Genomic DNA, 56,584 nt, shown 5'->3' with positions numbered 1-56,584 from the left:
TCCTGGTCCGTCCGGGTGCCGCGCCGGCTCCAGGAGCTGCGCCTGGACCTGGCCAAGGCGAGCGACGAGCTGGCCCAGTCCCTCGACCGCGCCCCGACCGTCACCGAGCTGGCCCAGCGGCTGAACATCTCCCGCGAGGAGGTCGTGGAGGGCATGGCGGCGAGCAACGCCTACACCGCCAGCTCCCTCGACGCCCAGCCGGAGGAGGACGACTCCGAGGGCGCCCTCGCCGACCGCATCGGCTACGAGGACCACGGCCTGGAGGGCATCGAGTACGTCGAGTCCCTCAAGCCGCTCATCGCCGAGCTGCCGGCCCGCGACCGGCACATCCTCTCCCTGCGCTTCGTGGCGAACATGACGCAGTCCGAGATCGGCGAGGAGCTGGGCATCTCCCAGATGCACGTCTCGCGCCTCCTCGCCCGCACGCTGGGCAAGCTGCGCAAGGGGCTCCTCGTCGAGGAGTGAGCCACCCCGCCCGACGACGAGGGCCCGTCCGGACGACAGCACCGTCCGGACGGGCCCTCGTCGTCGTGCCGACGTGCGCGCCGACTTGCGGAGCGTGACGGGGCCTGCCGCACAATAAGCAGGATTCGCTCTTATCGGACAGGCATCGGCATCCATGCCCCACCCCTCGGGAGGTCTCCGGTGGCACGCAGGCATCCGGTCGACACGCCGGGCGGCGCGCCCGGCAGCGGGCCGAGGGCCCGCACCGTCGTGGCGGTGCTGGCCCTCGTCCTGACGGCGGGGGTGTCCGGCAGCGCCACGGCCCGCCCGGACGTCCCGACCGAGGCGTCGCACCCGCCCGTCGGAACGGCACCACGGCCGGCGCCCCCGACGTCCGGGCCGCAGGCGGCCCCCGCACCGCCCGCGCCGCCGCAGCACCTCGCGGTACGCGCGGTGGACTCCGGCACCGTACGGCTGAGCTGGGAGCCGCCCGCCGGCCCGGACGGCGGATCGGCCGTCGCGACGTACCAGGTCTTCCAGCAGGGGACGGCCACCCCGGTGGCCGAGGTCGGGGCCGACACCCTGGAGACGGAGATCACCGGGCTGGAGCCGGGGATCAGCTACACCTTCACGGTGCGGGCCGTCGACGCGGCGGGCCACGCGTCACCGGACTCCCCCCGGGCGGACGTCACCCTCCCCGGGCGCGGCTGAGACGTCAGCGCAGCCCCTTCTTGTCACCGGGACTCAGCGACCGGCCGCCGAAGCCGCGCGTCGTGGTCGGCGTGAATGGTCCGGGCCGCCAGGTAGAGGGCGAGCGCGGTGAGCGCCAGGGACGGGGGCACGACGAACAGGAGGCTGTCGTGCAAGCCCCGTGCCTCGGCAGCGGCCTCGCTCGCGCCGCCCTGCGCGTCGGCGATGCGGTCGGAGAGCACACCCGTGACGACGGGGCCGATCGCGCCTCCCAGGAGGTACATCGCCGCGAAGTAGACGGCAACCGCCGTCGAACGCAGCCCCGGCGCCACGATGTCGGCGATCGCCGGGTAGACGGCGGTGTAGTACTGGTAGACGAGCAGCCAGCCCAGGCCGAAGAGCACGACGAACAGTCCCGACCGTCCTCGGTCCAGCAGCAGCGCAGCAAGAGTCAGCGGCACTGCGGCGGTCAGGCACCCCGCCCCCACGAGAACCCGCCCCCTCGGAGACCGCCGGGCCGCCCGGTCGGCCACGAAGCCGCCCAGCAGTAGGCCCACCAGCCCGGTGAGGCCCAGCACGACGCCCGTGTTGGTCGCGGCCACGGTCAGCGACGCGCCGAACCAGCGCTGGAACAGCGGCACCAGAAAGGTGGCCACCGAGTACGAGGCCACCTGCAGGCCGATGCCGCTGACGACGAGCCAGCGCATGGTGGGCACGGCCAGGAGGGTCCGGATCGGGCGATCGACCTCGGCGGTCGGGGCGGCCAGCCTCTCCGACGCGCCCCGGACGGGCTCGCGCATCACGAACACCGCTGCTGCCAGGAGCAGTCCCGGTACCGAGGCCACGAGGAACGGCGCCCGCCAGGAGCCGAACGCGTCCACCATCGCCCCGGTGGTGAAGAACGCCAGCGTCAGCCCGAGCGGCAGACCGAGGGAGAACACCGCGACCGCACGCGACCGCTTCTGCGGAGGAAACAGGTCGGCGATCGTGGAGTTCGCCGCCGGCGCGTAGGCCGCCTCTCCCACTCCGACCCCCAGCCGGGTCAGGAGGAGCGTAGCGAAGTTGACGACGGCACCGCTGGCCGCCGTGAAGCCGCTCCAGGCCACGAGCCCCCAGCCCATCACGCGCTTGCGGGAGGCCCGGTCGGCGAGCTTGCCCAGGTGGAGACCGGCGCCCGCGTAGACCACGGTGAAGGCGCCGCCGAGCACCCCGATGTGGGTGTCGGCGAGGCCGAACTCCGCCTTGATCGGCTCGACGACGGCCGCCGGGATCGTGCGGTCGTAGAAGTTCAGCAGGTTGATCAGGGCGAGGAGGAACAGTACGCGCCAGGCATTGCGTGCCTGCAGCGGGGGCAGCTTCTCCGTCAGGTCGGGCAGGGGGGTGGGCACGGTTTCTCCGGGTTCTCGCTGAGGGGCTGGGACGTCAGGCGAGGGGCCCCTTCCGGCGGCGCCGCCGTCCAGTGACGCCCGCTCACGGCGCTACGGGCCGTCCGGTGTGCGACCGACGCGGGTCGGTCGCACACCGGACGGCCGGATGAGGCTCAGAAGCGCGGGCCGTAGTCCGTGCAACTGGGCCGGAAGTCGGCCGGGCCGTCACCGAGTGCGTTGATCACGTGCTGGAGGGCCGGCCCGTCCAGGAAGAGCCCCATGTGTCCGACCGGATCGTTTGGGCACTGGTCCTGCAGCAGGATGTTGGTGACCTCGGTTCCGGGCTCGGCGTCGAGGAACGCGTTGGTGTACGGCGTGACGACCTTGTCGTTCCGGGTCTGGATGACCGTGTAGTGCGGGCCGGGCACGGTGTCGCCGTCCCCGAAGAGAGCGGTCTGGAACCGCGAGCCCTCCGCCTGCTGCGCCAGTCCGGCCAGGTCGAGGCGGGTGAGGAGGACGTCGATGATCCCGAACGGGTCGATGAAGTCCCTGAGGTGGAGGAGCCCGGCGCTGGTGGTGCCGTGGTTGCTGGGGGCCAGCGCGACGAAGTCGTCGACCGTGTCGGCGCCCCCGAGCCGTTTGACGTAGTAGTGCGGCATCATGCCGCCTTGGGAGTGACCGACCACGTCCACCTTCTCCGCCCCCGTGGCGGCGAGGACCCGGTCGACGAACTCGCTCATGGTCCGTGCGCTGCCGGAGATGTCCGTGAGCCCCCCGAAACGGCCGAGCGAGAGCCCGTTCATGCCGTAGTTGAAGGAGTAGACGCAGTACCCGGCGTTGGCGAGCATCGGAGAGAGTGCGGCCCAGTTGCCGCCCATGTTCGAGAGTGTGGCGGGCACCAGCACGACCGGCTCAGGATGCTCGGGAGACGGCTCGCAGTCCCAGTCGTTGGCTCCGGCCACCGCGTTGGGGCTGTACAGCATGTTGTGGACGGCGGTGCTGAGGCCGCCGACCGGATACGTCTCCGCCGGGACGCTGTCGGCGTCCCCGGCCACGGACCCGGCGAGGGCCGAAGGGGTAGCCGTGACCGTGGCGAGGGCCAGCGCGAGCCCGACGGCCGCCGCCCTCGGAAGACGTCTGGGCCTGGCATGACGTGAGTTTTTTCCACGGAAGAACATCGAGCCTCCGGGTCGGGGGGTGAACGGCGCATGATCTGCGGCCGCTGAGGGGTGCCTAGCGCGCGTGCGCTCCGCCTCCGACGGCTGATCCGTGCAGGTGACGGTGGCGGGAGTGACAACACGTTATGGTCGGGGTCCCGGGGCGGCGATGGCCTGGCGGGTCGACTTCGCACCCCGTGGTTTGTCACGGGTGACAAACCACGGGGTGCCTCCCGGAGCTCCTGCCCTAGGCTCGGCCGCCTCAGCGAGCGCCGTCAGGGGCCGCGGAACGCGAAGGAGGCAGCTCGCGATGGACGAGAGCCGGGAGGAGATCACCGTCGACGGCGAGCCGCTGCACCAGCGGCTCGCCGTGCGCGCACCGGACCTGGCGGCCGGGCTGGTGGCGCGACTGATCGACGAGGTTCCCGTATACGCCAGCCTTCCGCCGGAGGAACTGCGTCGGGACATCACCCAGATCGCCGAGCACGGCATCCGCATGTTCCTCGGGGTCCTGCGGAGCGGCCGGCAGCCCGACGGCGGCGAGCTGGCGGAGCTGCGGCACTCGGCGGCCCGGCGGGCCGAGGAGGGCATCCCCCTGGAGTCGGTCGTCGACGCCTATTTCATCGGCACCGAGCAGTGCTTCGAGGCGATGATGGCGACCGCCCGCCCCGAGGACGTGGGCGCGGTCCTCGCCACACACCGCCTCGTGATGCGGCACCTGCGCCAGGTCACAGCGGCCGTGGCCGCCGGGTACACGGAGGAGGTGCGGGCCTCCCTGAGCGAGGAGAACGGGGCGCGCCAGGCGCTGCTGACCGCGTTGCTGGACGGTGAGGCCGCCGCGCAGGCCGCCGAGCGCGCGGGCCTCGGGCTGGCGCCCTCCTACCTGGTGCTCAGCATGGGGATCGGTGATCACCCGGATGAGCGGGCCCCGGGCGTGGACCCCACGATCGCGGCCCGGCGCAAGTTGCGCCGGCTTCGGGCCGAGCTGGACCACGAAGTCCGTGGACACGCCCTCGCCACCCTCACCCCGAAGGACGGGCTCGCTCTCCTCCCCCGTGAGGTGCCGTCGCACGCTCCGGTCGTCGAGGACGGTGGCCGGCTCGCCGGGCTGGTCGGCAGGCTGAGTCGGCGATGCGGCGCGGAACTGCTCGTCGGCGTGGTCGCGGCCGGGCCGGAGGACATCGTGCGCGCCGCGCCCCTCGCGACGGAGATCCGCGCCGTGGCCGAGGCAGGCGGCCGACCCCCCGGGGTGTACCAGCTCGACGACGTGCTGCTCGAGTACCAGCTCACCCGCCCCGGCCCCGCCCTGGACCGGCTCACCGGCATCCTCCGGCCGCTGGGGGACCATCCGACCGTCCTGGGGACGCTGCGCGCCTTCATCGACTGTGGGCTGGACCGGCGCAGGACGGCGGAGCTGCTGCGGGTGCACCCACGAACCGTGGACTACCGGCTCCGCAAAGCGGCGACGGTGACCGGTCTCGACCCGACCCGGGGCTCCGACGTGGCGCTGGTGCACGCGTCGCTGGCCGCCTACACCATGGCTCTCGCGCAGCGGGAGAGCTGAGCCGACCGCCGGTTCCGGCGAGCCGCACGCCCGGTCAGAGCACTCTGCCGATGATGGCGACGGCGGCCTCGACGTCCGGCTGCTCGCCCGCCACGACATCCGCGTACGCGAAGGACTCGGCGATGCGCACCACGGCATAGGCGAGCTGCTTGGAGGTCACCCCCTCGGGCGCACCGATCTCCGTCACCAGCATCTCCTCCGCAGCGTCGATGAGTCGCGCCTGCACCACGCCGTGCCGTGAGGTGAGGAGGCGCAACGCCGTCTCCGGGTCTCTGGCGAGCAGCTTGTGGAGGGCCGGCGACGCGGCCAGTTCCCGCATGAAGACCTCCAGCGCGTTCAGGACACGCGCTCGCCCCTCCCCCCCGGCCGAGCGCCAAGCGTCGAGCGCCGTGACGCGGGCCAGCTCCCACAGCACCTCGCCGAGCAGCGACTCGCGGTCCTGGAAGCGCCGGTAGAGAGTGGCCCGCCCGACCCCGGCCCGCTGCGCCAGTTGCTTCATGTCGATCCAGCCGTCCCGCAGGAAGTCCCGGACGGCCAGCTCCAGGAGCCGGTCGGGGTTCGGTCGCCGCAGGGTGCTCAGCTCGCCGACCCTTGACTCGTGAGACATCATCCACCTACCGTCCCACGTGAGACACAGAAGTCATTGTGTCTCACTATCTGCGGGAGGGCTCATGAAGACACGCGTGGTGTGGTGTGTGCTGTTCCTCGCGTGCTGGCTCGCGCTGGTCCTGGCCGAGCCGACGCGCACGTTCGCGCTCTGGAACCTCGTCGTGCAACTCGTCATCTTCGTCCCCACGGCGTGTGTTCCCGCCTGGCGCACCGGCCGAATGTCGTATGTGGACTTCGCCTGGCCCTGCGGACTGGCGGCCGTCGGCGTCCAGACCTTCTTCTTCGCCGAGTCCCTGACACCGCTCACCCTGACCGTCGCCGTCTTCTACACCGTGGTCGGGACACGCATGAGCGTCTGGGGTGCGCTGCTGTACAAGCCGGGCTGGCTCACCGCCGAACTCCCCCGGTACCAGTACCAGCGGAGGCGGTGGGAACGGGCGGGCTTCCGCAGCGAGAGGGTGTCCGTGCAGTACGAGATCCTGGTGCAGGCCATGGCGAACGCCTCCTTCCTCGCCCTGCCCGCGCTGCTGATCTCGACGAACGCCTCTTCGCGCCTCGTCGCCTGGGAGTACGCGGCCATCGCACTCGGCCTGGTGGCCTGGTCGTTCGAGAGCCTCGCCGATCTGCAGAAGCGCCGTTTCCTCGGCGGGTACGCCAGGACCGGCAGGGACATCTGCGACGTCGGGCTGTGGCGCCACAGTCGCCACCCGAACTACTTCGGCCAATGGATGCAGTGGGTGGCGCTGGTCGCCCTCGCCGCCCCGTCCGCGTTCGCCCTGCACGACCGGGTACCTCCGGCCGCCCTGCTCGTCCAGAGCCTCGCATTGCTGTGGGTCGTGCGGATGATGTACAGCACGATGGTGCACTACACCGGTGCCGTCCCCGCCGAGTACTTCAGCGTCCGCAAGCGGCCCGCGTACGCCGAGTACCAGGCGACCGTCAACCGCTTCTTCCCCGGGCCGCGCCGCCCTGCGGCAGCCTCGCGCCGGACCTGAGGCACACCGGTGTGCGACGCTCCCGGCCCGTACCGCCGGTCAGGGGTGGGCGGGTGGGACGCGGGGGTCGCGGCCGAGGTAGGCCAGCAGGCGCTCGCCCGGCGAGGCCGAGAGCGGCACCGCGCGGACGGCCGCGAACAGGGGCGCACGGGCGGACGACCCGGGCGGCACCAGCAGGGGCGCGAGCCGCAGCAGCTCGACGGCCAGTGCCCCGGGCACCGGCCGGTCGAGGCGGCCCCGGGCCCGGTGGACGTCCCACCCGTGCACGGCGATCTCCAGCGCTCCGGCGCTCGTCACCGCCCCGAGGGCGAGCGGGCGGGCCCCCCGGGACGCGGCGCGCGGCGCTCCGCCCGCCGACCGTTGCGCCGCCGTCGCGGCCGCCAGCAGCCGCGCCGCGCGCTCCCGCACGCCCGGCACCGGGTCGGCGACGTCCCCGGACGCCTCGCAGGTCGGCTCGGGCGTGACGCGGCCGCGCTCCACCCCCTCCCTCAGGGCGCCGAGTGAGGCGTCCAGGTGGCGCAGGAGCGTGCGCAGGTCCCAGCCCCGGCACGGGGTGGGGCGGCCGAGCGCGGGGACGGCCACGTCCGCGAGGGCGCCCAGGGCGTAGCCGATCGCCCGTTCCAGCAGTTCCGTGCCGTCCGGCCAGGGCGTCACCGGGCCCCTCCTCGTCGTCCGTCGTCCCGCCGCCGGGAGCCGATGCCGTGCCGCGTCAGCGATACCGACGGCCCGGGGGCCGGGAACTCATCGGTGCACGACGCGCGCGCCCCGCTGCCAGACGTCGGTGACCAGCGGCACGCCGGGACGGTAGGCGAGGTGGACGTGGCTGGGGGCGTCCAGCAGCATCAGGTCCGCACGGGCGCCCGGGCGCAGTCGGCCGACGTCCTCGCGGCGCAGGGCGGCGGCCCCGCCGGCGGTGGCGGACCACAGTGCCTCGTCCGGCGTCATGCCCATCTCGCGCACGGCGACGGCGATGCAGAAGGGCATGGAGCTGGTGAAGGAGGAGCCGGGGTTGCAGTCCGTGGACAGGGCGACCGTCACCCCCGCGTCGAGCAGCCGCCGTGCGTCGGGGTACTCCGCGCGGGTGGAGAACTCGCAGCCGGGCAGCAGCGTGGCCACGGTGTCGCCGTCCGCCAGGGCCGCGACGTCGGCGTCGGTGAGGTGGGTGCAGTGGTCCGCCGAGGCCGCGCCGAGCTCCACGGCGAGCTGGACGCCGGGGCCGTGGGAGAGCTGGTTGGCGTGGACGCGGGGCTTCAGGCCGCGTGCCATGCCGGCGGTGAGGACGGCGCGGGCCTGGTCGCCGTCGAAGGCGCCGCGCTCGCAGAAGACGTCCACCCAGCGGGCGTGCGGCGCGCAGGCGTCGAGCATGGGGCCGGTGACGAGGTCGACGTAGCGGGCCACGTCCGCGTCGGTGCCCGCGTACTCGGGGGCGACGACGTGGGCGCCGAGGTAGGTGACCTCCTCCAGCCGCTCGGCGGCGATGCGCAGGGCCCGGGCCTCCTCCCGGGCGGTGAGCCCGTAGCCGGACTTGGTCTCCAGCGTGGTGGTGCCCTGCCGCAGCGCCTCGCGCACGTAGCGGTCGAGCGTGGCGGCCAGTTCGGCGTCGCTCGCGGCGCGGGTGGCGGCGACGGTGGTGCGGATGCCGCCCGCCGTGTACGCCCGGCCCGACATCCGGGCGTTGAACTCCTCCGTGCGGTCCCCGGCGAAGACGAGGTGCGAGTGGGAGTCGACGAAGCCGGGGAGGCAGGCGCGGCCCCCGGCCTCGTGGGCGGTGTCGGCGGCGGGGGCCCGCGCGGCGGGCCCGGCCCAGGCGACGTGGCCGTCCTCGATGAGGAGGGCCGCCCGCCGGATGACGCCGAGGGGGCCCTCCCCCAGCTCCGGGTCGCCGGTGACCAGCGTCCCGATGTCGCGGATGAGGGTGGTCGCGCCGGGCATGGGGCTCCTTGCGTCGAAGGCCGGTCTTCTCGGGTGTCTCGGGTGTCCCGGGCGGGGCCGGGCGTCAGGCGGGGTCGGTGACGGCCGCGATCGCCGAGGCCAGGGCGGCGGCCGGGTCGGGCACGGTGGTGTGGACGCCGTCCCGCACGACGTACCGTCCGGCCACGACCGTGTGCCGGACGTCCGCCGCGCTCGCCGCGTGGACGGCCGTCTCGGCGGCGAGCGACGGCGGGGGCCCGGCGGTGCGGACGGTGTCCAACGCGACGGTGGTGAGGTCGGCGGGTGCTCCGACGGCGATCCGGCCCGCCTCCGGCCAGCCGAGGGCGGCGTGCCCGGACGCCGTCGCCGCGTGCAGCAGCCGGGCGGCGCTCCAGTGGCCGCGCCGGCGGGTGCGCAGCCGTTCGTCGAGCTCCATCGCGCGGGCCTCCTCGAAGAGGTCGATGACGGCGTGGCTGTCGCTGCCGAGGGAGAGCGGGCTGCCGGCGTCCTGGAGGGCGACGGCCGGGCCGATGCCGTCGGCGAGGTCGCGTTCGGTGGTGGGGCACATGCACACGCCGGTGGCTGCACCGCCGAGGTCTGCGACGTCCTCGCCCGTCAGGTGCGTGGCGTGGACGGCGACGGTGCGCGGGCCGAGTACCCCGTGGTCGGCGAGGAGCCGGGTGGGGGTGCGGCCGTGGGCGTCCCGGCAGGCCGCGTTCTCGGCGGGCTGCTCGGAGAGGTGGACGTGCAGGGGCGCGCGGCGTTCCTCCGCCCACCGGGCGACGGTCTCCAGCTGGTCGGCGGGCACGGCGCGCACGGAGTGGACGGCGGCGCCGACACGGGTGGTGGCGTCCTGTGTGAGGGCGCCGGCCCGCTCGGCCCACGCCTCGGCGGTGCCGTCGGAGAACCGCAGCTGCGGCCGGGTGGGCGGCTCCCCGAAGCCGGCGGAGAGGTAGCAGGTGTCGAGCAGGGTGACGCGGACGCCCGCCTCGGCCGCGGCCGCGACGAGCGCCCGGCCCATGGCGTTCGGATCGTCGTAGGGCCGCCCGCCGGGAGCGTGGTGGAGGTAGTGGAACTCGCCGACGCAGGTGATCCCGGCGAGCGCCATCTCGGCGTACACGGCCCGCGCCAGCGCGTGGTACGTGTCGGGGGTCAGGCGGTCGGCGACGCGGTACATCTGGTCGCGCCAGGTCCAGAAGTCGCCGCTGCCCGCCTGGACGTGGCCGCGCAGGGCCCGGTGGAAGGCGTGGCTGTGCGCGTTGGCCGTGCCCGGGAGGGTGAAGCCGCGCAGCACCTCGGCGCCGGGCGGCGGGGCGGGCACGTCCCGGCGGACGGCGGCGACGCGGCCGTCCGCGACGTCCAGGGCCACGCCGGGGACCACGCGGTCCTCCAGCCAGAGGTGTTCGGCCCAGTAGGTCACCGGCACGCGAGGTCCTCCAGTACGTCGGCGAGCGCCCCGACCCCGGCGAGGCAGTCGTCCTCGGTGGCCCGCTCGGCGGGCGAGTGGGAGACGCCGGTCGGGTTGCGCACGAACAGCATGGCGGTCGGGACGGCGTCGGCCAGGATCCCGGCGTCGTGTCCCGCGCCGGTGGGCAGCACGGGGGCGCCGTCGAGCCGGGCGGCGATGCGGTCGCGCAGGTCGTGGGCGAAGTCCACCACCGGGGTGAACGACTCGCGGGCGACCTCGACGCGCACCCCCTCGCCGCGCCCGTGCTCCGCCGCCGCGTCGCGGACGGCGCCGACGAGGGCGTCCAGCGTCTTCTCGTCGGGGGCGCGGGAGTCCAGCCAGGCGCGCACGCGGGAGGCGATGGCGTTGACGCCGCCCGGGTCCACGGCGATCTTGCCGAACGTCGCCAGGGCCCCGGCCGCCGCCGCCTCGGTGCGGGCGGCGAGGACCGTGCGGGCGTAGGTGAGCATGGGGTCGTGCCGGTCGGCGAGGCGGGTGGTGCCCGCGTGGTTGGCCTCGCCGTGGAAGTCGAACCGCCAGCGGCCGTGCGGCCAGATCGCGGAGGCGACGCCCACGGGGTGCGGGGTGTCGGCCAGCGCGCGGCCCTGTTCCACGTGCAGCTCGACGAAGGCGCCGACGCGGGACAGCCGGGCGGGGTCGGGCCCGAGGGCCTCCGGGTCCTGCCCGGCGTGCTCCATGGCGTGCGCCAGGCTGACGCCGTCGGCGTCCCGCAGCCGCCGGGCGGCCTCGGGTGTGAGCTTGCCCGCGCTGAGCCGGGAGCCGGTGCAGGCCACGCCGAAGCGGGCGCCCTCCTCGTCGCCGAAGTTGACGACGGCGAGCGGGCGCGTCGGTTCGACGCCGCGGGCGCGCAGCTCGTCGAGCGCGGCGAAGGCGGAGACGACGCCGAGCGGGCCGTCGAAGGCGCCGCCGTCGGGGACGGAGTCCAGGTGGGAGCCGGTGACGACGGCGTCACCGGCGGCCGGGTCGCCCCGCCAGGCCCACTGGTTGCCGTTGCGGTCGGTCTCGCAGACCAGGCCGCGGGCCCGCGCCTGGTCCCGGAACCAGGCGCGGCAGTCGGTGTCGGCGGGCGTCCAGGCGTAGCGGCGGTAGCCGCCGGTGCCCGCGTCGCGGCCGATGGCCGCGAGGTCCCGCCACATCTCCAGGAAGCTCACGCCGCGCCCTCGCCCCGCTCGTCCGCGCCGTCGCCGTCGCGCGCGGGCCCTTCGCGCATCGGCACCCGCACCCCGCGCTCGGCGGCGACGGCGTCGGCCCGCTCGTAGCCCGCGTCGACGTGCCGGATGACGCCCATGCCCGGGTCGTTGGTGAGGACGCGGCGGATCTTCTCCCCGGCCAGCGGGGTGCCGTCGGCCACCGTGACCTGGCCCGCGTGCAGGGAGCGGCCCATGCCGACGCCGCCGCCGTGGTGGACGGAGACCCAGGAGGCGCCGGAGGCGACGTTGACCATGGCGTTCAGCAGCGGCCAGTCCGCGATGGCGTCCGAGCCGTCGAGCATGGCCTCCGTCTCCCGGTAGGGGGAGGCGACCGAGCCGCAGTCCAGGTGGTCGCGGCCGATGACGACGGGTGCGGACAGTTCGCCGCTCGCCACCATGGCGTTGAACCGCTCCCCCGCGCGGTCGCGTTCGCCCTGGCCGAGCCAGCAGATGCGGGCGGGCAGCCCCTGGAAGCGGACGCGTTCCCCGGCCAGCCTGATCCAGCGGGCCAGCGACTCGTTCTCGGGGAAGAGGTCGAGGATCGCGCGGTCGGTGGCGTGGATGTCCTTCGGGTCGCCGCTGAGGGCCGCCCAGCGGAACGGGCCCTTCCCCTCGCAGAACAGCGGCCGGATGTAGGCGGGGACGAAGCCGGGGAAGGCGAACGCCCGTCCGTACCCGGCGAGCTGCGCCTCGCCCCGGATGGAGTTGCCGTAGTCGAAGACCTCGGCGCCCGCGTCCTGGAAGCCGACCATCGCCTCCACGTGCCGCGCCATCGACTCGCGGGCGCGGGCGGTGAAGTCGGCGGGCTTCTGCGCGGCGTAGGCGGCCATGTCGGCGAAGTCGACGCCGAGGGGCAGGTAGGCCAGCGGGTCGTGGGCGCTGGTCTGGTCGGTGACGATGTCGATCGGGGCGCCCATGGCCAGCAGCCGGGGCAGCACCTCGGCCGCGTTGCCGAGCACGCCGATCGACAGCGGCCTGCGCTGGTCCCGGGCGGCGGTGGCCAGCTCCAGGGCGTGTTCCAGGGAGTCGGCGCGTTCGTCGAGGTAGCCGTGTTCGATACGGCGGTCGATGGCGCGCGGGTCGCAGTCCACGCACAGCGCGACGCCGTCGTTCATGGTGACGGCGAGCGGCTGGGCGCCGCCCATGCCGCCGAGGCCGGCGGTGAGGGTGATCGTCCCGGCCAGCGAGCCGCCGAAGCGCTTGGCGGCGACGGCGGCGAACGTCTCGTAGGTGCCCTGGAGGATGCCCTGGGTGCCGATGTAGATCCAGGAACCCGCCGTCATCTGGCCGTACATCGTCAGGCCCAGCTGCTCCAGGCGGCGGAACTCCTCCCAGTTGGCCCAGTCGCCGACGAGGTTGGAGTTGGCCAGCAGGACGCGCGGCGCCCACTCGTGCGTCGTCATGACGCCGACCGGCCGGCCGGACTGGACGAGCATCGTCTCGTCGTCCTTGAGGGTGCGCAGGGTGCGGACCATGGCGTCGAAGGAGCGCCAGTCGCGGGCGGCCTTGCCGGTGCCGCCGTAGACGACGAGCCGGTCGGGGTGTTCGGCGACCTCGGGGTCGAGGTTGTTCTGCAGCATCCGGAGGGCGGCCTCCTGCTGCCAGCCCCGCGCGCTGAGGTCGGTGCCGCGCGGGGACCGCACGGTGCGCGGTCCGCTGTGCCCTGCCTGTGCCATGAGCCCTGCCTCCCGTACGGATCGGATCGATCTATTCACACACTCTACGAGCTGAATAGAACTAGTCAACAGGGCCCGCTGCCGCCCCGCCCCCGCCCCACCCGACGGCGCCCGGCGTGTTTGGCTGGGGCGCATGAACGCCGAGACGCCCGACCCCCACCCGCCCGCACCGGCCGGTGATCCGGCCGCCCGCCGCGACGCCGCCGTACGGGCGGCGGTCGAACAGCGGCTCCTCACCGAGGAGGAGCCGGTCGCCGCACTGCTCGACGTGGACACCGTCCGCGAGGCCGTCACCGCCCTGGACGGCGCCTTCCGCGCGGTGACGGCCCCCGGCACCCCGGTGCTGCACACCTTCGCCGTCAAGGCCGCCTCCCTCGTCCCCGTCCTCGCGCTGCTGGCGGCCGAGGGGCTCGGCTGCGAGGTGGCCAGTCCCGGGGAGCTGGCCCTGGCCCGCGCCGCCGGGGTCGACCCGGAGCGGATCGTGCTCGACTCCCCCGCCAAGACGCCCGCCGAGCTGCGCCGGGCCCTCGCCCTCGGCGTCGCCCTCAACGCCGACAACCCCGAGGAGCTGGCCCGCATCGACGCCCTGACCGGCGCGGACGGCCCCCGCTCCCCCGTCGGTCTGCGCCTCAACCCGCAGACCGGCGCGGGCTCCATCGACGCCATGAGCACCGCCACCGCCACGTCCAAGTTCGGCGTGGCGCTGCGGGACGAGGGCGCCCGCGCCTGGGTGCTGCGCGCCTACGCCGAGCGGCCGTGGCTCACCTCGGTGCACGTCCACACCGGCTCGCAGGGGATGCCCCTCGACCAGCTCGCCGACGGCGTGGCGGTGGCCTGGGAACTGGCCGAGGAGGTCAACGCCACGGCGGGGCGGCGGCAGGTGCGGACCGTCAACCTCGGCGGCGGACTGCCCGTCAACTTCGGCTCCGACCGCACCGACCCGACGTTCGCCGACTACGCCCGGCTGCTGCGGGACCGCGTGCCCGGCCTGTTCGACGGCCGCTACCGGCTCGTCACCGAGTTCGGCCGCTCGCTGCTGGCCAAGGCCGGCACGACGGTGGCCCGCGTGGAGTACGCGAAGTCCGCCGGCGGGCGGCGCATCGCGGTGACGCACGCCGGCGCCCAGGTGGCGGTGCGCACGGTCTTCGCGCCGACGTCCTGGCCCCTGCGGGTCGCCGCCTACGACGCCGAGGGCCGCCCACGGCGGGGGCCGCACGTCACGCAGGACGTCGCCGGGCCGTGCTGCTTCGCCGGGGACCTCGTGGCCACCGGCCGGGACCTGCCGGAGCTGCGCTCGGGGGACGTGGTCGGGCTCCTGGACACCGGCGCCTACTACGCCTCCACCCCGTTCGGCTACAACGCGCTGCCCCGCCCCGGCGTCTACGGCTACCGGGCGGGGCGGGACGGCGTGCGGTTCGCGACCGTGCGGGCGCCGCAGACGGCGGCCGAACTGCTCGCGGAGTACGGCGGGGCGACGCCGGAGGCCCTGTTGGACGCCGCCGTGCGCCCGGCGGGCCGCTGACGGCGGCCCCGGGGCGTCAGAGGGAGGCGATGACGCGGTCGGCCAGCACGTAGACCGTCTCGTCCCCGTAGGCGAACGTCAGCGCGTAGCCGCCGGAGACCCCGGAGCCGCCGAGCAGCACCGGCGCCGACCCGGCGCGCAGGGCGCCGGAGAGCCGGTGGGCGGTGTCCTGGTGACCGGGCGAGAGGCAGAGCGTGGTGCCGTCGGCGAAGACATAGACGTCCAGCGTGCCGAGCGGGCCGGGCCGGACGTCGGTCAGCTCGGTTCCGGCCGAGGCCACGGCGGCCAGGCGCTCGACGGTGAGCTGCGCCTCGTCCTCCAGGCCCCCACCCTGCGCGGGCACCACCGGTTCACCGGAAAGGGTGTGGTGCGGGTTGGACGGGTGACGGCGGCGGGCGGCGGCACGTCCGGCGGCCTCCGCGTCGGCACGGGCGGCCTCCGCCACGTCGGTGTGCGCCGCCTCCACATGGGCGGGCTCGCCGTGGGCGGCCTCGCCGTCCGCCGGACCGGCCTCCTCCGACCCGGTGCGGGCGGGCTCCGCCGTCGGCTCGACCGGCCCGGCCTCCGGCAGGGCGGCCCCCGGCAGGCCCTCCGGATACGGGAAGACCTCCGGGAGCGGTTCCGGGAAGGGCGGGAGCGGCGCGAAGCCGCCGTCCGGACGCGGGCCGCCGGGGCGGTCGCCGGCCTGCCGGTCGGGCTGGCGCGGCAGCAGCGGGCCCGCCTCCGGCCCGTCGGCCACCTCGTCGAGCAGGGCGTCCAGCAGGGCGGCGTCCACGGCGCTCACGCCGTAGTCCTGGTGTCCGCCGTAGGGGCCGTGGCCGAAACCGGCGGCGTCCTCGGCGGCACGGGCCTCCTGCTCGGCCCAGAAGGCCCGCGCCTCCGCCAGCTCGCGCTCCCGCTCGGCGGCGAGGGCCTCCGCCACGGCCGCCCGCACCTCGTCGCCGACGGGTGCGGTGCGGGCGGTGGGCAGGGCGGTCGCCGCGGCGTCGGTCCGGGTCCGCGCCGCCAGGTCGCGGCGGAGTCCGGCCACCTCGCGACGCAGCCCGCGCACGGCGTGCAGGGCGGCTCCGCTCAGCACCGCGACGACCACGGCGGCCAGCAGCAGGATGAGGGATATGGCGATCACTGGACGTTCTCCCGACTCGGCTTCAGCCCCGAATTCCTACCTCACCTTTACCGCGCTCCGGGCTCAAGCACAGCGGAAAACATCACAAATAGTGCATGCACCCCCGGGCGGACCTCTGGCCAAAGCCTCACTGAGCTGCGAAAAGGCTACGCCCATGGGACGGACATCACATCCCGGTACCGGTTTTCCCAGGTTGCGGCGCTGCCGACGTCGGGTTAGCCGCGCCGGACCACGCGGCGCGGACGCCTTCGGACACACGAGGAGCCCCGGCGGAAGCCGGGGCTCCGGGGTGGGGCCGGCCGGGCCCCGAGGGGTCAGCTGAGCCGTTCGAGGACCATGGCCATGCCCTGCCCGCCGCCGACGCACATCGTCTCCAGGGCGAACTGCTTGTCGTGCCACTGGAGCGAGTTGATCAGCGTGGTGGTGATGCGCGCACCGGTCATGCCGAACGGGTGGCCGACGGCGATCGCGCCGCCGTTGACGTTCAGCCGGTCCAGGTCGATGCCCAGGTCCCGGTAGGAGGGGATCACCTGCGCGGCGAACGCCTCGTTGATCTCGACGAGGTCGATGTCGCCGATCGTCAGGCCGGCCCGCGCGAGGGCCTGCTTGCTGGCCTCGACCGGGCCGTAGCCCATGATCTCGGGCGACAGCCCCGACACCCCGGTGGAGACCACCCGGGCCAGCGGCGTGATGCCCAGCTCGCGGGCCTTCGTGTCGGACATGACGACCAGGGCGGCGGCGCCGTCGTTCAGCGGGCAGCAGTTGCCCGCCGTCACCAGGCCGTCGGGGCGGAAGACGGGCTTGAGGCCCTCGACGCCCTCCAGGGTGACGCCGGCGCGCGGGCCGTCGTCCTTGGAGACCACCGTGCCGTCCGGCGTGGTCACCGGGGTGATCTCGCGCTCCCAGAAGCCGTCCGCGATGGCCTTCTCGGCGAGGTTCTGCGAGCGGACGCCGAACTCGTCCATGTCCCGGCGGGTCACGCCCTTCAGCCGGGCCAGGTTCTCCGCCGTCTGCCCCATGGCGAGGTAGACGTCGGGCAGCTCGCCGTTCTCGCGCGGGTCGGTCCAGCCCTCGCCGCCCTGCTCGGCGCGGGCGGCGGTGCGGGCCTCGGCGTCGGCGAAGATCGGGTTGTGCGTGCCGGGCATCCCGTCCGAGGTGCCGTTCACGCTGCGGGAGACGGTCTCGACGCCGGCCGAGATGAAGACGTCGCCCTCACCGGCCTTGATGGCGTGCAGGGCCATCCGCGTCGTCTGGAGGGAGGAGGAGCAGTACCGGGTGATGGTGCAGCCGGGCAGGTGGTCCATGCCGAGCTGCACGGCGACGACCCGGCCGAGGTTGTGGCCCTGCTCGCCGCCGGGCAGGCCGCAGCCGAGCATGAGGTCGTCGATGTCGCGCGGGTCGAGCTGCGGGACCTTGGCCAGCGCGGTGCGCACGATCTCGGTGGTGAGGTCGTCCGGACGGACGTCCTTGAGCGACCCCTTGAAGGCACGTCCGATGGGCGAGCGGGCGGCAGAAACGATCACTGCTTCGGGCATGACGGCTCCAGGAAGACGGACGGGCCAGGACTGTCTGGGAAGCTACCCGTGCGTAGCGCCGAGGTCACGGCTCCCGCCGTGTGACACGGCTCGCAGCGACGCCCGGACGGCCGAGGGTACCGACGCGGACCGCGCGAAGGCGAGGAGAACCGAACAGATCATGACGAACCACCCCGAGCGGTGACATGGCCGGTCAGGGCGGCACGAGGGCCGGTCGGGGGCCGCTGGAACCAGATCACGCGCACGGAACAATTTCCTCTCTTTCCCTCGTTCCCCTGGTGGACTACCGTGCGGCCTTTGCTTAAGCATTACCCTGGTCCGAGAAGCCGTGCCGTGCGGCCATGGAGGAGTGAGATGAGGAGCAGCAACCCGGTCTTCTCGCGTCGGGGGTTCAGTCGGGACGGGCACGCCGGCTTCCAGGCCGGCCAGCCGCAGGCCGGGAACCCCTACGCGCAGACCCAGGCGGGCAACCCCTACGCCCAGCCGCAGCAGGGCACGGGCTTCCCGCCCGCCGCCCCGCCGCAGGCCGACCGCATGACGATGGACGACGTCGTCTCGCGCACCGCGATGACGCTCGGCACCGTCGTGCTGGCCGCCACCGGTGCGTGGGTGCTGAACGTCGGCCTGGGCATCGCCCTGGTCGCGGCGTTCGTCGCCTTCGGCCTCGGGATGTGGCAGGCGTTCAAGCGCCAGGCCTCGCCCGCCCTGATCATGGCCTACGCCGTGTTCGAGGGCGTCTTCCTCGGCGCGATGAGCAACTTCATCAACCAGTACGCGCCGGGTGCCGCCATGCAGGCGGTGATCGGCACCATGGCCGTCTTCGGCGCGGTGCTGTTCCTGTACAAGTCCCGGATCATCCGGGTCAACGCCCGCTTCGCCCGCTTCGCCATCGCGGCGGGCATCGGCTACGGGCTGCTGTGCCTGGTGAACCTCGGCTTCGCGCTGTTCGGCGCGGGTGACGGCTGGGGCTTCCGCACCGGTGGCATCGGCATCCTGATGGGCATCGCCGGCGTCGTCATCGCCTCGCTGTTCCTCGCCCTGGACTTCAAGCAGGTCGAGGACGGCATCGCCTACGGCGCGCCGCGCGAGGAGGCCTGGCTGGCCGCCTTCGGCCTGACCATGACCCTGGCCTGGATCTACTTCGAGTTCCTGCGCCTGGCGTTCATCCTCAACAGCGGTGACTGACGCCCCGCCCCCGAGGGGGCGGTGAGCGGTCCGTCACGACGTCGGCCCCCCGAGGCGCTTCGCCTCGGGGGGCCGTTCGTCTGCGCCGTGCCCGGTCGGGTCGGCTCGCCGGGCGCGTCACGGGTACCGGCCCGGTGCGGGTCCCGGGCGGGAGTGCCGGTCTCGGTGGTGTGCGGGTTCGGCCGGGCGGGGACGTCCGGGCGGGGGCGTCGGTGCTTGCGTTCGCCGGTGCGGGCGGGCGTCAGTGCTTGCGGGCGGCACGGCCGCGGCGGAGGTCGTGCTCGTGGATGAGGGCCTTGGCGTGGCCGTAGGCGAGCTGATGCTCCCCGCGCAGCCAGTTCACCTTGTCCTCGAAGCGGAAGAAGGACGGGCCGTCGTCGACGGTCCGCATCCAGTCGCCGACCTCGCGGCCGGTGCACGCGGGGATGCGGGACAGCAGGTTCTGATGGGTCTCGTCGGAGAAGAGTTGGGACATCGGCGCCTCCGGACGCTCTCGCTGAGTCCTTCCCGACACCGTGCCCGAGAGCGTCCCCGTTGGCAACAGGCCCTCTCCGGACGACCGCGCCCCACGAGCGCCCGGCATAGGCTGGCGCACGTGCTCGATGTGACCCCCCTGACGACCGCCGTCGACGCGCTGGCCGACCGGCTGCGCGCCATGCCCCAGAGCGCGCTGCGGCGCGGAGCCTCGGCGCGCGCCCTGGAGCTGGCCCGCGACCTCGCCGACCGTGCCCAGCGGCTGGAGGAGCCGGACCGGCCGCCGCGCGAGCTGCCGGACGCCGGGCTGTTCGCCGTCGGCGACCAGGTCGCCGTCGCCGGGCACGACCTGGCCGAGGCGCTGCGTGCCGACGGGACGCCGCGGGCGCTGGCCGACGCCGTCGAGCGGGTGAGCGCCACAACCCGCGCCCTGCCCTGACGCGGTGGCCCCGGGGCGGGCTCAGGGGAGGAACAGCCCCCGCTCGGCGGCCCGCGCGTCGAACTCCTCCAGCCGCGCCTGCGCCTGCGGGAGTTCGTCGCACATCGCCTCCAGCAGCACCCGGCCCAGCAGCATCGGCGCGCAGGCGGTGTCGAAGACGAGTCCGGTGCCGACGGCGGCGGGGAGCAGGAGGTCCTCCGGCCGCGCGACCGGCGCGAACGCGCTGTCGGCGACCATGACGACGCGCAGCCCCAGCGCGCGGGCCTGCGCGAGGGCGTCCAGCACCTCGCGCGGGTGCCGGGGCAGCGCGAAGCACAGCAGCGCGGCGGCGCCGGCCCGGGCGGCGGCGTCGATGCGGTCGGCGAGCATCGTGCCGCCCTCGTCGAGCAGCCGGACGTCGGGGTGGACCTTGGCCGCGAAGTACGCGAACCCGCGCGCCTGCGCCGACGCCGCGCGCAGTCCGAGGACGGGCAGCGGCCGGGAGGCGGCCAGGACGCGTGCGGCCTCGGCGACGGGGGCGGGGTCGGCGAGCTGGGCGGCCAGCAGGCGCAGGTTCTCGATCTCCGCCAAGGCGGCCTGCTGGTAGGCGTTCGCCGTCGCGTCGGCGTCCGCCTCCGCACCGCCGTCGCCGGGCGCCTCCCGCAGGTGGCGGCGGAGCGCCGGATAGCCGTCGAAGCCCAGTGCGACCGCGAAGCGGGTGACCGAGGGCTGGCTCACGCCGGCCAGCTCGGCCAGCTCCACGCTGGAGAGGAACGGCGCGTCGTCGGCCCGCCGCACCATGCAGTGCGCGATCCGCCGCTGCGTCGGGGTCAGCCGGTGTCCCTCGAACAGCTTGTGCAGCCGCGCCGCCGCGCCGGCCATGGCCTCCACCGCCCTCCGTGTGCATTCATCCGTCAGCGTCGTTGCATGACTCTATGCAACGACGGGCGGGCCCGTGGGTCGAGAGGGGGGTTAGCCCCCGTGCCACCGGCCCCGGCACGGGCTAGCGTCACCGGTATGAGTGGAGCAGACCCCGAGCTGAGGCGGGAACTGGACGCGACGTTGCGGACCCGCGAGGACCTGGGACCCGAGTACGACGAGGCCCTCCTCGACGCGTTCCTGGAGAAGGTCGACCAGCGCCTGGACGAGGCCGTCGACACGCGGGTCCGCCGACGGCTGGCCGAGCAGCGCATGACCTCCGTACGCGAGGAGTCCGGGCGGCGGCCGTTCGACGGGCCGACGGGTCCGGGCGCCGTCTTCGCGCTGGCCCTGACCTCCCTGGTGCTGGCCATCCCGCTGACGGCGATCGCCGGCGACCAGGCGGGGCTGCCGGGCCTGCTCATCGTGTGGGCCGGCGTGGTCGGCGTGAACGCCGTGAACGCCGCCGGACGGCTGACCCGCGCGCACCGGGAGGACCACCGCGCGGACGACTGACCGCACGCGGAGGGGGACCGTCACACCCCGGTCGGACGGACCGGGGACGGGACCGCGACGGTCCCCCTGGGCGCGTGGAACGGGCCCTGACGGCACTGCTCCGGGAGCCGCTCCGGAGTGCCGCCGCGCATCGGCGTCGTTGCCGACGTCGATCATCCTGCCCGGCGCCCGTTAACCGGCCGTTGCGCCCCTGTGACACCTGGGGCACGTCCTGCGCAGGCCGGAGGACCCCTACGCCAGGGCCAGCCATGCGCTCAGGCACACGAAGCAGCCCGCGAACACCCCGCGGATGCCGGTCATCACCCTCGGACGGCCCAGCACGCGGTGGCGCACGGCGGCGGCACACAGCCCGTAGGCGGTGAAGACGAGGAAGGTCACCGCCATGAAGACGGCGCTGAGCCGGAGCATCACCCCGAGCGAACCGGGCTCGTCCGCAGGCACGAACTGCGGCAGGAACGCGACGAAGAACAGCGTGAGCTTCGGGTTGAGAAGGTTCGTCAACACCCCGGAGGCGATCACCCGGGCCGTCGTCCGCGACGCGCCCTCCCCCTCGACGGCCAGTGCCTCCTTGTCGCGCAGCGTCGCCCACGCCAGGTAGAGGAGGTAGCCGACACCGAGGTACTTCACCGCCTCGTAGACGAGGACGCTGGTGTGCAGCAGCGCCGCGAGGCCGGTCATCGTCGCCACCAGATGCGGCACGATGCCCAGGGTGCAGCCGAGCGCGGCCACCACACTCGCCCGGCGGCCGTGGGACAGACCGGCGGCCAGCGTGTACACCACGCCGGTGCCGGGGGTGACCACCACGACCAGGGTGGTCAGCAGAAACGCGATGCTCAAGGAGACCTCCGCCGTTCGTCAGGTCTCCCCACCCTCGTCCCGGCTACGGTCCGGCGGACAGAGCCAAAGGACGCCCGGATGGCTGGTCCATAGTGCGTCGTCGCACGGCCTGCGGTGACCGGGCCCGTTCGCCGCCGGACCACGGCACGCGACAGCGCACGACCGAGGCCGGGCCCCCAGCGGCGCGTGGGTGCCCGGCCTCGGTCCGAGTCGGCGGGGGCCGGTTCGCGTGGGCGGCGCTCCGCCACCGTGCCCCGGCCCTCCTCAGGGCATGGCCCCCACGTTGCCGTTGTCGGCGAGGAAGGCCAGGACGTCCTGGCGGGTGACGATGCCGGTGGGCTTGCCGTCCACCAGGACCACCGCGGCGTCCCGCCCCTCCAGCGCGGCCGCCACCTTGGCCACCGGCTCGCCGGAGCCGACGACCGGGAGCGGCGGACTCATGTGCGTGTCCAGCGGATCGTTCGGCCCGGCGTGATCGGCGTACAGCGCATGGAGCAGGACGCGCTCCTCCACGGCCCCGATCACCTCCCCGGCCATCACGTCCGGGTGCCCGGCTCCCGGTGCGACCACCGGCATCTGCGAAACGCCGTACTCGCGCAGGACCTTGATCGCCTCGCCCACGGTCTCGGTCGGGTGCATGTGCACGAAGTTCGGGATGCCCTCCGCCTTCAGTCCGAGCACGTCACCGGCCGTCGGCTCCGAGATCGGCTGCTCGCTGAACCCGTGCTGGCTGATCCAGTCGTCGTTGAAGACCTTGGAGAGGTAGCCGCGTCCGCTGTCGGGGAGGATCACCACGACGACGTCCTCGGGCGTCAGCCGCTCGGCGACGCGCAGCGCGGCCACGACCGCCATCCCGCAGGAGCCGCCGACCAGCAGCCCCTCCTCCTTGGCGAGGCGGCGCGTCATCTGGAAGGAGTCCTTGTCGGACACGGCGATGATCTCGTCCGTGACCTCACGGTCGTAGGCGGACGGCCAGAAGTCCTCGCCGACGCCCTCCACGAGGTAGGGGCGTCCGGAGCCGCCGGAGTAGACCGAGCCCTCCGGGTCGGCGCCGACGACGCGCACCCGGCCGTCGGACACCTCCTTGAGGTAGCGGCCGGTCCCCGAGATCGTCCCGCCGGTGCCGATGCCCGCGACGAAGTGCGTGATGCGGCCCTCGGTCTGCTCCCACAGCTCGGGGCCGGTCGTCTCGTAGTGCGAGCGCGGGTTGTTGACGTTGCTGTACTGGTCCGGCTTCCAGGCGTTCGGGGTCTCCCGGACCAACCGGTCGGACACGTTGTAATAGGAGTCGGGGTGCTCCGGTGCGACCGCCGTGGGGCACACGACGACCTCGGCGCCGTACGCGCGCAGCACGTTGATCTTGTCCGTGGACACCTTGTCCGGGCAGACGAAGATGCAGCGGTAGCCCTTCTGCTGGGCGACGATCGCCAGCCCGACGCCGGTGTTCCCGGAGGTGGGCTCCACGATCACCCCGCCCGGCCGCAGCTCGCCCGACCGCTCGGCCGCCTCGATCATGCGGACGGCGATGCGGTCCTTCACCGAGCCGCCCGGGTTGAAGTACTCCACCTTGGCCAGGACGGTGGCCCCGGAGGTGGACGTCACGTTGTTCAGCTTGACCAGCGGGGTGTTGCCGACCAGCTCGATCATCGACTCGTGATACTGCAATGTGGTCTCCGCATTGGAAGGGGCGACCGCGGTCGCGGTCCCGTGACAGCAGCCTATTCCGCACACCGGGGTCACGGGGCGTTGCGGCGGGTACGCAGCGGGGCAACAACCGGGTAGGCACACGACGGCGACGGGGGGGGGCGCAGCGCCGGTCACGGCGGACGGCGGCGGGCAGGGCCGGGCACGGAACGGCCACGGAGCGGGCCACGCGGACACGGGAAGGCGGGGAAGCGGATGTCGAGAGCGAGGGTGGCACGGCGCATCGCGGCGGCCGCGGCGTACGGCGGGGGCGGGATCGGCCTGCTGAGCGGCGCCGCGGTGGGGCTGGTGGTGGCGGAGGTCCAGCTGACCCGCCGGAAGGTCGGGCTCCCGGTGGACGAGCCGCCCGGGGCCGACGGGCTGTACGGCGCGGCCTTCGGCGAGCGCGGGGCGCCGCCGCTGCGGCTGGCGTTCCTCGGCGATTCGACGGCCGCCGGGCAGGGCGTCCACCGGGCCCGCCAGACGCCGGCCGCGCTCGTGGCGTCGGGGCTGTCGGCGGTCGCCGAGCGGCCGGTGCGGCTGCGCAACGTCGCCGTCACCGGTGCCTGCTCCGACGACCTCGACCACCAGGTGTCCCGCCTCCTGGCCGACCTCGACCGGGTGCCCGACGTCTGCGTCATCATGATCGGGGCCAACGACGTCACCGAGCGGGTGCCGCTGAGCCAGTCCGTGCGGTACCTGTCGGACGCGGTGACGCGGCTGTGTTCGGCCGGTTGCGAGGTCGTCGTCGGCACCTGTCCCGACCTGGGGTCCGTGGAGCCCATGGGACAGCCCCTGCGGTGGCTCGCCCGGCGGCTGAGCCGCCAGCTCGCCGCCGCGCAGACGATCGCCGTCGTCGCCCGGGGGGCGCGGACGGTCTCGCTGGGCGACCTGCTGGGCCCCGAGTTCGCCGCCAACCCCCGCGAGCTGTTCGGGCCGGACCACTACCACCCCTCCGCCGAGGGCTACGCGACGGCCGCCATGGCCGTCCTGCCGTCGGTGTGCGGCGCCCTCGGGCTGTGGCCGGAGGCGGAGGAGCGGCCCGACGCGGCGCGGCGCGAGGGCCTGCTGCCCGTCGCCCACGCGGCGGTGCGGGCGGCCGCCGAGGGCGGCACGGAGGTCAGCGACGCGCGCGGCCCCTGGGCCCTCCTGCGCCACCGCCGTCGCCGTCGCCCCGCCGCGCAGGACCCGTCCCCGGCGGACCGGGTCCCGGACGGCCAGGACTCCGACGTGGCCGCGCGCGCGGACCGCCCCACCAGCTGACCGTCGGCCGCGGCTCGCTCAGATCACGTCAACTCTCGCCTACCGGGCGCATATTCGCAGCGCGTTGTCAGAGCGGGGCCGTACGGTGGTCCCCATGACTTCCTCCCCGCTCGCCGACGCCCCGCGCCCCGCGGCGGCCGCCGCCGACGTGAACGACGCCATCCGGCGCCTGATGGAGCAGCCGGCCGACACCCGGCGGGCCGAGGAGTACGTCCGCCTGCTGTCCCTGTGGGCCGACACCACCCCCGCTTGGACCACCGCCGCCTGACCCCGGCCCGCCCGCCCCGGCGCCGCCGCAGGGCGCACGGGCAGGCCGTCGCTCCTCTCTCACCCTCAGGGGTGGTTTGGTCGAAATGTCGTTTTTGGCCAGGTGGGCGGCGGGCAACGTGCCAGCGCGAAGGGTCCCGACCGTCGGGGCCCGTGGCGTGAAGGAGCACGATGAGGGGTTTGAAGGCTCTCGGAGCGGGCGCGCTGGCGGTGGCGCTGGTGTCGGGTGTGGCTTGGGGGGCGCAGGCGTCCGACGGCGAAGCCGCTCCGGCCGCTGAGAAGGTGTCGCGGGCCGCGGCGGTCGACGGGTACCAGATCGTCAAGCTGCCGAATGCCAACGTGCCGAACTTCCAGCGGCGCACGGTGCACTGCCCGTCGGGCAAGGTCGCCATCGGCGGCGGCGCGGAGGCCCAGGGCAACGACGCCATCCTGGTCGGCTCGTTCCCGACGGACGACGGAAGGGGCTGGGTCGGTCTCGGCCGGCAGAACAGGTACGGAGACGTGGGCATCTCGGTGTACGCGATCTGCGCACGCGCCTGACCCGCTCCCCCGCGACAGCGCCCCGCCCCCGAAGGGCGGGGCGCTGTCGCGTTCCGGGGGCCGCTCTCCCCGGTCACGCCGGACGGAGCGGCGCCGAAGCGGGAGCCGTGACGGATGGACGGTGGGCGGCGTCGTCATGCCGACGAGCCGCCGCGACGGGCGCCGGCGTGCCCGGAGCCGGACTCGAACCGGCACGGCCCACGAGGCCAACGAGGTTTAAGCTCGTCGTGTCTGCATTCCACCATCCGGGCACCGGCCTTCCGGGGCGCGCCGCAGGGCGACGGCCCGTTCGAGGGTGCGGAACGAGAGTAACCGGATCTGTGCATCGAACGTCGCGTTCGGTGAGCGATGTTGTCTTATTTTATTGACGCCTGACTGTGCGTCAGGCGCAGAAGCAGGGGGCGGGGGTCCGCCGATGGCATATGCCGACGAGCGAGGATTGTCGCAAAGTCGCCCTGTTGACGGACGGGGCGGCTCAGGGTCGGCGTCGGGGTCGGTCGGGGGCGCCGTCATCCTGAGGGAGGACCGCCGCAGCGCCGCGGGTCCGTCGGAAGGCGGCCCCAAGACGGGCTGTGCGGCGGATCCGCGGGGCGGATCGGGCGCCGAGGATGGAGGTGTTCCCCTGACCTCCGTCCGACAGGAGCCCGTTCCCGTGACCACCAGCATCCAGCCCGTCCCGGCCGGCCTCAGCGGCGGCCTGGCCGCCGCGAGCGCCACCGACCTGTCGAAGGTCTATGGCGCGGGTGAGACCAGGGTGGCCGCCCTGGACCGGGTCTCCCTCGACTTCCGGCAGGGCGAGTTCACCGCGATCATGGGCCCCTCCGGTTCCGGCAAGTCCACCCTCATGCACTGCATGGCCGGTCTGGACTCCGTCTCCAGCGGTTCGGCCCGCATCGGCGACACGGAGTTGACCACGCTGAAGGAGAAGAAGCTCACCCAGCTGCGGCGGGACAAGATCGGCTTCATCTTCCAGGCGTTCAACCTCCTGCCCACGCTGAACGCGCTGGAGAACATCACCCTGCCGCTGGACATCGCGGGGCGGAAGGTGGACCGGGCCTGGCTGGACCAGGTGGTCTCCACCGTCGGACTGAGCGGGCGCCTGGGGCACCGGCCGAGCCAGCTCTCGGGCGGCCAGCAGCAGCGGGTGGCCGTCGCCCGTGCCCTGGCCTCCCGGCCGGAGATCATCTTCGGCGACGAGCCCACCGGGAACCTGGACTCCCGGGCCGGCAGCGAGGTGCTGGGCTTCCTGCGCAACTCCGTGCGCGAACTGGGGCAGACGGTCGTGATCGTCACCCACGACCCGGTGGCGGCCTCCTACTCGGACCGGGTCGTCTTCCTGGCCGACGGGCGCATCGTGGACGACATGGCGTCGCCCACGGCGGAGAAGGTCCTGGAGCGCATGAAGGGTTTCGACGCCAAGGGCAGGACGAGCTGAGGCCGGCGACCCGGCCCTCCCGTCCCCCACACCCACCCCGCTGTGCGACACAGCCCCTGACCTGTCTGTAGGACTTCCCATGCTCCGTACCGCCGTGCGCAACGTGCTCGCGCACAAGGCCCGGCTGCTGATGACCATGCTCGCCGTACTGCTCGGCGTGGCCTTCGTGTCCGGCACCCTGGTGTTCACCTCCACGCTCTCGACGGCGTTCCAGAAGAGTTCCGAGAAGGGCTTCGACCACGTCGACGTCGCCGTCCTGCCCGATTCCTCGCAGTCCTCGGGGCCCGGTGACGCACCGGCGCTGAGCCAGCGGCTGCTGGAGGAGGCCGCCGCGCTGCCGGGCGTGGCGGAGGCGACCGGGTCGGTGTCCGGATTCGCCGCCCTGGCCGACAAGGACGGCAAGCTCGTCGGCCAGGGCTGGTCGACGCTGGGCGCCAACCACTACGCCGGTGAGGACGGCCGCGACGACCGCTACACGATGCGGGACGGCCGCGCGCCGGAGCGGGACGGTGAGATCGCGCTGGACGCGAAGACCGCCGAGCGCACGGGCTACGAGGTCGGCGACACCGTGCGGACGTCCGTGAACGGTCCCGTCCGCAGCGAGAAGGTCACCGGGATCTTCACCACGGACGACGGGAACGTCGCCGCCGGTGGCACCCTCGTCCTCTTCGACACCGCCACCGCCCAGCGGCTCTACGCCGCACCGGGCGAGTTCGCCGAGATCACCCTGACCGCCGCCCCGGGCACCTCGCAGGCCGCGCTGCGCGGCGCCGTCGAGGAGATCCTGCCGAAGACGGCCGAGGCCGTCACCGGCGAGAAGCTCGCCGCCGACCAGTCCCGGGCGATCGAGGAGGAGTTGAGCGGGATGCGGACGGGGATGCTCGTCTTCGCGGGCATCGCCCTGTTCGTGGGGGTGTTCATCATCGCCAACACCTTCACGATGCTGGTCGCGCAGCGGACGAAGGAGCTGGCGCTGATGCGGGCGGTGGGCGCGAGCCGCCGTCAGGTGACGCGCTCGGTCCTGATCGAGGCACTGGTCGTCGGTGCCGTCGCGGGGGTCACCGGCCTGGCCGCCGGTGTGGGCGTCGCGGCCGGGCTGCGCGCGCTGATGGGGTCCCTGGGGGTGACGGTGCCGGACGGTCCGCTGACCGTGACCGGGACGACCGTTCTCGTCTCCCTGGCCGTGGGGACGGTGATCACCGTGCTGGCCGCCTGGCTGCCCGCGCGGCGGGCCGCGAAGATCCCGCCGGTGGCGGCGATGAGCAGCCTGCACGCCACGCCCACGACGCGCGGCCTCGTGGTCCGCAACTCCATCGGCTCGGTCCTGGTGGCGGCCGGTGCGGGGCTGGTCCTGCTGGGCACGGGCATGGACGCGGACGCCGCGAAGGGCCCCATGGGGCTGGGCGCCGCCGTCATGGTGATCGGTGTGTTCGTGCTGACGCCGCTGCTGTCCCGTCCGCTGATCGCCGCCGCCGGACCGCTGCTGCGGTTGTTCGGGGTCTCGGGGAAGCTGGCGCGGCAGAACGCCGTCCGCAACCCGCGCCGCACGGCGGCCACGGCGTCGGCTCTGATGATCGGGCTGACGCTGATCACCGGACTGACCGTCCTGGCCGGGGGAGCGCAGAAGGGCATCGAGAAGATGACCGCGGAGTCGCTGACCGCCGACTACGTGGTCAGCATGGCCAACTTCAGCACGCTTTCGCCCGAGGTCGAGGAGAAGCTCGCGGCCGACGAGCGGGTGACCGCCGTCAGCCCGCTGCGCAGCTCGCCCGCCGAGATCGACGGTGACACCGAGTGGGTGATGGGCGTCAGCGGCGAGCACATCGGCGACCTGCTCTCGATGGACTTCACCGACGGCTCCCTGGCCGCTTTCGGCGGCACGAAGGTCGTCGTCGACGACGAGACGGCCGAGCGGTACGGCTGGGAGGTCGGCTCGACGTTCCCGGCGACCTTCGAGGACGGCGAGCGCGGTGAACTGACGGTCGCGGGCGTGTACGAGGGCAACGAGATGGTGCGGAGCATCATGCTCGACACCTCCCTCCTGGACCCGCACATGCAGCGGGTCGACAGCATGCAGGTCCTCGTGAAGGCGGAGGGCGGCGTGAGCGAGGCCACGCAGTCGGCGCTGGAGGCGGCCCTGGGTGACAACCCGGCCATCCTGGTGCAGGACAAGGAGGCCATGTCCGAGGCCATCGCCTCCCTGTTCACGTTCATGCTGAACATGCTCTACGGGCTGCTGGCCATGGCCGTCATCGTGGCGGTGCTCGGGGTGGTCAACACCCTGGCGATGTCGGTGTTCGAGCGGTCCTCGGAGATCGGGATGCTGCGGGCGATCGGTCTGGACCGCCGGGCGGTGAAGCGGATGGTACGGCTGGAGTCGGTGGTGATCTCGCTGTTCGGCGGGGTCATGGGCATCGGACTGGGCGTCTTCTTCGGCTGGGCCGCCGGGGAGATCATCGGCAGCGTGCTCACCACCTACGAACTGGTGCTCCCCTGGGGCCGGATGGCCCTCTTCCTGGCGCTGGCCGGCGTCGTGGGCGTGCTCGCGGCCCTGTGGCCGGCACGCCGGGCCGCGCGCCTGAACATGCTGGCGGCGATCAAGGCCGAGTAGGTCGCCGGGGGAAGGGGGGCGGTCGGACGGTCGCCCTCCGCCGGAGCGGACGTCGAACGGTCCCGGTGCGCACCCCGCGCGCCGGGACCGCCCGCGTTCCCGGGCGGGGTGGCCGTTCCGGCGGCGGTGAGTCCCTGACCTGCCACGACGGGCGTTCAGCGGGGCGACACCGGCGAGCGGAGCCGGCGGTGGGGACCGGCGGGAAGGACCGGCGGGAACCGGGCGGGAGCGAAAGGGGATGCGCCGGGGGCAGTGTTCGACCTCAGCAACGGCAAGCGCGGTCCGAGGAGGAATTCGGTGGCTACTCTGCTCGACTCCCACGACGCCCGGAAGTCCGCCGCCACGGCGACGGGGCGGGGCCCGGAGAACTCCACCGGCTGGTCGCGCCTGCTGGGGCTCGCGGCCTGCCGAGGGGCACGCTTCCGCTTCGGTTCGACGGCCGGCGAGGCCGCCGCCCGCTGCGTCCTGCTGCGCGTCAAACGCGGCCGGCGCACGCTGCGGCACGTGATCGCCGTCGTGCCGGAGCAGCGCACGCTGGACCTGATCGCCGTCGCCCGGCTCTACGGCGGGACCTCGGCCGGGTTCGTCACCCCGGAGGCGACCGACGCCCTCACCGGCGGCACGGACCGTCAGGTGCCGCCCCACTCGGCGGACCCGGGCCTTGAGGTGGTGCTCGACCAGAGCCTGCGGGACGCGCCGGAGATCGGCTTCAACGACGTCCGCCCCTCGGTGGCGGTCACGTTCGCCACCGAGGACTACGCGGCCATCGCCGCGCCGCGCGTCGCGGTGATCACCGCGACCGCCTGAAAGACCCGGCCCACCGGGTACCGCCGGGTCCGTCCCGGCACCACGGCTCCGGGCTGTGGTACGGCGTCTCCCCCGTTGACCCGTACCACAGTCCGGTTCAGGGCTGCCCGCGCACGGGACGCGGACGGGACCGGACCGGGAACGGGGCGGCGCATCATCGAGAGCACACGTTGCCTCCGAGGAGCCACAGCATGCCCAAGATCGCACTCCTGTCCGGCAGTCTGCGCCGGGAATCGTCCAACACGGCCGTCATCGCCACGATTCGCCGCATCCTCGAGCAGCAGGAGGGATGCGAGACGGTCGACATCGCGCTCCGGTCCTTTCCGCCGTTCGACGAGGACGTCGAACGTGCGGGCGGCACCGAGGGGTCGCGGGCCGTCGCGGCGCGGGTCGCCGCGGCGGACGCCCTGATCATCAGTTCGCCCGCCTACAACGGCTACCCCCCGGGGATGCTCAAGAACGCCCTCGACTGGTTGTCCCGGCCGCCGGGTGGCGGCGTCGTCAAGGGCATGCCCGTCGGGATCGCCAGCGCCTCGCCCGGCCGGGCGGGCGGGGCGAACGTGCAGCCCCGGCTGGCCGAGATCCTGACCAACTCCGGCGCGGTGGTGGTCGAGTGCGCCCCACCCGTCACCGTGGGCAACGCGGTCGCGCTGCGCACGCCGGAGGGGATCATCACGGACGCCGCCGTGCACGCCGACCTGGAGCGGCTCGTCGCGGACGTGCTCGCCGCCGTCGGCGCGCCGGCCACCGCCCCCGTGACCGGTTAGGCGCCCGCCGCCCGTCGCCCGCCGCGTCGCCCCCTCCGCCGCCGTCCGGCCCCCTGCCGGACGGCGGCTTTCGTGTGCTCCCGGGCGACCACATGCGATACGCATATGCCCGCACTAAGCACGCCCTCAACCCCCGGTGAATTAAGTGCTCCGCTTCGCCTGATTTCACACTTCCGCTTAACAGGAATGCGGTAGTAGCCTGCCAGTGGCCAAGGAGGAACGACCCGGGAAGAGACACTGCGACTCTCGACACATCGAAAGGCGAACACCAGTCGAGAGGGCAAGAGAATGCGCGTGAAGCTGAGCGACATGGTCGGAATCCTCGCAGCAGCAGCGTTCTCGTGGGGGGTTGTCATCGGGACACCTGGGGACGGCGACAAGGGGCACGCGGTCAGAGCCGACGGCACGGGCGAGATGGTGATCCTGGAGGACAAGGGCAACCCGTGACCGGGCGGCACGACCGGACGCGCGTCGGATCTTCTGAGGGACGGTATCCCGACTCAGAAGATCCGACGCGCGTTTTCGGGTACGCCCATGCGCTGGAACAACTCGTCCGCCTGCCGCAGGAAATCCTCGGCGGCGGCGCGATCACCCGAACTCCTACTGGCTTCGGCCAGACTGTCAAGGGCCTGCGCCATCTCGAATCGGAAATTGATGGTCGAGGCCAGGTCGTATGCGCGACGACTGCGGATCATTGATTCCTCGGCCTCGCCGAGTGCGAGGAACACCCGCCCCGCCATACTCTCCACCGCGGCCTGCCGCACGGCGACGTCCTTCTTCGCCGGGATGTCCAGCGCCCGCTCGATGTACCGCCGGGCCTCCAGGGGCCGGCCCAGCATGATGTGCGCCCCCGCGTGCTGCGCGAGGATGAGCGCCGTGGCGGACGGGCCGTGCCAGTCCTCGCACAGACGCAGTGCCTCACCCAGTTCCTCCAGCGCCCGGTCGGGGCGGCGCAGGCCGATCAGCGCGAACCCGAGGCTGGAGCGGGCGACGATGGTGTGGCCGAGGTCCCCGATGTTCTGCCAGATGGCGATGGCCCGCTCGGCCGCGTCGGCCGCCTCCTCGAACTTGCCCAACCGCACCGTGACGGAGCTGAGCACGTTGAGCGTGCCGGCCAGTTCGCGCAGCGCGCCGAGCTCCTGCTCCAGCAGGCTGGCGCCCTCCAGGAAGCCGAGCGCCTGGTGGAAGTCGCCGAGGCTGTTGTACATCTGGCCGAGTCGGCCCATGCAGCCGGCCTCGCTCTCCCGGTCGCCCAGTGAGCGGGCGAGTCCCAGGGCCTCCTCCAGGCAGGTGATGCCCTCCTCGAACGCCCCCGCCCGCCAGTGCTCCATGGCGAGCGTGGCCAGCATGAGGAGGAGCAGTTCGCCGTCCTTCAGCCGGCGGGCGGCGTCCACCGCCAGCACACAGGCCCGACGCGAGTCCCGGGTGTGGTTGCGGATGGAGGAGTGGAAGGAGAGCGTGCGCGGGAGATAGGCGGCGTGACGTAAGTGGCCCTGCCGATAGGCGAGTTCGACGGCGGCGATCAGGTTGTCCCGGTGCCCGTCGAGCCAGTCGAGCGCGCGGGAGCGACAGGTGAACTCCGCCGGCGACGGCCCGGCCACCGGGATCAGGTCGGTGTGCCGGGAACGCTCCGGGAACAGCATGTCGCACGCGCCTTCCGAGGCCAGCACGTAGTGGTCGAGCAGCCGCCGCACGGCCTCCTGCTCCTGCGCCGCCGTGGCCGCCCCGCGCAGCCCGAGGGCGAAGCTGCGCACCAGGTCGTGGAAGGAGTAGGCGCCCGGCTCCGGCTCCTCCAGCAGATGGGCGTCGAGCAGCGCCTCCAGGGCGTTCTCGGCCTCGACCCCGTCGCGGCCGAGGAGCGCGCCCGCCTCCTCGACCCCGATGCTCTTGCCCGGGTGCAGCCCGAGCAGCAGGAAGTCGCCCCGCTGACCGTCGTTCATGGCCTGGTAGGACATCCGCAGCGCGGCGGCGACGCTGCGGCCCGCCGAGTTGAGTTCGCTCAGCCGTCGGGTCTCGTCGCTGAGCCGGTCGGCGAGCCGCTGGATCGTCCAGTGGGAGCGGTTGCGCAGCCGGGCGGCCGCGATGCGCAGGGCCAGGGGCAGCCGGCCGCAGAGCCGGATCAGCTCGGCGCCCGCCTCCGGCTCGCGGGCGACGCGTTCGTCGCCCAGGGTGCGGCGCAACAGGTCGAGGCCGTCCTCCTCGGACAGCGTGCCGAGCGAGAGCCAGTCCGCGCCGTCCAGGTCCACCAGGCGGGGCCGGCTGGTGACGAGGGTCAGACACCCGGGGGACGCGGGGACCAGCGGCCGGACGTGCTCGGCGTCGGCCGCGTTGTCCAGCACGACGAGCAGCCGGCGCTGCTTGGTGATGGAGCGCCACAGCGCCGTGCGCCCGGCCACGGTCGTGGGCATCTCCTCGCTGGGCACCCCGGACGCCGCGAGCAGGGCCTCCTGGGCCACGGCCGCGCTGAGCGGTTCCTGACCCGGGGTGTAGCCGCGCAGGTCGACGAAGAGCTGGCCGTCCGGGTAGTCCTCGACGAGGCGGTGCGCGGCGCGGATGGCCAGGGCCGTCTTGCCGCTGCCGCCCATCCCGTCGATGGCGATGATGCGGGCGCACTCGCCGGAGGCGCGGCCCACGGCGTCGGTGATCCAGTGCAGCTCCGACTCGCGTCCGGAGAAGTCCCGCAGGTCGTACGGGAGGGCGCTGGGGACGGCGGCCGCCGGGGCCGGGCTGCGCGGTACCGGTACAGCCGCCGGTTCCGGGGAGGAACTCGGCGGCTGTACCGGCGCGGTGGGTGCCTCGCCGTCCGGATTCGGCTCCGGCCCGGCGGGCGGCGGGACCACGGTGTCCGGGGCCGACTCGCCCGGCGGCGCGAGCTCGGGGCTGTGCCGCAGGATGCGCTCGTAGAGCACCGCCAGCTCCACGCTCGGGTCGATGCCCAACTCGTCGGCGAGCAGGGTGCGGACGCGGTTGTACTCCTCCAGTGCCTCGGCCTGCCGCCCGGTGCGGTACAGGGCCAGCATGAGGTGGCCGCGCAGGGTCTCCCGCAGCGGGTGCTGGTTGACGAGGGTGCGCAGTTCCCCGATGACGGCGCCGGCCTCCCCGGCCTCCAGTTGCAGGTCGATGAGTTGTTCCGCCGCGCTGAGGCGCTGCTCCTCCAGGGCGGCGGACGCGGCGTCGATGACGGGGCCGCCGAAGCCCGCCATCACCGGGCCGCGCCACAGCTCCAGGGCGGACTGCAACGCCTCGACGGCGGCGGGGCGGTCACCGGCGGCCACGGCCTGCCGGGCGCGGGCCACTCCGGCGCGGTACTGGGCGAGGTCGAGCTGCCTCTCGGTGAGGACGGCGCGGTAGCCGGGCCCGTCGGTCACGATGAACGAGGCGCCGTCCGGAATGCGCTGGCGCAACTCGGCCACGGCCTTGCGGATCTGGTGGAACGCGCTGCTGGGCGGGGCGTTGTCCCACGCGGCCTCGACCAGCCGGGCCACCGGGACGACGCGGTTGGCCTCCAGCAGCAGCATCACGAGGGTCCGTTCGCGCAGTGCCCCGCCCAGACGCAGCGGGACATCGCCGTACCACCCCTCCAGTGCGCCGAGAATGCGGAAACTGGGAACGCTCGTTCTCGTAGCACCCACCATCATGGCTCGCCAGCCCCCCGTCGCTGTACAACGCCGTGCGTGAGTATCGGCGCCCGATTCTATGCACTGGGCGGTGCGGCAGCAACGAAAGCCGCACGGAGCGCGATCACGCGGTCACCTCCGTTCGGGGGCCGACGGTATCCGAACGGAACCCGGTCGGTAAGCGAGTAGGACACGAGCGAGACATCCTCCGGACAACCGTGGATGCGTGGCATCCGGCAGGGCTTCGGTCAGGGGGAACGATGGAAACCGGCCATGATCTGGTGGGCAGTCTCTGCGAGGGTCTCTTCGCCTCTCTCCTGCGGCGCGATCAGCGGGTGAAGGCGGAGAGCTACGTACGGGCCCTGCTGGCCGCCGAGGGGCGCAAGACGCTGCGGAACATCGCCGAGCAGATGGGCGGCGAGTCGGCGCAGCAGAGCGTGCACCACTTCATCAGCAGCTCCTCGTGGGACTGGTCGGCGGTGCGCCGGTCGCTGGTCCAGCGGGTGGAGCGGGAGATCGCGCCGCGCGCGTGGGTGGTGCGCCCGCTCGTGATCCCGAAGGCCGGACCGCACTCGGTGGGCGTGGGGCAGCAGTTCGTGCCGCATCTGGGCCAGACGGTCAACGCCCAGCAGGCGTACGGCGCGTGGCTGGCCACGGAGGGCGCGAGCGTGCCCTGCAACTGGCGGCTGGTGCTGCCCGACAGCTGGCTCACGGACCCCTTACGGCGCTCCCGGGCCTGCATCCCCGCGACGAGCCGGACGGCCGGGCTGGAGGAGTGCGCGGGCGACGCCGTGCGGCAGGTGGCCGGTGACCCGGTGCCGCGTCGGCCCGTCGTGGTGGACGCCAAGGGGCTCGACGCCGCCCGGGCCGTCCGTCACTTCGGGGCGGGCCGGGTGCCGTTCCTCCTGCGGATCGGTCCGCAGACCCGGGTGCGCGTGGACAGCTCCCGGTTGCACGCCTACTGCGACGCGCCGGTCGCGGCGGAGCAACTCGTCACCACCATGAAGCAGTTCCGCCGCCAGGCCGAGGTGCACTTCCGCGGCGGCGTCACGCACAGCGGGGTGACGGCGGCCATCCCCGTCGTCGTGGACGGGGTGCGCGGCCGGCTGCCGATGCTGCTGCTCGCCGACTGGCCCGTGGCGGGGCACGGCCCGGCGGCGCTGTGGCTGGCCCGGCCGGGCGGGATGCCCCTGCCCGGGCTGCTGCGGTTGGCCCGGCTGGCGGACACCGTCGAGCGCGACTCCGCGCAGATCTCCGAGGGCATCGGCATCCGCGACTTCGCGGGCCGCTCCTTCCAGGGGTGGCACCGGCACATCACACTGGCCTCGGTGGCCCACCTGGCGGTGGTCCTGTCCGGGGCGCGGCAGGCGAGCCGTCCGCGCCGCCTGACCGCCGCCTGACCGCCGCCTGACCGCCGCGGGCCGAGGCCCGCCCGACGCGCCGGGTCCGTGCGCCCCGCCGGCGCCTGACGCCTTCAAGCACTGTGCGAGCGGTGTTCCAGACCGGGCGGGGACCGTGGTGTCCATGATGCGACTCCCGCCCACCGAAGACCGGGTGGCCGCCCTGGAACGGCTGCTCGGAGACCCGCGCGACCGCACGAAGCCGCTCTCCAACGCGGCGGTGCTGGCCGCGGACCGGCGTGGCGAACTGCCGCTCGGCGGCGAACCGACCCTCGCCGCCTACGGACTGCACGAGGAGTTCGTCCCCTCCGAGCTGGGAGGCCGGCTCACCGGTCTGGACGCCGTCGCCCGGCTGCTGCGGGCCGTCTGCCGACGGGACTCGGCACTCGGCCGGGGCTACGGTGCCGCCTCCGTGCTGCCCGCCCTGTGCGGCTGGCACTACGGGGACGAGGAGCAGCGCCGCGCGCTCGCCGGGGTTCTGCGGGAGGGCGGCCGGCTGGCCGCCGCGCCCCGCGAGGCCCCGACGGGGGGCGCGGGCGTGCGGGCCACGCCCGGCCCGGACGGGCTGACGCTGGACGGCCGGACGTCGGCCCGGCTGAACATCCCGCGCGCCGACGCCTACGTGGTCCTGGCCCAGCACACCGACGGCTCCGGGGACACACTGCTCCTCCTGCCCCGCGACGTCCTGCCGGCCGGCTGTGTACGCGAGGTGCCGGGACAGGACCTGCCCGCCATGCGGCGGCTGCCGGTCGGCGAGCTGCACTTCGACGGCTGGCCGGTGCCGCCGGGGCGGGTGCTGGGCACGGCCGGGCAGGGCTCGGCCGCCGTGGTGCGCGCCCAGCAGATGGCCCGGCCCCTCGTCCCGGCCATGGCGATCGGCTCCGCCGACACGGCGCTGCGTTCGGTGGTGTGCGTGACCCTGGCCGGGGGCGGGGCCGGGCCGGCGCTCAGCTCCCGCTACGCCCAGGAGGTCATCGCCTCCGCCTTCGTCGACCTCCTGATCGCCGACTGCCTGACGCTGGCCACGCTCCGTTCCCTGCACCTGCTGCCGGACCGGTCGAGCCTGTGGTCGGCGGCGAGCACCTATCTCGGGCACCGGCTGCTCCAGCAGAGCACCGGGGACCTGCTGCCCGTGCTCGCCCACGCCCGGCACGACGGGGTGGGGTACGGCACGTTCCGCAAGCACCTGATCGACCTGTCCGAGCTGCCGCCCGGCCCCACGGGCGCGGCGGCGGCCCTGTCCTCGCTGGTGCCGCAGCTGGCCACGCTGGCCCGGCGCTCGTGGACGCCGCGCGCGGGCGGCGGGGACGAGGTCGCGGAGCTGTTCCACCTGCACGACCCGCTGCCGCCGCTGGACGCGGAGCGGCTGAAGGTCGCCGCCGCCGACGACCCGCTCACCTCCCTGCTGGCCGACCCGGACGCGCTGCTCGCCGCGGCCCCCGATCCGGGCCCGCACGCGGAGGCCGTCCGCGCCCGAACGGCGGCGCTCTCCGGGCACCTGCGGGAACTCGCGGCGGAGTGCCGGGAACTGCCCGAGCGCGACCCGTCGGTGCTGGCCAACCCGCGCGGCTACGCCCTGGCCGAGCGGTACACGCTGCTCGCCGCGGCGGCCGCGTGCCTGGGCGTGTGGCGGCACGGGGTGACGCGCACCGGCTGCCCGTTCCTGACCGAGCCGGCGTGGCTGACGGCCGCGCTCGGCCGGATCTGCCTGCGCCTCGGGCTGCCCGGAGCCGAGCCGGGCGGCGAGGACACCGACGCGCTGGTGGCCCACGTGGTGGCCCGGTACCACCAGGGCCGCTCCCTGGACCTGTACGGAACGGTGCTGGGCGACGTGACGCCGAACGCCGAGGTTCCCGGGCAACCGCCCGTCCCGCAGCCGCAGGAGGTCGGCGGGCGGGTCTGAGCGGCGGGACGCACGCCGCCGCCCCCTGGACAGGGGGCGGCCACGGGGGCAGCCACAGCGACAGCGACAGCGACACGAAGGAGACACGTCATGGCGGCACGCAGCGGCCTGGCAGGGCCGCCCCCCGTCCGGGTGAGCGGGTTCGAGGAGGCGTGGGACGGCCTGGACACCGGCCTGCGCGACAGTGACTACGTCCTCGCCTACGGGTTCCTGGCCGACTGGGCACCACGGGACCTGGCCTGCCCCGAGCTGATCCGGCTGCTCGGCACCGAGGCCGAGCGCTTCGAGCAGTTGAGCCACGACGAGTCCAAGCGCCGGTTCGCGGCCTCCCGCGTGCTGCTCAAGCGCGTCGCGGCGGCGGCGCTCGGCGCCCACCCGGGCCAGCTGGAGCTGGCCCGGAACCCCAACGGCCGCCCCTACATACGGGGGTGCGGACAGCTGGAGATGTCGTTGAGCCACACGGCCGAGGTGATGGTCGTGGGGCTGAGCAGACGCGGCGCGATCGGGGTGGACGTCGAGTCGGCGAAGCGCTCGGTGTACGGGCGCGGCCTGGAGGACGACGTCTGCACCCAGCACGAGCGGGACGCGCTGGAGTGGCTGCCCGAGGAGGACCGCAACGCCGCCGTGATCCGGCTGTGGACGCTGAAGGAGGCGTACAGCAAGGCGCTGGGGCACGGGCTGCGGCTGCCGTTCCACTCCTTCGGCTTCACCACGCCGCTCGCCGCGACCGGCGTGCCCCGGCTGCTGCGGGTGGACGGTTCCCCGGGGAACGACGCCGGGTGGCAGTTCGAGACGCACCCGCTGCCGGAGGGCTACACCGTCAGCGTGGCGGTGGAGCCGGCGCCCGCGGGCAGCCGTCCGCAGGCGCACGCCGGGGCCCTCATCGACGGCCGCGTGACGTCCGCCGTGCTGGGCTGCTACCTCAAGGACGAGGCGAAGGCCAACGCCGCGGCGCAGGCCACCGCCGCGGAGGGTGCGCGGGGGCAGGGGTGAAACCGACCCTGACGGAGGTGGCGGACGGCGTGTTCGCCTACCTCCAGCCGGACGGCGGCTGGTGCCTGAACAACGCGGGCGTCCTCACCTCACGGGGCACGACCGCGCTGGTCGACACCGCGGCCACCGAGGCGCGGGCCCGCGCGCTGGCCGACGCGGTCCGCCGGGTGGCGTCCGCGCCGCCCCGGTACGTCGTCAACACCCATCCGCACGGCGACCACACCTTCGGGAACGCGGTGTTCGCCGAGCACGCCGTGATCGTGGCGCACGAGGCGACGCGCGCGGAGATGGACGTGGCCGGGCTGCACCTGACCGGGCTGTGGCCGGACGTCCATTGGGGCGAACTACGGGTCGAGCTGCCGTCGTTGACCTTCCGCGACCGGGTCACCCTGCACGTGGGCGACGTGCGCGCGGAGCTGCTGCACTTCGGCACCGGCCACACGACGAACGACACGGTGGTGTGGCTGCCCGAGCAGCGGGTGCTGTTCACCGGGGACGTCGTGATGTCCGGCGCGACCCCGTTCTGCCTGACGGGTTCGGTGGCGGGCTCGATCGCGGTGATCGACGCGCTGCGGGAACTGGGGCCCGAGGTGGTGGTAGCGGGGCACGGTCCGGTGGCCGGGCCGGAGGCGTTGGACGTGAGCCGGGGCTACCTGCGGCTGGTGCGGGACCTGGCGGCGGAGGGGCTGGCGGCCGGGTGGACGCCGCTGGAGACGGCCCGCGCGGCGGACCTCGGCCCGTACGCCGGGCTGTTGGACTCCGAGCGCCTGGTGCCGAACCTCCACCGGGCCTACGCCGAGGCCCGGGGCGCGGAACCGGGCGCGTGGCTGGACATCGAGTTGCTTTTCGCGGAAATGATCGAATTCCACGGGCGGTTACCCGTCTGTCATGCCTGAGATCTCTGTGCAGGCCGGAAAGGGGCATGCGTGAGCATCACCGAGGACCATCCGGTACGGAAGGAATCGGCACCGGTCGATTCGGCACCGGAGGAATCGGCGCCGGCGGATTCGGCGCCGTCCTCCGACGGAACACGGGCTGGCGCGGCGGAACTCCACGCGCTCCGCGCGCGTGTTCAGGCGGGACCGGACGAAAAGGCGACGGCCGCTCAGCACGCCAAGGGAAAACTCACCGCGCGGGAACGGCTCGCCCTGCTGTTCGATCCCGGGACCTTCGTCGAGACCGAGGCGTTTCGGCGGCACCGGGCCACCGGGTTCGGGCTGGAGGCGAGGAGGCCGCACACGGACGGCGTGCTCACCGGCTGGGGACAGGTCAACGGGCGGACGGTCTTCGCCTACGCGCACGACTTCCGCATCTTCGGCGGCGCGCTCGGCGAGGCCCACGCCCAGAAGATCCACAAGGTGATGGACCTGGCCGAGAAGGCCGGGGCGCCCGTCGTCGGCCTGTGCGACGGTGCCGGGGCGCGCATCCAGGAGGGCGTCACCGCGCTCGCCGGGTACGGCGGCATCTTCCAGCGCAACGTGCGCAACTCCGGGGTGATCCCGCAGATCAGCGTCATCATGGGGCCCTGCGCGGGCGGCGCGGCCTACTCACCGGCCCTGACCGACTTCGTCTTCATGGTCAAGGGCACCGCGCAGATGTTCATCACCGGACCGGACGTCGTCCAGGCGGTGACCGGGGAGGAGATCACCCACGAGGCCCTGGGCGGTGCCGACGTGCACGCCACGACCTCGGGCGTCGCGGGGTTCACCTACGACAACGAGGAGTGCTGCCTGCGGGACGTGCGGCACCTGCTCGGGTACCTCCCCGCCAACAACCGCGAGCTGCCGCCCGCCGAGCCGACCTGCGACGCCGCCGACCGGCGCACGGAGGCGCTGCTGGACATCGTGCCCGCCGACCCGAACCGCTCCTACGACGTCACGCGGGTCATCGCGGAGATCGTGGACCACGGCGAGTACTTCGAGGTGCACGAGCGCTGGGCGCCGAACGTCGTCTGCGCGCTGGCCCGGCTGGACGGGCGCGTCGTCGGGATCGTGGCCAACCAGCCCGCGCGGCTGGCCGGGGTGCTCGACATCGAGTCCTCGGAGAAGGCCGCGCGCTTCGTCCAGATGTGCGACTCCTTCAACATCCCGCTCGTCACCCTGGTCGACGTGCCCGGCTTCCTGCCGGGCGTCGGGCAGGAGCACGGCGGCGTCATCCGGCACGGGGCGAAGCTGCTGTACGCCTACTGCAACGCGACCGTGCCGCGCGTCCAGCTCATCCTGCGCAAGGCCTACGGCGGCGCGTACATCGTGATGGACTCCCGCTCCATCGGCACCGACGTGTCGCTGGCCTGGCCGGTCAACGAGATCGCCGTGATGGGCGCGGAGGCCGCGGCGGGCGTCGTCTTCCGCCGGGAGATCGCCGCCTCGCCCGACCCGGAGGCCACCCGCGCGGAGCGCATCAAGGAGTACCGCGACGAGCTGATGCACCCCTACTACGCCGCCGAGCGCGGGCTGGTGGACGACGTCATCGACCCGGCCGAGACCCGCGCCGTCCTCATCCGCACGCTCGCCGTGCTGCGGGACAAGCACGCCCCGCTGCCCAGCCGCAAGCACGGCAACCAGCCGCAGTGAGCCCTCCCGGCCGCACGGCCGGGAGGGGACCGACCGGGGAGGAAGACCATGGCCGACACACCCGGAACGACCGGATCCAACCCACCGGAGCCCGCGAACCGGCTGCTGGGCGCGGCGAGCTGGCGCATCACCCGGGGCTCGCCCACGGCCGAGGAGGTGGCCGCCCTCGCCGTGGTGCTGAGCGCCCGGCTGCGCGAGCGGGACGCCCTGGCCGACGGCGCGGCGGCCGGCCGGGGCGGCGTCCGCTGGGGCTTCGTGAGCAGGCCGGACCATCCCGCCGCCCGCTCCTGGGTCCACCGGCCGCTGCCCGGCTGGCGCAGTGCCGCATGAGCCGTCTCGGCCGATGTGACACTCTCGGCCGTCCGTGATGGGGGAATCGCACGCACACGCCTACGGTTTGGATGCCAACCTCTCAGAATTCGGAGCAGCACCACGCGGCATCGCATTCTTCACTCATGAAGAGGAGCATGTGCAGTGCGATTCAACCTCATCGGCCCCTTCGAAATCGTCAGCGACGACGGCAGAACCCATCTGCCGAGCACCCCCAAGGTGTGCCAGACCCTGGCTCTGCTGCTGACCCGGCCCAACGAAATCGTGACGTCGGACTGCCTCGTTCAGGAATTGTGGGGCGAACGGCCGCCGCGCAGTGCCATCACGACGCTCCAGACGTACATCTACCACGCGCGCCGGATGTTCGAGAGCGAGCAGCTGATCCCGTCCGAACGCGCCCTGCTGGTCACCCACGCCCCCGGCTACCTGATCGCGGTGAACGACGACGAGGTCGACATCCGCGTCTTCGAACGCCTGGTGGCCCGCGCCCAGACGGAACTGAGCCAGGGGCAGCCGGCCGCCGCCGCGGGCCATCTGAACCGGGCGCTGGAGCTGTGGCGCGGACCGGCGCTGTCCAACATCCCGGCGGGCGACATGCTGAGCGGCCACATCGTGCACCTGGAGGAGGTCCGCATCCGCGCGCTGGAGCTGCGGATCGAGGCCGACAACCAGCTCGGCCGGCAGCGGGAGTCGATCCCCCAGCTGCGCAAACTGGTGAACGACTACCCGCTCAACGAGTGGTTCCACGGCCAGCTCATCGCGGCCCTGGGCTGCTCGGGCCGGCGCGCGGAGGCGCTCCAGGCGTACCAGAACCTGCGCCGCATCCTGCACGACGAGCTGGGCTTGGAGCCCTCGCCCGAGTTGCAGCGGCTACAGCTCCAGGTGCTCAACCCGCCGGCGTCGGGTTCCACGTCCCGGCCCCTGCCCCCCACCGAGCCGGTCCGCGACCAGCTGCGCGTCCCCACCTTCGCCTGAGCGCCGCAGCACGGCCGCCCCGACACGTCTCCGCCCCGCTGAACAGGCCCAGCGGGGCGGAGACGTGTGTCCGGGCCGGGCCGGCGCCTCAGGACCGGGCGACGCAGAAGTCGCGGACGGTGTCGGCGATGTGGGCGGTCCGTTCCTCGTCGAGCCCGGGGTAGACCCCGACCCAGAAGGTGTGCTCGGCGACGAGGTCGCTGCCCGTCAGCGGACCGACCGTGCGGTGCGGGCGGTCCAGGTAGGCCGGGTGCCGGGTGAGGTTGCCCGCGAAGAAGCGCCGGGTGCCGATGGCGCGGGACTCCAGGTGGTCCACCAGCTCCTTGCGGGAGTAGCGCGCCTCGGGTGAGACCGTGAGGGCGAAGCCGAACCAGCTGGGGTCGCTGCCCTCGGTCGCCTCGGGGAGGATCAGGCCGGGCACACCGTCCAGCGCCGTCCGCAGCGCCTGCCAGTTCGCCCTGCGCGCCCGTGTGAAGGCGGGGAGCTTGGCCAGCTGGCTCAGCCCCAGGGCGGCCTGGAGGTCGGTGGACTTCAGGTTGTACCCGACGTGCGAGAAGATGTACTTGTGGTCGTAGCCGTGCGGCAGCGTCCCGAGCTGGTAGTCGAACCGCTTGAAGCACCGGTTGTTCTCGCCCGGTTCGCACCAGCAGTCCCGGCCCCAGTCCCGGAGCGACTCCACGATCCGCGCCAGCGCCAGGTTGTCCGTCAGGACGCAGCCGCCCTCGCCCATGGCGATGTGGTGGGCCGGGTAGAAGCTGGTGGTGGCGATGTCCCCGAAGGTGCCGGTCAGCCGCCCCCGGTAGGTCGAGCCGACGGCGTCGCAGTTGTCCTCGATGAGGAACAGGTCGTGCTCCTCGGCGAGCCGGGCGACCTCCTCGACCGCGAACGGGTTGCCGAGGGCGTGCGCGATCATGATGGCCTTCGTCCTCGGCCCGACGGCCTCGGCGATGCGTTCCGGGGTGGTGTTGTAGGTGGGGATCTCCACGTCGACGAAGACGGGCACCAGGCCGTTCTGGATGATCGGGTTGACCGTGGTCGGGAAGCCCGCCGCGACGGTGATCACCTCGTCGCCCGGCACCAGCCGGCGGTCCTCCAGCTGCGGCGAGGTGAACGCCGTCATGGCCAGGAGGTTCGCGGAGGAGCCGGAGTTGGCCAGATGGGCCTTGCGCAGCCCCAGGAAGCGGGCGAAGTCCCGCTCGAAGCGGCGCGAGCTGCGGCCCGCCGCGATCCGCATCTCCAGGGCGGCCTCCACCAGCGCGGTGCGGTCCTCGGCGTCGAACACCGCGCCGGAGGGCCACACCTCGGTGACCCCGGGCTCGAAGGGACGCCCGGTGGCCTCCTCCTCGGCCTCCTGGTAGGCGTGGACGAGGTCGAGGATCCGCGCCTTCAGTTCGGCCCGGGTGTCCGGCCCGGCCTCGGGCCTGGTCTCGGTCGTGACGGCTGCTGACGTCGTCATGCTCGGTCGCCTCCTGCGGCGTCTGATGCGGTTCGTTGGACGGCGGCGATCAGTTCCGCCTGCCGGTTGATCGCCTCGCCCGCCGTGCCGGCGCGGGAGGTGACGGCGCGCACGAAGGCCCCCACCGTGCCCGCGCACTGGTCGAAGGGCTCCCCCGGGACCCGCTCGACGCCGTCGGGCCGCTCGATGACGACCGTGGGCCGGTGGTCGGCGGGCGGGGTGAAGGCGTGGTCGAGCCGGAGCCGCCCCTCGGTGCCCAGCACCTCGTAGCGGGAGGTGTAGTGGTGGTCCATGCCGAACGTGAGCTGGGCGGTCACCCCGTCGGGGCGGCGCAGCAGGGCGGCCCCGGCCACGTCGACGCCGTACCGGGGGTCGGTGTACGCCGTGGCACCGACGACGGTGAGCGGCGACCCGAGCAGCAGCGACGCCGCCCGCAGCGGATAGCAGCCGACGTCCAGCAGCGCGCCGCCGCCCAGCTCCGGGCGCAGCCGGATGTCCCCGGCCGGGCGGCGCGGGACGGTGAACGCGGCGCTCACCGCGCGCGGCCGCCCGACGGCGCCCTCCGCGAGGAGCCGCCGCACCAGCCGGTGCTGCGGGTGGTGGACGAACAGGTGGTTCTCCAGCAGCACGAGCCCCGCCGCGCGCGCTTGGGCGACGAGCGCGGCGGTGGCGGCGGCGTCCGTGGTGAGCGGCTTCTCGGCGAGCACGTGCTTGCCCGCCGCGAGGGCCCGCCGCACCCAGGTCGCGTGCAGGGCCGCGGGCAGCGGCACGTAGACGGCGTCCACGTCGGGCCGGGCGAGGACCTCCGCGTAGCCGGTCACCGGCGCGCCGCCGAACCGGGCGGTGACGGCCGCGGCCTTCGCCGCGTCCCGGCTGCCGACGGCGGCGAGGGTGACCCCCGGGGTGCGCGACACCGCCGGCAGCATCCGCCGTACGGCGATGTCGGCGCAGCCCAGGACGCCCAGCCGCAGGCTCATCGCCACCACCGCAGGCAGGTCAGCAGGTTGCGTGCCTCCACGTCGACCTGGCCGGGGACGCGCACCAGGTCGGCCAGCTGGCGCGGCGTCAGCCAGACGAAGCCCGGCCCCGGATCGCGCGGCGCGTCCTCGTCGAGCACGACGGTGTAGCGGTTCGCGGCGTGGTGGAAGCGTCCGCCCTCCTCGGAGTGCGTGACGTCGAGCAGCCGGGCGGCGTCCGGGGCGTCCCGCACGGCGTCCAGGAAGCGCGGCCGGTCCCCGGGGGGCAGGTGCGCGTGGTTGGCGGGCAGGCACTGGACGGTCGGGGCGAACTCGGCGACGTCGAACGACCCGGCCTCCGTCCGGATCTGCGCGAGCAGGTGCGGGACGCCGTCGAGGTGCCGGGCCAGGAAGCCGATCAGGCCGCGTCCGACGGGGGCCAGCATGGGCTGGGACCAGCGGGCGACCTCGCGCCCGTCGGCCTCCACGTCCACGCCGATGACGGTGAAGTAGCGTCCGTCCTCGTGCCGCAGCTCCGCCCCGTTGTCGCTCCAGCCCTTCACCTCGTTCAGCGGGACACGCCGCCGGGTGACGGCGTGCGCGGCACGGACCTCGGTGAGGTGGCCGATCAGCTCCGCCATGGTGTGCGCGGCCCGGTCGGTGTCGTCGGCCCCGTCCAGGACCGCTGCCTCCGGCCGCCCGTGCCGGCCCCAGGGCAGGCCGGCCAGGACGGACCGGGTGTCCATGTTGACCAGGTGGTCCTCGCGCAGCAGCTCCCCGATCTGCGCGGCCGTCAGCCAGCAGAAGCCGGGCAGCACCGGCACGTCCCCGGTGACCTCCACGATCATGTTGCGGTTGCGCTTGCCGAGGAACCAGGAGCCCTGCTCCGACTGGAGGGCGTCCAGCAGCACCCGGCCCCGGCGCGGCCCGAGGAAGTGCTCCAGGTAGGGCACGGCCCGACCGGCGTGCACCCGGGTGTAGTTGGAACGGGTGGCCTGCACCGTCGGGGAGAGCTGGAGCAGGTTGATGTTGCCCGGCTCCATCTTGGCCTGGAGCAGGAAGTGCGGCACGCCGTCGAACTCCCGCACGACGATGCCCAGGACGCCGTGCTCCGGCTGCACGATGATGGGCTGCGACCAGGAGGGCGTCACGCGGCGGCCGGTGGTGACCTCCACGCCCTCGACGGTGAAGAACCGGCCGGTGCGGTGCCGGAGGTTGCCGGTCCCCGGCTCCGCCGCCCAGCCGTCCAGCGCGTCGAGCCGGACCGGGGTCACGCGGTGGCGCTGGACCCGCCGCTGCTCGGCGAACCAGGTCGTGAACTCGCTCGTCTGCCGGAACACGGCGTCCTCCGGGGCGTCAGGGCCGGTGCTCGGCGAGGGCGGACAGGATCGCGGTCTGCCGCGTGTCGCGGGCGCGGACCAGCTCCTCGTAGCGGTCCGTGCCGTAGGCCGCCTCCGCCTGCTCGATGAGCGAGGTGATCGTCTCCTCGTCCAGGCCGGGCGTGCCCAGCAGCTCCCAGCCCTTCTCCAGGCCGGCGCCGAGCGTGCCCAGCCACTTGCGCAGGCCGCCGGTGCCGCCGCCGAGGTGGAAGGCGAGGAACGGGCCGACGGTCGCCCAGCGCAGGCCGATGGAGTGGGTGACGACCTCGTCCAGCTCCTCCAGGCTGACGACGCCCTCCTTGACCAGGTGGATGCTCTCGCGCAGCAGCGCGGACTGGAGGCGGTTGGCCGCGAAGGCCAGGATCGGCCTGCGCAGGGCCACGGGGTGGCGACCGACGGAGCGGTAGAAGGCCAGGGCCTCCGCCACGGCGTTCGGCGCCGTGCGCTCCCCCGCCACGACCTCCACCAGGGGCACGACGTGCGGCGGGTTGAAGGGGTGGCCGACGACCAGCCGGGAGGAGTCCGCCATGCGCTCGCCCATGGCGTCCGGGTCCAGCGTCGAGGTGGAGGAGAGGATCAGCGCCCCGGCCGGGGCCGCCTTGCCGATCCGGGCGAACAGCTCCCGCTTCAGCTCCAGGTTCTCCGGGGCGTTCTCCTGGACGACGTCGGCCTCGGCGACGGCCCGCTCCAGGTCCGGTTCGAACTCCAGGCCCGCCGCGAGGGCGGCCGGGTCCTGCGGGCCCCCGGGGAGGAAGGGCGCGGACAGCTCCAGGGAGTCCCGGACGATCCGCTCGGCCTCGGGCCTGCGGCTGTTGACGACCACGCGCAGCCCGTGGCCGCGGAAGAGGGCGATCCAGCCCAGCCCGATCGTGCCCGCGCCGACGACGGTGACGGTGCGCTGACGGTTGGTGTCGGTGTCGCTCATCGCTGCTCCGCGACCTCGCTTCCGAGCTTGGGGATGACCTGCTCGGCCATCAGACGCAGGGTGGTGGCGGCGTCCTCGAAGGACAGGTGGCCCGAGTGCACGCCGAGACTGATCGTGATGTCGTCGCCGAACCAGGCCGCGATCTGCTCCAGTTGACCGCGGACCTGCTCCGGTGCGCCGACGAGGAGCTTGCCCGCGGCCATCTTGTCCTCGAAGTGCGAGCGCTTCGTCGCCTCGACAAGCTTCTCGTAGCCGGGGTAGGCGCTGCTGCGCGTGCTGCCCCAGGAGGCCACGGCGTCACTGATCGCCGCGGTGTTGCGGGCGTCGTCACGCCGGCCCAGCTCCCGCGCCCGGTCGCCGTCGGGGGCGACGACGCAGGGATAGCTGAAGTGGATCCGCTCGGTGCCCGGTTCGCGCCCGGAGGCGGCCCACTCCGCGCGGTAGATCCGCAGCCGCTCCTGGAGCTCCTCGGTGGACATCACGTTCGGCACCGTCTGGAGGTGGTGCCCGGCGCGTCCCGCCTCGGCGCAGGACTCGGCGCTGCGGGCCGTCGTCACGAACACCGGCGGGTGGGGCCGCTGCACCGGGCGGGGCAGCAGCGTGACCGGGCCGAAGCGGTGGAACGTCCCCTCCCAGACGGTGTCCTCCTCCGTCCACAGCTGCTTGATCGCGGCCACGCCCTCGACGAAGCGGTCCTTGCTCTCGTCGATCGGCACCCCGAACGCCGTGAACTCGTCCGGCAGGAAGGCCCGGCCGAAGGCCGCGTCCACCCGGCCGCCGGAGATGGCGTCCAGCATGGCGAGCTTCCCGGCCAGCTTCACCGGGTGCTGGAAGGCGGGGATCGTCGCGCTGGTGCCCAGCCGCACCCGGCGGGTGCGGCCGGCGGCGGCGGCCAGGAAGGTGACCGGATCGGGGCTGTAGCCGCCGTAGGAGAAGAAGTAGTGCTCGACCATCTTCACGTGGTCGAAGCCGAGTTCCTCGGCGAGGTCGACCAGGCGCAACGCCTCGTCGAAGTAGTCGGGGGCGGGCTTGTCGGCCGGGCCCACGGTGGGGAAGAAGACGATGCCGAACCTCATGCCGACTCCCCCGCGCGCTCGTCGTGCCCGGCACCGTCGTGGGTGAGGTCGCGGCTGCGCACCCGCCAGCCGCCGTCCCCCGCCACCAGGTGGTCGTGGCAGACCACGCTGGCGAAGATCTCCAGCGCCCCGCCGCGCGGGGTGCGCATGGCCAGCGCGTACGCCCGGGTGCGCAGCGAGCCGTCCGGCTGCGGACGGACGTCGAGCATGCCCAGCCAGTGCCGGAAGTCGATCCCCTCGGCGTCCAGCCGCCGCTGCCGCTCCCGGCAGGAGGCGCGGATGACCTCCCGGCCGCGCAGCGGCTCCTTCAGCCGGCTGGCCTCGGCGAACACGGCGTCCTCGGTGAACGTGTCGGCCCAGGCGTCGGGGTGCCCGTCGTCGATCAGGCCCATCTGCCGGGCGTAGAACTGCTGGACCTGGGCGTACAGGTCGGCCGACACGTAGGGGCCCGTGGCGGTCGGGGTCTCGGTGGGGGTGGCTGCGGCGCTCATCCGCACTGCCTTTCGTGTGGTCGGTCGCGGTCATCCGGACTCCGGCCGGTCGGACGCCGGTCGGCCCGGTCGGGCTCGGTGGGACGGGCGCCCGACGGCGGTCGGGCGGGCGCGGGGCGCGGGTCGGTCAGGACGGCGCCGGGCGGCCGACCGGGTCGGGGAACCGCAGCAGCTGCGCCCCGTACGCGGCTCCCGGGCCGTCGAAGCGGAGGGCGATGTGGCTCGCGAGGCTGTGCACGTCGCGCCAGATGCGCTGGAGCGGGTGCGGTGCGAGCTGGGCGGTGCTGCCGGAGGTGCGGAACAGCCGCTCGACGACGTCGACGAGCTGCTCGACCGCCAGCGCGCACTCGGCCGGGTTGCGGGCGGCCTCCAGGGCGCTCGCCGTCGGTGCGTCGGCCACCGCCGCCGCCCGCGCCAGCAGCAGCCCGGCGGCGTCCACGGCCGTGGCCGCGCGGGCGGCGGCCCGCCGGCTCTCCTCGTCGGCCTCGGGGCCGACGGCGTCGACGATGCGCTGGTCGGACCAGATCCGCAGCGCAGCCCGGGCCGCGCCGAGAGCCGGGGCGGCGAACAGCGGCCCGCTCAGCAGCCGCAGCGGCGCGGTGTGGCAGCGGGCGGTCGACGCGACGGCCTTGCCCGCCAGCATCTCGGCACGCGGGAAGGCCCGGTGACGCGGCACGAACACGTTGTCCGTGACGAGCGTGTTGCTGCCCGTCCCCCGCAGGCCGACCGACGTCCAGGTGTCGGCCACCCGGTAGTCCGCGCGCGGCAGGGCGAAGAACCAGGAGGAGTGCCCGTCCCCGTCCGGCACCAGCGCGCAGACCAGGGCCCAGTCGGAGAAGTCGACGGCGCTGGTGAAGTCCCACTCCCCCGTGACCCGCCAGCCGTCGCTCACCTCCGTGGCGCTGCCGCGCGGCATCAGCGCGCCCGCCACGACGGTGTCCGGGCCGCCCGCCCACAGCTCCCGCTGGCCCTGCTCGGGGAGGTAGGCGCCCATCCGGGCGGCTCCGGCGACGACGGAGGCGCACCAGGCGGCGGCGGTGCAGCCCTCGCCCAGTGCGGCCACGGCCGTCAGCAGCTCCCGGCAGGTCCCCGCGCCGCCGCCGCGCCGAGCGGGCACGAAGTGGCGGGCGAACCCGGCGCGGACGACCGCGTCGGCGACGCGCGGGTCCAGGAGCCGGTCGGCGTCGGCGGCGGCGGCGTGGCGAGCCGCGACGACGGCGGCTTCCCGTGCCCCCGCGAGCAGGTCGGTCCTCGTGCGTGGCTGGCCTGGCATGCGCCCCACTTCCTCGCGCGGTCGGACAACGGCGGCGTCGTCCTCCACGGTGCGGGGAGGGGGTCCAGGGCGGGTGGAACGCCGCTCAAGCCCCTGCGGACGTGGGCCGGTCGGCGGCCGGAACCGGCCCGACGCCCTCCTCGGCGGACCCGGCGTCCTCGGCCGACCCGGCGTCCTCGGCGTCCTCGGCGGGTGGCCGGCGCGGCATCAGGAGGGCGGGCACGAACATGGCGAGGACGAGGGCGAGGACCCACCAGAACGTGTCGCCGTACGCGGCCGGGCTCTCCAGCCCGCCCGGCCCGCGCGCGGTGCCGCTCAGGTGCGCCGCCAGCAGCAGGGCGACGACGGCCGTGCCGAAGGACGCGCCGACGCGCTGCACCACGGCGATCATCACCGTGCCGCGCGGGATGCGGTCGGCGGGCACGTCGCGGTAGGCGGAGGTGATGATCGCGACGCCGATGACGCCCAGCCCGATGCCCCGCAGGCACAGCGACGCCCCGAGCCACAGGTCGTCCGGCGCGTCGGCCAGCCGGGTGAAGCCCGCCGTGCCGAGCGCCGCGAGGACGGTGCTGCCCAGCACCAGCAGACGCTGGTCGTACCGGTCGACGAGCCACCCCGCCAGCGAGATGCCGATGAGCATGCCGAGGCCCTGCGGGGCGAGCAGCCACCCGATGACGCCGCCTGCGTAGCCGAGGGAGCGCGCGTAGAACAGCGGCAGGACGAACAGCGCGCCGTAGACGGCCACTCCGTGTAGGAACAGCAGCACGGCGGAGGTGGAGAAGGAGCGGGAGCGGAACAGCCGCACGTCCACCAGCGGATCGGCCGAGCGGGCCGAGTGCACGCAGAACAGCGCGGTGAGCAGCGCGCCGAGCGCGAGGACGGCCAGCGTCACCGGGTCGGTGAGCCCGGCGACGTCGTCGATGCGGGAGAACCCGTAGACCAGGGCGACCATGCCCGGCGGCAGGAGCAGCAGGCCCCGGCGGTCGACGTGGGTCGGCCGCCGCTCCCCGTCGGCCGGGAGCACCCGCCGGGCGAGCAGCAGGGCGACCAGGATGACGGGGACGTTGACGAAGAAGATCCACCGCCAGCCGATCCCCTCGACGATGAGCCCGCCCACCACCGGGCCCATGATGGGCGCCAGTTGGCCGGGGATGCCGACGAGGCTCATCACCCGGCCGAACCGGCCCGGCCCGGCGGCCTGCGCCAGGATGGCCTGCACCATCGGCAGCACCATGCCCCCGCCGACACCCTTGACGACGCGGAACGCGATGAGGCTCTCCACCGACCAGGCCGCCCCGCACAGCACGGAACCGCCCAGGAAGACCGTCAGCGCGAACATCCACATGGGCTTGGCGCCGAACCGGTCGACGGCCCAGCCGACCACGGGGGTGACGAGGGCGAGGGTGAGCAGGTAGGCCGTGCTGATCCAGGGCAGCGCCGCCTGCGAGGCGTCCAGGTCCTCGGAGATGGCGTCCAGCGCCACACTGACGATCGTGGAGTCCAGCAGGGCGGCGATGGCCCCGATGAGCAGCGTCCCGGCGAGGACGAGCAGCCCGCGGTCGAGACGTTCCGGCGCCTTCTTCTGCATGGCACCAACCTACGGAGACGGCCTCCACCCGCACTCGATCCCGGCTCGTTCCCGGCTCGGGTCCGGCTCGATTCAGCCGGTCGCGCCGTCCCGGGCCTCCACCGGAGTGGTCGCGTCGCCCGTGCCGTCCGCGCGGACGCTGCGGTGCCGCACCCGCCAGCCGCCGCCGGCGGGGACGAGGTGGTCGTGGCAGAGCGAGGAGCCGCGCACGCCCAGCGCGCCCCCGGCGGGCGTCGCCATGGCGAGGGCGTAGTAGCGCGTCCGCAGGGAGCCGTCCGACTGCGGGCGGACGTCGAGCATGCCGAACCAGTGCCGGAAGTCCAGTCCCTGCGCGGCGATGTGGGCGACCCCGGCCCGCACGGAGGCGCGGATCGCCGCCCGGCCGGTCTCGGGCCGCTCCTGGCTGCTCGCCTCGAAGACGGCGTCCTCGGTGAACGTCTCCGCCCACGCGTCGGGGTCGGCGTCCGACCCCTCGATGAGGTTCATCTGCCGGGCGTAGAACTGCTGCACGTCGGCGTACACCTGCGCTGACACGTCACTCACGCCACCCATGTCACCCTCCGGCTTCCTCGGTCGCTCCCCGCGCGGACGGCGGCCAGCCTGGCGCGCCGCGCTCGAGCCCCGGCGGAGGACGACCGGGCCGGGCGCGCGTCGGCCGCCCTTCGAGCGGCGGTCGAGCGCGGCACCGCACGGTCCTGGCGGGAGCACCCGGCCGCGCCGCGCGCCGCCGACCGCCGCCACCGCGCCCCGCGCCGTCCCACACGCCCCCGCACGCCCCCGCACGCCCCCGCACCTACGGAAACGAGGTACCGCCATGCGCGTCCTGTTCGCCGTGTCACCCGGGCTCGACCACCTCTACCCCGCGCTCGGACTGGCCTCGGCGTTCCGCACCGCCGGGCACGACGTCGTCGTGGCCACGGCGGGCGTCACCGTCGACGCCGCGGTCCGCGCCGGCCTGACGGTGCGGGACGTGGCTCCGGACGCCGACTTCTCCGCCGTCTTCCCCAAGAAGGGGAACCGGGAGGAGCGCACCCGCATGATGCGGCAGCGCGGCCGGGAGATCACCGCGTCCGGGGTGACGCCCGAGATCATCCTGGAGAAGTTCGGCACGATCAACGACATGATGGCCGAGGGCACCCTGCGCTTCGCCGAGACCTGGCGCCCCGACCTCGTCGTCTACTCCCGCCTCCAGGGCACGGCCCTGCTGGTGGCGCGCGCGCTCGGCGTCCCGGCCGTGGAGAACGGCTACAGCTTCCTGCGCGAGGGCGATCTGCCCGCCCGGCTCCTGCCGCACCTGGCACCGACGTTCGAGCGGCTCGGCGTGCCGGTGGAACTGCCGTCCGTCACCCCGCTGTACTTCGCGCCGCAGCACATGATGCGCGGCGAGGGCGAGGGATGGCCCATGCGGTTCGTGCCCTACCACGGGGGCTGCGTGCTGCCCGACTGGCTGGCCGAACCGAAACGGCGCAGGCGGATCGTCGTCACCCTCGGGACGATCGTGCCCGGCGTCGCCGGGGTGGGCAGCCTCGGCAGCGTGCTCGCCGCCGCCGACGGGGTGGACGCGGAGCTCGTGCTGGCCCTGGGCGACGAGCCCGACCTGGAGCCGCTCGGCACCCTGCCGGACAACGTCCGCGTCGTCGGCTGGACGCCGCTCAGCGCCCTCCTGCCCACGCTCGACGGCATCATCCACCACGGCGGCGCCGGGACGACGCTGGCCGCAGCCCACGCCGGGGTGCCGCAGCTCGCCATGCCCTACGGCGCGGACAACTGGATCAACGCCGAGATCATCACGGACGCGGGCATCGGCCTCGACCTCCAGCCGGAGGAGGTCGACAGCGGCGTGCTGAACCGGCTCCTCGACGACGAGGCCCTGCGCAAGACGGCCGGCGCGCTGGCCGCCGAACTCGCCGCGCAGCCCGGCCCGGACGCCATCGTTCCGCGCCTCGCGGACCTCGTCGGCTGAATCCGATACGGGTTCGAGCGGGCCTGGACGGCGGGCCGTGACGGTGAGCCGTTCAGGCCGTGGGGCCGCACGGGACGGTGCGGCCCCACGCGGCAGCGCGAGGAAGGGAACACGACGTGGGGAACGGCATAGCGAGACGCTCGCGGACGGCGGGGCTGGCGGCGGGCGTCGCCGTGCTGACGGCGCTCACCGCGCTGCCCGCCCAGGCCGGGCAGACCCCCCGGGCCGGGGAGGCCACCCGAGCCGGGGAGGAGGTGCGCACCACCGCCGGCACCGGCGTCCGGGTCACCGACCTGGGGACGCTGCCCGGCGGCAGCACCAGCCACTCCTACGGCGTCAACGACCGCGGCGTGGCCGTCGGTTCCTCCGACACGGCCGACGGATCGGTGCGCCCGGTGCTGTGGCGCCCGGACGGGACGATCCGCGTCCTGCGCGGGCTGCCCGGCGACGTCTCCGGCACCGCCTACGGCGTCAACGAGCGGCGGACCGTCGTGGGCAGCGCCATCGGCGAGGACGGCACCGAGCGTGCCGTCCGCTGGCTCACCCCGCGCCGGGTGGCCGAACTGCCGGGCCTGCCGCACTCCCCGCGCAGCCGCGCCTACGGCGTCAACGAGCGCGGCACGATGGTGGGCTTCTCCGCCACGCCGGACCTCGTCTACCAGGCCGTGCGCTGGGACGCGGACGGCACCCCCACCCGGCTCCCCGCGCTGCCCGGCGACGTGAGCAGCTCGGCGAGCGAGGTCAACGACCGGGGCACGGCCGTCGGCTACTCCACGTCGGCCGAGGGCACGCAGCGCGCCGTGACGTGGACGCGCGCGGGCCGGGCGCTCCCGGTGGGCGCACCGCTGCCGGGCGACGACTCCACGCAGGCCAGCTGGATCAACGACCGGGGCCACATCGTCGGCAACTCCTTCCGCGCCGCCGACGGCCTCAACTCCCCCTACCACGCCGTGCGGTGGACGCGCGGCGGCGGGACCGAGGCGCTGCCGCCGCTGCCCGGACACACCGGCAGCGGCGCGTTCGGCGTCAACGACGACGGCGTCGCGGTCGGCTTCTCCTACAGCCCGGGCGGCACGTTCCACGCCGTGCGCTGGGACGAGGAGGGCCGGGTCACGGACCTGGGCCCCGGCTGGGCCTTCCTCCTCAACGACGAGGGCGTCGCCGTCGGCCATGTGACCACCGAGGACGGCACCCGGCGGGCGGCCCGCTGGCACCCGTCCGACACGAGGGGCTGAGCTATGTCAACGGCGGAAGTCGTCAACGTGGAGCACCGTGCGCGGGTCCGGGCGGACGCGGAGTCGGTCTTCCGGCTCCTGTCCGACCTCGACGACTGGCCGCGCGTCTTCCCGCCGTTCGTCCACCTGGAGAGCCTGGGGACGGACGCGCGGGGACGGGAACGCGTCGGCATGTGGTCGACGTCCGGCGAGCGGGTCGAACACTGGGTGGCGCTGCGCACCGTGGACGCCGACGGCCTGCGCGTCGGCTTCGTCCCGGAGCGGATCGAGGCCCCCCTGACGTCGATGAGCCGCGCCTGGGTCGTCGAGCCCGACGGGGACGCGGCGTGCGTCGTCCGGTTGGAGCAGGCGTTCACCGTGGCGCCCGGACACGCGGACGCGCTCCCCCCGCTGCGGCGGACCGTGGAGGAGATCGCCTCGGCGGAGCTCTCGGCGGTGCAGACCGCCGCCGAACTGGAGGCCGCCTTCCCCGAACTGCTCGTCGTCGTGGAGGACGAGGTCGCCGTCCCCGGCGCCCCGGCCGAGGACGTCTACGCGTTCCTCTTCGACGCCGCCCGCTGGCCGCAGCGGCTCGACCACGTCGAACGGGCCACGGTCCGGGAGGAGGACGGCCCGGCGCACCTGCTGGAGCTCGTCACCCGCGAACAGCGCGGCGGGACCATGACCACGAAAGCCGCCCGCGTCGGTCTCGGCCCTCATAAGATCGCGTACAAACAACTGCTGCTGCCCCCGCTCGGCAGTTCCCACCACGTCCAGTGGCGCATCGCGGACACCCCCGGCGGCACCACGGTGAGCTCACGGCAGACGGTGGTCCTCAACGAGTCCGGGGTGGCGGCGGTCCTGGGCGACGGGGCGGGGCTGGGGGAGGCCCGTGCGTTCGTGCGGAACGAGCTGAGCGCGAAGGTCCTGCTCGTCCTGGACCAGGCCCGACACCACTTCGACCACGTGGAGAGTTCCCGATGATGCGAGCGGCAGCGCTGTCCGAGTTCGGCCCGCCCGACGTCCTGAAGGAGGCGTCCCTCGACCTCCCGCACGCGACCGGCGGGCAGGTGCGCGTCCGCGTCCGCGCCGCCGGGGTGATGCCCTTCGACGTGCGGGTGCGCGGCGGGTGGACGCCCCCCTTCATCAAGCGGGAGTTCCCGATGGTGCTGGGCAACGAGTTCGCGGGCGTCGTCGACGAGGTCGGGGAGGACGTCACCGGCTTCGCCGCCGGGGACGAGGTGCTCGGCTACACCGTCCTCGGCGGCTACGCCGAGTACCTGACCGTGCCCGCCGACCAGATCGTCCGCAAGCCGGCGACCATGCCCTGGGAGGTCGCGGCCGGCTTCCCCGGCAACGGCCAGGGCGCCCACATGGCCCTGTCCACCGTCGGCGTCCACGACGGCGACACCGTCCTCATCAACGCGGCGGCGGGCGGCTTCGGCACCTTCTCCACCCAACTCGCCCTCGCCTGGGGCGCCTCGCGGGTCATCGGCA

Annotated in this window: 51 protein-coding genes and 1 tRNA gene (1 of these 52 cut by a window edge); 27 read left to right on the top strand and 25 right to left on the bottom strand. The window is 74.0% G+C overall.

Annotation, left to right across the window (positions count from 1 at the left end; genetic code table 11):
- A protein-coding gene (locus tag IF129_RS23415; protein ID WP_191211796.1) for an RNA polymerase sigma factor SigF crosses the window boundary here: on the top strand, window positions 1-465 show its 3' portion. 417 nt of this gene lie to the left of the window's left edge; the window shows 465 of its 882 coding nt (coding positions 418-882); its start codon lies beyond the left edge, outside the window; its stop codon occupies window positions 463-465.
- A gap of 180 nt (window positions 466-645) precedes the next feature.
- Window positions 646-1,155 (top strand): fibronectin type III domain-containing protein, encoded by a 510-nt coding sequence (locus tag IF129_RS23410; protein ID WP_191211795.1) that lies wholly within the window; start codon window positions 646-648, stop codon window positions 1,153-1,155.
- Between the two features lie 23 nt (window positions 1,156-1,178).
- Here the strand turns inward: IF129_RS23410 and IF129_RS23405 are convergent, their stop codons facing one another.
- Entirely contained in the window at window positions 1,179-2,522 is a 1,344-nt protein-coding gene (locus tag IF129_RS23405; RefSeq protein ID WP_318153905.1) for a spinster family MFS transporter, read from the bottom strand.
- A gap of 152 nt (window positions 2,523-2,674) precedes the next feature.
- Window positions 2,675-3,556, bottom strand: coding sequence for a lipase family alpha/beta hydrolase (locus IF129_RS23400; RefSeq protein WP_318153904.1), 882 nt, complete (start codon window positions 3,554-3,556; stop codon window positions 2,675-2,677).
- Between the two features lie 412 nt (window positions 3,557-3,968).
- On the opposite strand from IF129_RS23400, the gene IF129_RS23395 reads away from it, so the two are divergent.
- Complete coding sequence (locus IF129_RS23395) at window positions 3,969-5,222, top strand: PucR family transcriptional regulator (RefSeq protein WP_191211793.1); 1,254 nt, start codon at window positions 3,969-3,971, stop codon at window positions 5,220-5,222.
- A 34-nt stretch (window positions 5,223-5,256) separates the two neighbouring features.
- Here the strand turns inward: IF129_RS23395 and IF129_RS23390 are convergent, their stop codons facing one another.
- On the bottom strand, window positions 5,257-5,832 hold the full coding sequence (locus IF129_RS23390) for a QsdR family transcriptional regulator (protein WP_191211792.1): 576 nt from the start codon (window positions 5,830-5,832) through the stop codon (window positions 5,257-5,259).
- A gap of 61 nt (window positions 5,833-5,893) precedes the next feature.
- Here IF129_RS23390 and IF129_RS23385 point away from each other — a divergent pair, with 61 nt between their 5' ends.
- Window positions 5,894-6,826, top strand: coding sequence for a DUF1295 domain-containing protein (locus IF129_RS23385; RefSeq protein WP_191211791.1), 933 nt, complete (start codon window positions 5,894-5,896; stop codon window positions 6,824-6,826).
- A gap of 39 nt (window positions 6,827-6,865) precedes the next feature.
- Here the strand turns inward: IF129_RS23385 and IF129_RS23380 are convergent, their stop codons facing one another.
- From IF129_RS23380 to hutU, 5 genes are all read right to left on the bottom strand, one after another.
- On the bottom strand, window positions 6,866-7,480 hold the full coding sequence (locus IF129_RS23380; protein ID WP_191211790.1) for a TIGR03086 family metal-binding protein: 615 nt from the start codon (window positions 7,478-7,480) through the stop codon (window positions 6,866-6,868).
- Between the two features lie 87 nt (window positions 7,481-7,567).
- A complete protein-coding gene (gene hutI, locus IF129_RS23375) occupies window positions 7,568-8,758 on the bottom strand; it encodes an imidazolonepropionase (RefSeq protein WP_191211789.1) in 1,191 nt (396 codons plus the stop codon).
- A gap of 64 nt (window positions 8,759-8,822) precedes the next feature.
- Entirely contained in the window at window positions 8,823-10,163 is a 1,341-nt protein-coding gene (locus IF129_RS23370) for a formimidoylglutamate deiminase (protein WP_191211788.1), read from the bottom strand.
- A complete protein-coding gene (locus IF129_RS23365; protein WP_191211846.1) occupies window positions 10,154-11,341 on the bottom strand; it encodes an allantoate amidohydrolase in 1,188 nt (395 codons plus the stop codon). The genes IF129_RS23370 and IF129_RS23365 overlap by 10 nt, the downstream gene beginning before the upstream one ends.
- Window positions 11,342-11,352: 11 nt before the next feature.
- A complete protein-coding gene (hutU, locus tag IF129_RS23360; protein WP_191211787.1) occupies window positions 11,353-13,071 on the bottom strand; it encodes a urocanate hydratase in 1,719 nt (572 codons plus the stop codon).
- Between the two features lie 133 nt (window positions 13,072-13,204).
- Here hutU and IF129_RS23355 point away from each other — a divergent pair, with 133 nt between their 5' ends.
- Window positions 13,205-14,593, top strand: coding sequence for a type III PLP-dependent enzyme domain-containing protein (locus IF129_RS23355; RefSeq protein WP_191211786.1), 1,389 nt, complete (start codon window positions 13,205-13,207; stop codon window positions 14,591-14,593).
- Window positions 14,594-14,609: 16 nt separating this feature from the next.
- On the opposite strand, the gene IF129_RS23350 is transcribed toward IF129_RS23355, so the two are convergent.
- Together IF129_RS23350 and IF129_RS23345 are read right to left on the bottom strand one after the other, a co-directional pair.
- Window positions 14,610-15,719 (bottom strand): hypothetical protein, encoded by a 1,110-nt coding sequence (locus tag IF129_RS23350; protein ID WP_191211785.1) that lies wholly within the window; start codon window positions 15,717-15,719, stop codon window positions 14,610-14,612.
- Between the two features lie 314 nt (window positions 15,720-16,033).
- A complete protein-coding gene (locus IF129_RS23345; RefSeq protein ID WP_191211784.1) occupies window positions 16,034-17,254 on the bottom strand; it encodes an acetyl-CoA C-acetyltransferase in 1,221 nt (406 codons plus the stop codon).
- Window positions 17,255-17,608: 354 nt separating this feature from the next.
- On the opposite strand from IF129_RS23345, the gene IF129_RS23340 reads away from it, so the two are divergent.
- Window positions 17,609-18,439 carry a Bax inhibitor-1/YccA family protein gene (locus tag IF129_RS23340; protein WP_191211783.1) on the top strand — a complete coding sequence of 277 codons (831 nt, stop codon included), beginning with the start codon at window positions 17,609-17,611 and terminating at the stop codon, window positions 18,437-18,439.
- 241 nt (window positions 18,440-18,680) lie between these two features.
- On the opposite strand, the gene IF129_RS23335 is transcribed toward IF129_RS23340, so the two are convergent.
- Window positions 18,681-18,914, bottom strand: a complete 234-nt coding sequence (locus IF129_RS23335) for a DUF4287 domain-containing protein (protein WP_191211782.1) — start codon at window positions 18,912-18,914, stop codon at window positions 18,681-18,683.
- A 120-nt stretch (window positions 18,915-19,034) separates the two neighbouring features.
- On the opposite strand from IF129_RS23335, the gene IF129_RS23330 reads away from it, so the two are divergent.
- Window positions 19,035-19,352: a hypothetical protein gene (locus tag IF129_RS23330; protein WP_191211781.1), complete on the top strand. Its 318-nt coding sequence runs from the start codon at window positions 19,035-19,037 to the stop codon at window positions 19,350-19,352.
- Between the two features lie 21 nt (window positions 19,353-19,373).
- On the opposite strand, the gene IF129_RS23325 is transcribed toward IF129_RS23330, so the two are convergent.
- A complete protein-coding gene (locus IF129_RS23325) occupies window positions 19,374-20,213 on the bottom strand; it encodes a MurR/RpiR family transcriptional regulator (protein ID WP_191211845.1) in 840 nt (279 codons plus the stop codon).
- A 135-nt stretch (window positions 20,214-20,348) separates the two neighbouring features.
- On the opposite strand from IF129_RS23325, the gene IF129_RS23320 reads away from it, so the two are divergent.
- Window positions 20,349-20,765 carry a hypothetical protein gene (locus IF129_RS23320; RefSeq protein ID WP_224755463.1) on the top strand — a complete coding sequence of 139 codons (417 nt, stop codon included), beginning with the start codon at window positions 20,349-20,351 and terminating at the stop codon, window positions 20,763-20,765.
- A 231-nt stretch (window positions 20,766-20,996) separates the two neighbouring features.
- On the opposite strand, the gene IF129_RS23315 is transcribed toward IF129_RS23320, so the two are convergent.
- Entirely contained in the window at window positions 20,997-21,602 is a 606-nt protein-coding gene (locus IF129_RS23315; protein WP_191211779.1) for a LysE family translocator, read from the bottom strand.
- Window positions 21,603-21,866: 264 nt separating this feature from the next.
- Window positions 21,867-23,267 (bottom strand): cystathionine beta-synthase, encoded by a 1,401-nt coding sequence (locus IF129_RS23310; protein WP_191211778.1) that lies wholly within the window; start codon window positions 23,265-23,267, stop codon window positions 21,867-21,869.
- A gap of 234 nt (window positions 23,268-23,501) precedes the next feature.
- Between IF129_RS23310 and IF129_RS23305 the strand changes: the two genes are divergently transcribed.
- The 3 genes from IF129_RS23305 (at window position 23,502) to IF129_RS23295 (ending at window position 25,355) form a co-directional block, all read left to right on the top strand.
- On the top strand, window positions 23,502-24,548 hold the full coding sequence (locus tag IF129_RS23305) for an SGNH/GDSL hydrolase family protein (protein WP_191211777.1): 1,047 nt from the start codon (window positions 23,502-23,504) through the stop codon (window positions 24,546-24,548).
- Window positions 24,549-24,642: 94 nt separating this feature from the next.
- Window positions 24,643-24,816, top strand: coding sequence for a hypothetical protein (locus tag IF129_RS23300; protein WP_191211776.1), 174 nt, complete (start codon window positions 24,643-24,645; stop codon window positions 24,814-24,816).
- Window positions 24,817-24,986: 170 nt separating this feature from the next.
- Entirely contained in the window at window positions 24,987-25,355 is a 369-nt protein-coding gene (locus IF129_RS23295; protein ID WP_191211775.1) for a hypothetical protein, read from the top strand.
- A gap of 168 nt (window positions 25,356-25,523) precedes the next feature.
- Here IF129_RS23295 and IF129_RS23290 read toward each other — a convergent pair.
- Window positions 25,524-25,606: transfer RNA gene (locus IF129_RS23290), tRNA-Leu, on the bottom strand.
- A gap of 401 nt (window positions 25,607-26,007) precedes the next feature.
- On the opposite strand from IF129_RS23290, the gene IF129_RS23285 reads away from it, so the two are divergent.
- From IF129_RS23285 to IF129_RS23265, 5 genes are all read left to right on the top strand, one after another.
- Window positions 26,008-26,790 (top strand): ABC transporter ATP-binding protein, encoded by a 783-nt coding sequence (locus IF129_RS23285; RefSeq protein WP_191211774.1) that lies wholly within the window; start codon window positions 26,008-26,010, stop codon window positions 26,788-26,790.
- A gap of 79 nt (window positions 26,791-26,869) precedes the next feature.
- Window positions 26,870-29,401 carry an ABC transporter permease gene (locus IF129_RS23280; protein ID WP_191211773.1) on the top strand — a complete coding sequence of 844 codons (2,532 nt, stop codon included), beginning with the start codon at window positions 26,870-26,872 and terminating at the stop codon, window positions 29,399-29,401.
- A gap of 297 nt (window positions 29,402-29,698) precedes the next feature.
- On the top strand, window positions 29,699-30,208 hold the full coding sequence (locus tag IF129_RS23275) for a YbaK/EbsC family protein (RefSeq protein ID WP_191211772.1): 510 nt from the start codon (window positions 29,699-29,701) through the stop codon (window positions 30,206-30,208).
- 191 nt (window positions 30,209-30,399) lie between these two features.
- Window positions 30,400-30,975 carry an NADPH-dependent FMN reductase gene (locus tag IF129_RS23270; RefSeq protein ID WP_191211771.1) on the top strand — a complete coding sequence of 192 codons (576 nt, stop codon included), beginning with the start codon at window positions 30,400-30,402 and terminating at the stop codon, window positions 30,973-30,975.
- 294 nt (window positions 30,976-31,269) lie between these two features.
- Window positions 31,270-31,422 (top strand): hypothetical protein, encoded by a 153-nt coding sequence (locus IF129_RS23265; protein WP_191211770.1) that lies wholly within the window; start codon window positions 31,270-31,272, stop codon window positions 31,420-31,422.
- Between the two features lie 53 nt (window positions 31,423-31,475).
- On the opposite strand, the gene IF129_RS23260 is transcribed toward IF129_RS23265, so the two are convergent.
- Window positions 31,476-34,610 carry an AfsR/SARP family transcriptional regulator gene (locus IF129_RS23260; protein ID WP_381481058.1) on the bottom strand — a complete coding sequence of 1,045 codons (3,135 nt, stop codon included), beginning with the start codon at window positions 34,608-34,610 and terminating at the stop codon, window positions 31,476-31,478.
- A 242-nt stretch (window positions 34,611-34,852) separates the two neighbouring features.
- On the opposite strand from IF129_RS23260, the gene IF129_RS23255 reads away from it, so the two are divergent.
- From IF129_RS23255 to IF129_RS23225, 7 genes are all read left to right on the top strand, one after another.
- Window positions 34,853-35,992, top strand: coding sequence for an IS701 family transposase (locus IF129_RS23255; RefSeq protein WP_191211768.1), 1,140 nt, complete (start codon window positions 34,853-34,855; stop codon window positions 35,990-35,992).
- Window positions 35,993-36,116: 124 nt separating this feature from the next.
- Complete coding sequence (locus IF129_RS23250; RefSeq protein WP_191211767.1) at window positions 36,117-37,895, top strand: acyl-CoA dehydrogenase family protein; 1,779 nt, start codon at window positions 36,117-36,119, stop codon at window positions 37,893-37,895.
- 90 nt (window positions 37,896-37,985) lie between these two features.
- Window positions 37,986-38,888, top strand: a complete 903-nt coding sequence (locus IF129_RS23245) for a 4'-phosphopantetheinyl transferase family protein (RefSeq protein WP_191211766.1) — start codon at window positions 37,986-37,988, stop codon at window positions 38,886-38,888.
- On the top strand, window positions 38,885-39,784 hold the full coding sequence (locus IF129_RS23240) for an MBL fold metallo-hydrolase (protein ID WP_318153903.1): 900 nt from the start codon (window positions 38,885-38,887) through the stop codon (window positions 39,782-39,784). The genes IF129_RS23245 and IF129_RS23240 overlap by 4 nt, the downstream gene beginning before the upstream one ends.
- A 36-nt stretch (window positions 39,785-39,820) precedes the next feature.
- On the top strand, window positions 39,821-41,461 hold the full coding sequence (locus IF129_RS23235) for an acyl-CoA carboxylase subunit beta (RefSeq protein WP_191211843.1): 1,641 nt from the start codon (window positions 39,821-39,823) through the stop codon (window positions 41,459-41,461).
- A 48-nt stretch (window positions 41,462-41,509) separates the two neighbouring features.
- Window positions 41,510-41,791 (top strand): acyl-CoA carboxylase epsilon subunit, encoded by a 282-nt coding sequence (locus tag IF129_RS23230; protein WP_191211765.1) that lies wholly within the window; start codon window positions 41,510-41,512, stop codon window positions 41,789-41,791.
- A gap of 144 nt (window positions 41,792-41,935) precedes the next feature.
- Window positions 41,936-42,766, top strand: coding sequence for an AfsR/SARP family transcriptional regulator (locus IF129_RS23225; protein ID WP_191211764.1), 831 nt, complete (start codon window positions 41,936-41,938; stop codon window positions 42,764-42,766).
- A gap of 88 nt (window positions 42,767-42,854) precedes the next feature.
- Here IF129_RS23225 and rfbH read toward each other — a convergent pair whose 3' ends face one another.
- The 9 genes from rfbH to IF129_RS23180 form a co-directional block, all read right to left on the bottom strand.
- On the bottom strand, window positions 42,855-44,222 hold the full coding sequence (gene rfbH / locus IF129_RS23220) for a lipopolysaccharide biosynthesis protein RfbH (protein ID WP_191211763.1): 1,368 nt from the start codon (window positions 44,220-44,222) through the stop codon (window positions 42,855-42,857).
- Window positions 44,219-45,199 (bottom strand): Gfo/Idh/MocA family protein, encoded by a 981-nt coding sequence (locus tag IF129_RS23215; protein WP_191211762.1) that lies wholly within the window; start codon window positions 45,197-45,199, stop codon window positions 44,219-44,221. Before IF129_RS23215 ends, rfbH begins: the two co-directional genes overlap by 4 nt.
- On the bottom strand, window positions 45,196-46,518 hold the full coding sequence (locus tag IF129_RS23210; RefSeq protein ID WP_191211761.1) for an NDP-hexose 2,3-dehydratase family protein: 1,323 nt from the start codon (window positions 46,516-46,518) through the stop codon (window positions 45,196-45,198). Before IF129_RS23210 ends, IF129_RS23215 begins: the two co-directional genes overlap by 4 nt.
- Window positions 46,519-46,534: 16 nt before the next feature.
- Window positions 46,535-47,482 (bottom strand): 3-hydroxyacyl-CoA dehydrogenase NAD-binding domain-containing protein, encoded by a 948-nt coding sequence (locus IF129_RS23205; RefSeq protein WP_191211760.1) that lies wholly within the window; start codon window positions 47,480-47,482, stop codon window positions 46,535-46,537.
- Window positions 47,479-48,558 (bottom strand): LLM class flavin-dependent oxidoreductase, encoded by a 1,080-nt coding sequence (locus IF129_RS23200; protein WP_191211759.1) that lies wholly within the window; start codon window positions 48,556-48,558, stop codon window positions 47,479-47,481. The genes IF129_RS23205 and IF129_RS23200 overlap by 4 nt, the downstream gene beginning before the upstream one ends.
- Window positions 48,555-49,049, bottom strand: coding sequence for a nuclear transport factor 2 family protein (locus IF129_RS23195; protein ID WP_224755462.1), 495 nt, complete (start codon window positions 49,047-49,049; stop codon window positions 48,555-48,557). Before IF129_RS23195 ends, IF129_RS23200 begins: the two co-directional genes overlap by 4 nt.
- Window positions 49,050-49,176: 127 nt before the next feature.
- Window positions 49,177-50,322, bottom strand: coding sequence for an acyl-CoA dehydrogenase family protein (locus tag IF129_RS23190; protein WP_191211758.1), 1,146 nt, complete (start codon window positions 50,320-50,322; stop codon window positions 49,177-49,179).
- 85 nt (window positions 50,323-50,407) lie between these two features.
- Window positions 50,408-51,910, bottom strand: a complete 1,503-nt coding sequence (locus tag IF129_RS23185; protein WP_191211757.1) for an MDR family MFS transporter — start codon at window positions 51,908-51,910, stop codon at window positions 50,408-50,410.
- A 72-nt stretch (window positions 51,911-51,982) separates the two neighbouring features.
- Window positions 51,983-52,453 (bottom strand): nuclear transport factor 2 family protein, encoded by a 471-nt coding sequence (locus tag IF129_RS23180; RefSeq protein ID WP_318153901.1) that lies wholly within the window; start codon window positions 52,451-52,453, stop codon window positions 51,983-51,985.
- Window positions 52,454-52,724: 271 nt separating this feature from the next.
- Between IF129_RS23180 and IF129_RS23175 the strand changes: the two genes are divergently transcribed.
- From IF129_RS23175 to IF129_RS23160, 4 genes are all read left to right on the top strand, one after another.
- Complete coding sequence (locus tag IF129_RS23175; RefSeq protein WP_191211755.1) at window positions 52,725-53,873, top strand: nucleotide disphospho-sugar-binding domain-containing protein; 1,149 nt, start codon at window positions 52,725-52,727, stop codon at window positions 53,871-53,873.
- Between the two features lie 116 nt (window positions 53,874-53,989).
- Entirely contained in the window at window positions 53,990-55,108 is a 1,119-nt protein-coding gene (locus IF129_RS23170; RefSeq protein WP_191211754.1) for a hypothetical protein, read from the top strand.
- A gap of 3 nt (window positions 55,109-55,111) precedes the next feature.
- On the top strand, window positions 55,112-56,071 hold the full coding sequence (locus tag IF129_RS23165; protein ID WP_191211753.1) for an aromatase/cyclase: 960 nt from the start codon (window positions 55,112-55,114) through the stop codon (window positions 56,069-56,071).
- Window positions 56,068-56,584: NADP-dependent oxidoreductase (locus IF129_RS23160; protein WP_224755461.1), on the top strand; the 517-nt coding region annotated here is incomplete at its 3' end. The genes IF129_RS23165 and IF129_RS23160, both read left to right, overlap by 4 nt.

Source organism: Streptomyces chumphonensis, assembly GCF_014779715.1.
Classification (GTDB): domain Bacteria; phylum Actinomycetota; class Actinomycetes; order Streptomycetales; family Streptomycetaceae; genus Streptomyces; species Streptomyces chumphonensis.
This window is presented reverse-complemented; position numbering and strand designations above follow the sequence as displayed.

Bases quoted from the DNA above. Each gene is read 5' to 3' on its own strand.
- IF129_RS23395 (WP_191211793.1), top strand. From the start codon at position 3,969: ATGGACGAGAGCCGGGAGGAGATCACCGTCGACGGCGAGCCGCTGCAC.
- IF129_RS23390 (WP_191211792.1), bottom strand. From the start codon at position 5,832: ATGATGTCTCACGAGTCAAGGGTCGGCGAGCTGAGCACCCTGCGGCGA.
- IF129_RS23385 (WP_191211791.1), top strand. From the start codon at position 5,894: ATGAAGACACGCGTGGTGTGGTGTGTGCTGTTCCTCGCGTGCTGGCTC.
- hutI (WP_191211789.1), bottom strand. From the start codon at position 8,758: ATGCCCGGCGCGACCACCCTCATCCGCGACATCGGGACGCTGGTCACC.
- IF129_RS23365 (WP_191211846.1), bottom strand. From the start codon at position 11,341: ATGTGGCGGGACCTCGCGGCCATCGGCCGCGACGCGGGCACCGGCGGC.
- hutU (WP_191211787.1), bottom strand. From the start codon at position 13,071: ATGGCACAGGCAGGGCACAGCGGACCGCGCACCGTGCGGTCCCCGCGC.
- IF129_RS23355 (WP_191211786.1), top strand. From the start codon at position 13,205: ATGAACGCCGAGACGCCCGACCCCCACCCGCCCGCACCGGCCGGTGAT.
- IF129_RS23345 (WP_191211784.1), bottom strand. From the start codon at position 17,254: ATGCCCGAAGCAGTGATCGTTTCTGCCGCCCGCTCGCCCATCGGACGT.
- IF129_RS23340 (WP_191211783.1), top strand. From the start codon at position 17,609: ATGAGGAGCAGCAACCCGGTCTTCTCGCGTCGGGGGTTCAGTCGGGAC.
- IF129_RS23335 (WP_191211782.1), bottom strand. From the start codon at position 18,914: ATGTCCCAACTCTTCTCCGACGAGACCCATCAGAACCTGCTGTCCCGC.
- IF129_RS23325 (WP_191211845.1), bottom strand. From the start codon at position 20,213: ATGGCCGGCGCGGCGGCGCGGCTGCACAAGCTGTTCGAGGGACACCGG.
- IF129_RS23320 (WP_224755463.1), top strand. From the start codon at position 20,349: ATGAGTGGAGCAGACCCCGAGCTGAGGCGGGAACTGGACGCGACGTTG.
- IF129_RS23305 (WP_191211777.1), top strand. From the start codon at position 23,502: ATGTCGAGAGCGAGGGTGGCACGGCGCATCGCGGCGGCCGCGGCGTAC.
- IF129_RS23300 (WP_191211776.1), top strand. From the start codon at position 24,643: ATGACTTCCTCCCCGCTCGCCGACGCCCCGCGCCCCGCGGCGGCCGCC.
- IF129_RS23295 (WP_191211775.1), top strand. From the start codon at position 24,987: ATGAGGGGTTTGAAGGCTCTCGGAGCGGGCGCGCTGGCGGTGGCGCTG.
- IF129_RS23280 (WP_191211773.1), top strand. From the start codon at position 26,870: ATGCTCCGTACCGCCGTGCGCAACGTGCTCGCGCACAAGGCCCGGCTG.
- IF129_RS23270 (WP_191211771.1), top strand. From the start codon at position 30,400: ATGCCCAAGATCGCACTCCTGTCCGGCAGTCTGCGCCGGGAATCGTCC.
- IF129_RS23260 (WP_381481058.1), bottom strand. From the start codon at position 34,610: ATGGTGGGTGCTACGAGAACGAGCGTTCCCAGTTTCCGCATTCTCGGC.
- IF129_RS23255 (WP_191211768.1), top strand. From the start codon at position 34,853: ATGGAAACCGGCCATGATCTGGTGGGCAGTCTCTGCGAGGGTCTCTTC.
- IF129_RS23250 (WP_191211767.1), top strand. From the start codon at position 36,117: ATGATGCGACTCCCGCCCACCGAAGACCGGGTGGCCGCCCTGGAACGG.
- IF129_RS23245 (WP_191211766.1), top strand. From the start codon at position 37,986: ATGGCGGCACGCAGCGGCCTGGCAGGGCCGCCCCCCGTCCGGGTGAGC.
- IF129_RS23230 (WP_191211765.1), top strand. From the start codon at position 41,510: ATGGCCGACACACCCGGAACGACCGGATCCAACCCACCGGAGCCCGCG.
- rfbH (WP_191211763.1), bottom strand. From the start codon at position 44,222: ATGACGACGTCAGCAGCCGTCACGACCGAGACCAGGCCCGAGGCCGGG.
- IF129_RS23215 (WP_191211762.1), bottom strand. From the start codon at position 45,199: ATGAGCCTGCGGCTGGGCGTCCTGGGCTGCGCCGACATCGCCGTACGG.
- IF129_RS23205 (WP_191211760.1), bottom strand. From the start codon at position 47,482: ATGAGCGACACCGACACCAACCGTCAGCGCACCGTCACCGTCGTCGGC.
- IF129_RS23200 (WP_191211759.1), bottom strand. From the start codon at position 48,558: ATGAGGTTCGGCATCGTCTTCTTCCCCACCGTGGGCCCGGCCGACAAG.
- IF129_RS23195 (WP_224755462.1), bottom strand. From the start codon at position 49,049: ATGAGCGCCGCAGCCACCCCCACCGAGACCCCGACCGCCACGGGCCCC.
- IF129_RS23190 (WP_191211758.1), bottom strand. From the start codon at position 50,322: ATGCCAGGCCAGCCACGCACGAGGACCGACCTGCTCGCGGGGGCACGG.
- IF129_RS23185 (WP_191211757.1), bottom strand. From the start codon at position 51,910: ATGCAGAAGAAGGCGCCGGAACGTCTCGACCGCGGGCTGCTCGTCCTC.
- IF129_RS23175 (WP_191211755.1), top strand. From the start codon at position 52,725: ATGCGCGTCCTGTTCGCCGTGTCACCCGGGCTCGACCACCTCTACCCC.
- IF129_RS23165 (WP_191211753.1), top strand. From the start codon at position 55,112: ATGTCAACGGCGGAAGTCGTCAACGTGGAGCACCGTGCGCGGGTCCGG.